Source organism: Hymenobacter edaphi, from assembly GCF_003258365.1.
GTDB classification, from domain to species: Bacteria; Bacteroidota; Bacteroidia; order Cytophagales; family Hymenobacteraceae; genus Solirubrum; species Solirubrum edaphi.
Map to the genome: position 1 here is coordinate 1 of NZ_QHKM01000014.1, position 56,653 is coordinate 56,653.

A 56,653-nucleotide genomic window follows, 5' to 3' on the forward strand; every position below is an offset into this window, starting at 1 on the left:
ATCCATGCCCCGGAGGTGGTCACCACGCTCCTGACCGAGGCCGGCACGCTGGTGAATCAAGCCCTTGATGCCGTGGGTATTAAGAAGGAAATTCCGCTGGTGGTGCCGCCCCACCCTCACAACCACCTCCTGGGCGAAACCTTTACCACGCTCGGCGCCATCCGCTTCGGCGACTACGTGTCGAAAATCAGCGTGGCCCCGCTCTCAGCTAACGTGCAGGCGCTGGCCGGCGAGCAGGTGAAGATTACCGACCAAGCCGGCTGGCGCGACCTGGTGGTGGACTTCTTCCGCGCCCAGGGCGCCGAGTATGAGCTGCGCGCCCAGCTCTGCACCGACCTGCAGGCTATGCCCGTGGAAGACGCCGCTGTAGACTGGCCCCAGAACCAGAGCCCCTACCAGCCCCTGGGCAAAATCGTTATTCCGGCCCAGGATGCCTTCAGCCCCGCCCGCCGGGCCTTCGCCGATGATGTGCTTTCGTTTAATCCGTTTCACTGCCTGCCCGAGCACCTGCCGCTGGGCTCCATCAACCGGGCCCGCATCAAGGCCTACGAAACCTCCACGGCCTACCGCCACCGCATGAACGCCCAGCCCCGCCTGGAGCCCCGCGACATCAATGAGCTGCCTCACTAAGCTCGCGCCGTCGGGGCAGTAGCAGACCGGAAGCCAACCGGAGGCGCTGCCTGCCGCGTGCCCCCGGGCTGGCCAACCCTGGCCGGGGCCGGGCCGTTGATTCACCTTTTGGCAACTCCGAGTTGTCTAACCTGTCGGTTATGCTGCACCTGGAACGCATGAAATGGGGACGCATCGCGCTGGCCTGGCTGTTGTTTGCCCTGTTCATGATGGGGCTTGTCTACGGCCAGGCGGTTAGCCGGGGCGCGGCCGTGCACTGGCGCACCGTAGTGCTGAGCCCGCTGCTGCACAGCCTGCTCTGGGCGCTGCTTACGCCGGTGGTGTTTGCCCTGGCGTCCCGCTTCGACCTGACGGCTGGCCGCCGCGGCTTATTGGTCAAGCTCCTGGTGCACGTCGCGGCCGGGGTCGCGCTGACGGTGGGCTACCGGGCCGTGTATGTGCTGGTGCTGCGCCTGCTGGCCGTGCCCGGCACGGAGGTGAGCTGGGCCGCCATCGTGTCCTCGCTCAACGTGTGGGTGCCCATGTACTGGATGCTGCTGCTGGCCGCCTACGCCCTGGAGTACTCCGACCGGTACCGCCACCGCAGCCTGGAAGCGGCCCGCCTGGAAACCCAGCTGGTGCAGGCGCAGCTACAGGCGCTGAAGATGCAGCTCAAGCCCCACTTCCTCTTTAACGCCCTCAACGCCATTGCCGCCCTGACCGGCGACGACCCCAAGGCCGGGCAGCGCATGATGGGCAAGCTGGGACAGTTTCTGCGCGTGGTGCTCGACCACTCCGACGCCCAGCAGGTTACCCTGGAGCAGGAGCTGCAGTTCACGGCCCTGTACCTGGAAATCGAGCAGATTCGCTTCAGCGACCGGCTCACGCTCTGCTACGAGGTGGACCCGGAAACTCGCCCCGCGCTGGTGCCGAGCCTGTTGCTGCAGCCGCTGGTGGAAAACGCCGTGCGCCACGGCATTGCCCGCAACCCCGACGGCGGAACCGTCTGCCTGCGGGCCACGCGGCAGGGCGAGCGGTTGCAACTGGGCGTGTACGACGACGGGCCGGGGGCACCCGGCTTTGACGGCGCCTGGGGCATCGGCCTGCGCAACACCGAGGACCGGCTGCGCGCCCTGCACGGAGCTGGGGCCAGCCTGCGCATCGATACGGGCGCAGGCCAGGGCTTCACCGTCTGGCTGGATTTGCCCTTCATTACTACTGCCTAACCTTACCCGCTTCGCTGTTGGAACCCTTCCGTACCCTGCTTGTCGACGACGAACCCCTGGCCCGTCGGCGCCTGGCCCAGCTGCTGGGCGAGACGACGGACTTTGCCGTGCACGGGGAGTGCCGCAACGGCGCGGAAGCCCTTGCCGCCCTGCAGCAGGGCCCGGCCGTGGACGTGGTGTTCCTGGACGTGCAGATGCCCGACCTGAGCGGGGTGCAAGTGTTGCGCCAACTGGAGGGCGACGGGCCCTGGCCGCTGGTGGTGTTCGTGACGGCCTACGACCAGTACACGCTGCAGGCCTTCGAAACCCACGCCGTGGACTACCTGCTCAAACCCCTGGACGAGGAGCGGTTCCACGAGTGCCTGGCCCACCTGCGCCGCCTGCTGGCCCAGCGCCGGCCACATCCCGCGCCGCCGGCTGAGCAGCTGCTGGTCAAGCAGCCCGGGCACTACTACTTCGTGGCGGCCGAGCAGGTGCAGTACCTGGAAGCCCGCGGCAACTACGTCACCCTGCACGCCGACGGGCGGCAGCACCAGTTGCGCGCCACGCTCGGCCAGCTCGAAAACCGACTTGACCCCAACAGCTTTCTGCGCGTGCACCGCTCGCTGGTCGTCAACACCCGCTACCTCAAGGACCTGCGTCCCTGGACCCGCGGCGAGTACTTGCTGACCCTACAAGACGGCACTCACCTGACTTCCTCGCGCGGCTACGCCGAGAATATCCAGCGCTTTCTAAAAGGGTTTGCGCTCTAAGCCGAAGAAAGCTTTTTGCAAGTGTAGGGCGTGCCATTCATCCCGCAAATAGTCCTACTCGTCCCACAATAGCCCACGCGCCGGCCCATCCGGCGTATGCACAGCTATGTCCGGGCCAAACGGCCGCGACCTAACCCAGGCGAAGGGAAACAGCCGGTTGCGGCCATACCCGTTTGCCGCTACCGTTTTGCACATGCCAACTTCTACTTATGCTGACACGGAGCAGGACCTGGTCCAGCGCCTGCGCGGCCGCGACGAAGCGGCCATGGCCCTGTTCTATGACCGGTACGCGCTGAGCCTCTTCCATGTCATTCACCGGCTGGTACGGCACCAGGCCGCGGCCGAGGACGTGCTGCAGGAGAGCATGATTAAAATCTGGTTTGCCTTTGCGCAATACAACCCCGCGCGGGGCCGCCTCTATACCTGGGCCCTAAACGTGTGCAAGCACGCGGCCATCGACCACATGCGCGTCCAGCGCGGTCGCAGCCAGCGCACCGATTCCCTTCACGAAAGCCTGGAAGCGCACCTGCTGAGCATTCCGGGGTTTCAGACCGAGCACATCGGCGTGGCCGACTGGCCCGGGCAGCTGCGCCCGCACTACCAGTGCGTACTGGACCTGCTCTACTTCGGGGGCTGTACTCAGGAGGAGGCCGCTGAAACGCTGGGGTGGCCGCTGGGCACGGTCAAGACCCGGGCGCGGCAGGCCTTAAAGGAGCTGGCCGGCCGGTTGCAGGAAGCATAGCAAGAAGTTTAATCCATTTTTTCACCCCTTACCTTTTCTTACATGAGCTACATCAAAGTCGGCCAGGATGCCAACGGCGAAGACATCAAGCTGCACTACACCGACCAAGGCTCCGGTGCCCCGGTGGTGCTCATCCACGGCTGGCCCCAGTGCCACGAGGCCTGGACCTACCAGCTGGGCGAACTGCCCAAGCACGGCATTCGCGCCATTGCCTATACCCGCCGCGGCTTCGGCAACTCCTCCCAGCCCTTCGAGGGCTACGACTACGACACGCTGGCCGACGATTTGAAGGCCGTGCTCGACACGCTGAACTTGCAGAACGTGACGCTGGTGGGCTTTTCCATGGGCGGCGGCGAGGTGGCCCGCTACATGAGCCGCCACGGCGGCGCCCGCGTGGCCAAGGTCGTATTCGTTTCCTCGGTGACGCCCTATCTGCTCAAAACCGACGACAACCCCGACGGCGTGGACAAGTCTACCTTCGACGACATCCAGCAGAACCTGGCCAAGGACCGGTTCGACTTCCTGCAGACCTTCGGCAAGCAGTTCTACGGCGAAGGGGCGCTGAGCAAGCCCGTCAGCCAGGCCGTGCTGGACTGGTCGTTTGGCATGGCCTCGCTCGGCTCGCACCAAGCCACGGTAGCCTGCGCCCACGCCTTTGCCGAAACCGACTTCCGTCCCGATTTGGCCGGCATCCGGGTGCCCGCGCTGGTAATTCACGGCGAAGACGATAAGACGGTGCCCATCAAAAACAGCGGCGACCGGATGAAAAACCACCTGCCCCACGCCACTTACATCACCTACAGCGACGCCCCGCACGGGTTGTTCATCACCGAGAAAGAAAAGCTCAACCGCGACCTGATTGACTTTGTCACCGGCACGGAGGTGCGCGGCGGGCAGGTCAGTTAACGGCCCGGCGCTGCTCCCCAGGTCCGGCTCTGCGTGCAGGGCCGGACTTTTTTTTAGCGCGTCGGAGCAAGCCGCACCCTTTTTCGCCTTGCGCCACGTACAGTAAGTTTCTTGCCCATCAGCCCTTACTTCTCATCTTCAACCCACTTTTTCCATGAAAGCCCTCCGAATCCACGGCATGCGCGACGTGCGCGTTGACACGGTCGACGACCCCACCATCCAGGACGACCGCGACGCCATCATCCGCGTCACGAGCACGGCCATTTGCGGGTCCGACCTGCACATCTACAACGGCAGCATCCCGCAGCCCCGCCCCATGACGCTGGGCCACGAGTTCATGGGCATTGTGGAGGAAGTAGGCAAGGGCGTGAGCAACCTCAAGCGCGGCGACCGGGTGGTGGTACCCTTCCCCATTGCCTGCGGCCACTGCCTGTTCTGTAACCACGAGCTGCCCGGCCACTGCGAAAACTCTAACCCCGAGCACTACGGCCCCGAGGGCGGCCTGCTCACGGAGAAAGGCGGCGCTTTATTCGGCTACACGGATTTGTATGGCGGCTACGATGGCGGCCAGGCCGAATACGCCCGCGTGCCCTACGCCGACTTTGGCCCCCGCAAAGTACCCGACAACCTTACCGACGAGCAGGTGCTGTTTCTCACTGACATCTTCCCCACCGGCTATTCCGGTATTGACTGGGCGAATGTGAAGGGCGGCGAAATCGTGGCCATTTTCGGCTCGGGCCCCGTAGGCATCATGGCCGCTAAGTCAGCCTGGCTGCGCGGGGCCTCGCGCGTCATCATCGTCGATACCCAGCAGTACCGGCTGGATTTGGCCAAGAAAGCCGCCAACGCCGAGGGTATTTTGTGGGAAGACCACCAGCAGGTCGTGGACGCCATCCGCAGCATGTCGGGCGGCTACGGCGCGCACGTGTGCGTGGAAGCCGTGGGCTTCGAGCCCGACCGCAGCCTGCTCGACCGGGCCAAGGCCGTTGTGAACCTGGAGAAAGGCTCCGACAAGGTCTTGCTGGCCTGCATGAGCGCCGTGCGCCGTGGCGGCTTCGTGTCGGTGCTGGGCGTATACTCCTCGCCCTTCGACAACTTTCCCATCCACCAGTTCTTCGACAAGGGCATCATCATGCAGGGCGGCCAGGCCCCCGCGCACAAGCACATCGACAAGCTGTTGCAACACGTGGCCAACGGCGACGTGCGCCTCGACGACATCATCTCCCACCGCCTGCCCCTCTCGCAGGCCCCCCACGGCTACGACATTTTCCGCCACAAAAAGGACAACTGCACCAAGGTGGTGCTCACGCCCGGCGCGTAGCCAGCCGATTTGGGCCGTTCGGCGGCCCTTTACGTTACAGCTTGGCGGCCCGTGTGGCGGCCGGGCAGCTTGTTCTCTTTTGCTATGGCACTTCATTTCATCCGGCGGGGCTCCGGCTCGCCCCTGCTCCTGGTTCACGGCATTGGCGGCAGCTGCCGCTCCTGGAGCACGATTCTCGACGCCCTGGCGGCCGAGCACGAGGTCATCGCCGTGGACTTGCCCGGGCACGGGGCGTCGCCGCCGCTGGCGGGGCCGCACACCATCGGCACGCTGGCCGATGCGCTGACGGCCTTTCTGGCCGAGCAGGGCCTGCTGGGCATCGACGCGGTGGGCAGCTCCATGGGCGCCCGGCTGGTGCTGGAGCTGGCCCGGCGCGGCGGGGTGCTGGGCGCCGTGGTGTCGCTGGACCCGGGCGGCTTCTGGGAAGGTTGGGAGGTGCCGTTCTTCTACCATTCCGTGGCCCTGTCGCAAAAGCTGGTGACGGCCCTGCAGCCGGTGATGCCCACGCTGATGCACTCGGCGGCGGGGCGCACGGCGCTGCTGCCCCAGTTTTCGGCCCGGCCCTGGGCCGTGGATGCTCAGCTGGCGCAGGAAGAAATGCACTCCCTGGCCCACACGCCCGTCTTTGCGGAATTGCTGGACGCGCTGGCGCACGGCGAGGTACAGCAGGGCGCCGCAAAAGGCAGTTTGCCGGCCCCGCTCGTCATTGGCTGGGGGCGGCACGACCGGGTGTGTTTGCCCGGCCAGGCGCCGCGGGCCCTGGCCGCATTTCCCGATGCCCGCCTGTACTGGTTTGCCGACAGCGGGCACTTTCCCCAGTGGGACCAGCCCGCCGAAACTGTGCGCCTGATTCTGGCCAGTGTGTCCCGGCAGTCGTTTCGCGACGAGGACATTGCTGCGGCGGACCGGCGGCCGATGAAGACCCGCGCACTACCGGGAGCGGCTGTCGCTGCCGCCGGGCTACTGGTCGTCGCCGGCGCACTCTGGCTGCTGCGCCGGCAGCGCTGACCGACCGGGAAGGCCACAAGCCAAGTAGCAAAAAGCCCGCCCAGAATTCTGGCCGGGCTTTTTGCGGTCAATAAGGCAGCGCTACTACTTGCTTTCCGGCTGCATCTGCATGTTCATCATGGTGGCCAGCATGGAGTCGGGGAAGAACACGCTGGAGGCAAAGTTCATCTTGGCCCCGAAGGTGGGCAGCACCCGGGCTTCGCCGTTTAGCAGGCCCTTATAGCCGCCTTCAGCCACTTCCTGGGCCGTGGCTTTCTTGCTTTGGCCCACCTTGGTGTCTTCGGCGTTGGCCACGCGGAAAAAGTCGGTTTCCGTAGCCGGGGGGCACAGGATAGTCATCGTCACGTCGGACTTCATTTCCTTGAGCTCCTGCTGCAGGGCCTCAGAGAAGCTCAGCACGAAGGCTTTGGTGGCGGCGTACACGGCCTGGCGCGGGTTAGGCAGGAACGAGACTACTGAGCCCAGCTGCAGAATTTTGCCGGCGTTGCGGGTGGTCATTTCGCGCAGGAAGAGCTTGGTGAGCGTCATCAGCGCCAGCACGTTCACGTGCACGATGCCCATCTCCTTTTGCAAATCGGTTTCCACAAACAACCCCGCCTCGCCAAAGCCGGCGTCGTTGACCAGTACGTCGACCTGCAGGCCCTGGCGCTGGGTTTCCTCGAACAGGTGCAGCGGCCCCTCGTGGGTGCTCAAATCGGCAGGGATAACAACGGTTTGCACGCCGGCAAATTCCTGCTGGATGTTCTGCGCGGCTTGCTCCAGGTCACCGCCGGGACGGGCCGAGAGGATAAGTCGGTAGCCGTCGCGGGCAAAGCAGCGGGCAAGTTCAAAGCCGATGCCGCTGGACGCACCGGTAATCAGGACGGTTTGGTTGGCCATAAGGTTGAGATTGGTAAGAAGTGGAGGAAGACCTAAATCAGTAAGCAAGTCGCTAGGAGGGTTGGAAATTCTTACCCCGCAGTCTGCCCGAAGGTTACGATTACTTGCGGGGAGTGCGCCTGAAGGGCGTACCGGGGCTGCCGGCCGTCGCCTGGGACTACACCCAGTGCCGAATTACCCAGGCCAGGGCCAGGGCATCGGCCAGCCACAGTAGGCCACGCTACAGCCTCGCCCTACTATAAAAACGAAGCAGAACCTGCAGGCTAGGCTACAAGGCACACCAGAGCAGCACCCCCAGCCATCCCCACAGCCCCCAGGGTATGTGCCCGGGTGCAGCGTCCACCACGCCCCAACCGAGCATCAGGCCCAGCAGGAGCAGGCCCGTTACACTGCCAACCAGGCCGGCATAAGCGGCCCGGCTGGGTGTTGCCGGCCCGCTCAGTCGGCGGAGGCAGTACCATGCCCCATACAAGGGCAAGGCCAGTAGCCAGAGCGGGTACATCATGGGGCAAGACAGAACCAGGTAGGAGAAATAGCAGCGCCGGCGGTAAAGAAATCCTGGACTGGATTAGGCTCCCGGCTGGTACAGCGGCTCTACCACCGCCAGGGCTTGAGCTACGGCAGCGGCCAAGGCCCGGGGCTCAATCTCGGCGGCCGCCTCGGGATAAGCTTGGTGGTATTCACGGGCCACCCAGCGGGCCGTCTCGGCGGTGCCCATCGATTGCCACAGCACCCGCAGTACTTCCCAGCGCCACACATGGGGCCCGGCGGGCGTACGCCGCCCGACCCAAACGGTGACCTGTCCGCTGGCGACGTGGGCCGTGGCCCGCACGATGTAAAAAGCCGGGGCGCTCATGCCCGGGCCGGCGCAAGCCACGCGGCGCCGTAGTAGCGCTGGTGCAGGGCCAGCGCCTGCCGCAAGGCCCGGAGCACTTCGCCGCCCACCGCGTCAAACGTGGCAGCATCGAGCTGACGAAACTGCTCCCCCAGCCAGGTCGCGGTTTTACCGATTCCCCACTCGTTCCACAGCAGGTAGGGGAAGTCCCACTCCCACACGATGCTGGGCTGGTATGAAAATTGGATGAGCAGCAGCAGCTCGGCCGTGGAGCCGGCCGGCTCGATATAGGCCCGCGCAAGGGCCGTGGAGGTACAGTCAGGCACAGCAGTCGGCTAGAGGGCGGTACTGCTCCAAGACGAGTGCCGCGAAGGTCTGGTAAGAGAAAAAGGCGGAAAGTACAGGCGGGCCGAAAAGCGCTTTTCGACCCGCTTTGTTTGGGGCTGGAAAGCCGAGCTGTTAAGGCTGGCCGCCCCCGCCGCCGGCGCCGTACACCTGGCCGGTAGCGTAGCTGGCGTCGCTGGCCGCCAGCTGCACGTAAATGGAGGCCAACTCCACCGGCTGCCCGGGCCGGCCCAGGGGCGTGTCGCCGCCAAACTTTTTGAGCTTTTCCTGAGTGGCACCGCCGCTCACCTGCAAGGGCGTCCAGATGGGGCCCGGCGCCACGCCGTTCACGCGAATGCCTTTCGGGCCCAGCTGCTTGGCCAGTGACTTGACGTAGCTCATGTTGGCCGCCTTGGTCATGGCGTAGTCGTGCAGCTCGGCCGAAGGGTCGTAGGCCTGCTCCGAGGTGGTGCTGATGATGGCCGCGCCCGGCTTGAGATGGGGCAAAGCCGCTTTGGTAAGCCAAAAGGGCGCGTAAATGTTGGTTTTCATCGTTGCGTCAAAGTCGGCAGAGGAGATATCCAGAATGGACGGCTTGGTTTGCTGGCGCGCGGCGTTGTTGACCAGGATGTCGAGCCCGCCCAGCCCCCGCACGGCCTCGTTGACCAGGCGCTGGCAAAAGGCCTCGTCGCGCAAATCCCCCGGAATGGCCAACGCCTTGCGCCCTTCCTTTTTAATCAGGGCAATGACTTCCTGGGCATCGGCTTCTTCGGCGGGCAGGTAGTTGATGGCCACGTCGGCGCCCTCGCGGGCGTAGGCAATGGCCGCGGCCCGGCCCATGCCCGAGTCGCCCCCGGTAATCAAGGCCTTGCGGCCAGCCAGCCGCCCCGAGCCCTTGTAGCTGGTTTCGCCGTGGTCGGGCCGGGGCTCCATCTTGCTGGCCAGGCCCGGCCAGGGCTGCGACTGCGCCTTGAACGGTGGTTTGGGAAACTTGCTGGTGGGGTCCTGCAGCGGCTCCGCAGCCGCCTCTGCCGAGGTCGTGGCTCCTTCGGCCCCAAACACCGGCGCCACCGCTGCGGCCGCCAATCCCGCTCCCAATCCGCTCAACACCTTGCGCCGGCTGATTTTATGCTCGTTTTTCATATGCACTACCTGATTGTAGGTGAAACGTTGTTGGAGGTAATCGTTGCTGGATGTGGAGAAAGGATAAAACGGTGAAGTAGCTTCGGGCGGTGAGGGGCCAGCTACGGCGACGGTCAGCTAGCTGTTCACCAGTTTGTCCGGGGTGAGCGGCAAAGAGCGCAGGCGCCGGCCCGTGGCGTGAAACACCGCGTTGGTAATGGCCGCCGCCGTGCCCACGCAGCCAATCTCGCCGATGCCGCGGGCGCCCAGCTCGCTGATGTGCGGGTCGGGGATGCCCAGCCACTCCACCTGCATGTCGGGCGTATCGGCCATACTGGGCACGTGGTAGTCGGCCAGGTTGCGCACCACCGCGCGGCCGGTGCGCGCATCGTAGTGCGTGGCTTCCATGAGCGTGGCACCCAGGCCCATGGCCATGCCGCCGATTATCTGCGAGTGCGCCGTTTTGGGGTTCATCAGCCGGCCCACGTCGTACACCCCGCAGAGGCGGGCCACGCGAAGCGTGCCGCTGGCCTCGTCCACCCGCACCTGGGCAAACACGGCCCCAAACGAGTAAAACGAATACTTTTCGCGCTCCTCCCCCGGCTTGGCGCCGTCCGTGGCCACGAGGGAAGGCAGCTTGGTCCGCCGCAGAATCGCGCCGTACTCCTCGCCGGTGGCGGGGCTGGACTTGAGCACCAGACGGCCCTCCCGGGCCTCGATGGCTTCGGGGGCCGCGCCGTGCAGCGGGGAAGCGGGGTCACGCCCGGCCAGGCTTTTCAGGGCTTCCAGCACCGCCTGGGCCGCCGCCTGCGCGGCCGGGCCCACGGTGGCCGTGGTGGTGGAGCCCCCTGTGGTGGGCGCCGAGGGCAGCGAAGAATCCCCCAACTCAAACCGCACCCGCTCGACGGGCAGGGCCAGCGCATCGGCGCTGATTTGGCGGAAGACGGTGTAGGCCCCGTTGCCCAGCTCGTGGGTGGCACTCTGCACCAGGGCGCGGCCGTCGGCAAAAAGGGTGGCACGGGCCTTGGCCTCGCGCCGGCCCGCCGGGTACATGGTGGTGGCCATGCCGTAGCCAATTAGCTGCGTGCCTTCGCGCATGGAGCGCGGCTGCGGGTTGCGGGCGTCCCAGCCGATGAGCTGCCGGCCCCGGGCGTAGCACTCGCGCAGGTGCTTGCTGGACCAGGGTTTGCCGGTTTCGGGGTTTTTCTCGGCGTAGTTGCGCAGGCGCAGCTCCACGGGGTCTAGGTTGAGCTTCGCGGCCAGCTCGTCGATGGCACACTCCAGGGCCCAGCCGCCCACGGTTTCGCCGGGCCCGCGCATGGGGCAGGGCGAGGGCAGGTGCAGGTGGGCCAGCTGGTGGGCGAAGCTCATATTAGGGACGGCGTAGAGCATGCGCGACACCCGGGCGCAGGGCTCGGTAAAGCCGCTGGACTGGGAAGAATGCGTGAGCGTATCGTGGCGCAGGGCCGTGATTCTGCCGTCCCGCGTCGCGCCCAGGGTCAGGGTTTGCCGGGTAGCCGCCCGCTGCCCGGCCACGGCGAACATGTCCTGGCGGCGCCACTCGATTTTCACCGGCCGGCCCACCACCCGGGCGGCCATGGCCGTGAGCAGCGGCGGGGCGTAGAGCCAGCCCTTGGCCCCGAACGCGCCACCGATAAACGGGCAGATGACGTGCACGCTCTCCTTGGGCAAAGCCAGCGAGGTGGCCATGACTTCCTGCAGTACTTCCAGGGCGCGGGTGGTGTCGTAGAGCGTGAGAAAATCGGCACCGTCGCGCTTTTCCCAGCGCGCAATCGTGGCCAGCAGCTCCAGGGGGTTATGATGGGTGATGGCCGACTCGTAAACTGCTTCCAGCCGCACCGGGGCGGCTGCCAGCGCGGCCTCAGGGTTACCGACAGTGACCTGCAGCTTTTCCTTGTTATTGCCCAAAAACGTTTCGGGCAGGGTCTTGCGGCTGGCCGTTGCCATGGCCAGCTGCGGCGCTTGCCCGGCGTAGGTGACGCGCACCAGTGTCGCCGCGTGCCGGGCCCGCTCGTAGGTGTCGGCCACCACCACGGCCAAGGGCTGGCCGGCGTACTCGATGGCGGCGCTTTGCAGCGGCTGCCGGGTTTCGGTGATGCCCCCTTCGCCGCGGAACTGCGTCTCTCCCACTTTGTCGGGAAGCGGCTGCAGGCGAGGCGCATTTTCGTGGGTGAGCACCGCCAATACGCCCGGGGCGTTGCGGGCCGCGGCCACGTCAATGGCTTGCACCGTGCCGTGCGCGATGCTGCTGTCCACGACGGCCCCGTACACCAGACCCGGGACGTCCCATTCGGCCGTGTAGCGCGCGGCGCCGGTGACTTTGAGGCGACCGTCGACGCGGTCAAGGGGTTTTCCAGTGGCGGGCATCATCAGTCGCGAAGTAGGATAAGTAGATTTAACGAGGCGCGGCCAACTGGCCGGCCACGCCGCCCACGCTGGCGGCGAAGGCCGTGCCGGCCGGGCCTTGCAGGGGCCGCAGGCCGCTGGTTTCCAGCAGCGCCCGCACCAGCAGGTCGCGGCCCATGGGAACTTTGTAGGCGTTGTGCTTTAGCGGCCGGGCGTCGGCAAAGGCGGCCTGTGCGGCGGCCCGGAACAGCTTCTCGGAGGGCGGCTGTTCTGCAAGCATAGCCTCGACGGCCGGCAGCCGCCAGGGCTTATGCGCCACGCCTCCCAGCGCCACCCGCACCCGCTGCAGCTTGCCGCCGCTCATTTCCAGCGCCACGGCGCACGACACCAGCGCGTAGGCGTACGAGGCCCGCTCCCGCACCTTCAGGTAGTGGGAGCGACCGGTGAAAGCGAGCAGGTCGATGCTGGTAATCAACTCGCCGTGCGCCAGCACCGTGTCCAGGTGGGGCGTGTCGCCGGGCAGGCGGTGCAGCTCGGGAAAGGCAATGGTGCGCGGGCCGCGTGGCCCCAGGGTCTGCACCCGGGCATCAAGGGCCGACAAGGCCACGGCCAGGTCGCTGGGGTGGGTGGCGATGCAGGCCGCCGAGGCGCCGAACAGGGCGTGCACGTGGTTGTAGCCGCCAATGGCCGCGCACCCCGAGCCCGGCTGGCGCTTGTTGCAGGCCTGGGTCGGGTCGCGGAAGTAAGGGCAGCGGGTGCGCTGCAGCGGGTTGCCGGCCATGGTGGCCATGTTGCGAATCTGCATCGAGGCCCCGGCGAGCAGGGCTTCGCTGACCGCCGGGTAGCGGCGCTGCACGTCGGCGTGGTAGGCCGCGGCGGTGTTGGATACGCCCGCGCCGATGCGCAACCCGCCCTCAAACGCGCTAATCTCGCGCAGCGGCAGGGCCGATACGTCGACCAGCAGCGCGGGGCGGTGCACGTCTTCCTTCATCAAGTCGACGTGTGAGGTGCCGCCGGCAATGAACGTGGCCGCGGGGTTGGGGGCCACCGCGGCCACGGCTTGTTCGGCACTCTCGGCGCGCTGGTACTGGAACGGATGCATGGTCGGGGCGGGGCTAGGCGCGTTGAACTTCCTGAATGGCGGCGATGATGTTGGGGTAGGCGGCGCAGCGGCACAAATTGCCGCTCAGGGCCTCGCGCAGCTCCACGGCCGAGCCGGCCGGCGTGTGCGGGTCCTGCAGCAGGGCCGAAGCGGCCATAAGCTGCCCCGGGGTGCAGTAGCCGCACTGAAAGGCGTCGTGTTTGAGAAAAGCCGCCTGCAGGGGGTGCAGCTCCTCCCCGCTGGCCAGGCCTTCGATGGTGGTAATCCGCTTGCCCTGGGCCATAACAGCTAGTGTAAGGCACGAGAGGGCGCTTTGCCCGTCCAAATGCACGGTGCAGGCGCCGCATTGGCCGTGGTCGCAGCCTTTTTTGGTGCCGGTCAGGTGCAGCTCCTCGCGCAGCGCGTCGAGCAAGGCCACACGCGGGTCGAGCTGCAGGCGGTGGGTTTTGCCGTTGATGGTGAGCGTCACGGCTACTTGACCAGAGCCGCGGGCGGCCGCTTGCGCGTTCGGCGCCGATTTGTCGTCAGCACCGGGGCTGCAGCCGGGCAGCAATAGCAGGGCGGCTGCCGCCAGCGTAGCCGTGACGAAGGTGCGGCGCGAGAGCCCGCTCCCCCATTCACCGCTTGCCCCATTGGCCGGTGCCGGATGCAGGGCTTGCAGGGCCGCCAGCACCTGGCCGGCGCGCAGCTGCTGGCCCGGCCCGACCACGGTTTGCCAGCGCACGATGCCGTGCTCATCCAGCAGAAACAGCGCCTGCTGGCCGCACACGCCAAATTGTGCCGCCAACGTGCCGCGGCAGTCCAGCGCGTGCCAATCCTCGGTGGCCGTGTCGACAAAAGCGGCCCCCGCGCCAAACTCCTGCGAGAGCCGTGCAAAAATCTCGCTTTGGTAGGCATGCGTGGGGTTCCACTCGTCGGGGGCAAAGGCCAGGATAACGGGCCGGCCGCGCAGATCGGACAGGCGGGAGCCATCGGACAGCACGGCGTCCGGTGCAGAGGCGCCGGTTGGTAAAAGGTCAGTTAGTTCGGCCATTATCACCAGAGTCTTATGCGGAGTTTCAAGAGGATACGAACTTTAGCTGCCACTGTTCCACGGCCACTGAGCAGGACATTTGCTCCCAGCTATTGTCCCAGCTATTGTCCCAGCTGTTGGTGCCCCCACGTGATGCAAGCCGGCAACTGCGCGCAGTTGCTTAACATCTACCCTAAGGTTTAGGTTGAAGCAAATATGCTGCCCGCTGCCCTTGCTCATCCACCCCTCCCGCTGCTGCCTTCGGCGCCCCTGCCCACGCCGGAAAGCGCGGCAAATAGTCTCTCCGCCCGGTTGACCGCACACGCTGGCCTGTCCGATTGCGAAGGTGGGTTTCCCGTAGAGGAAATTACCTGGCTGCGGGAAGCGGGGTTATTGCCAGCGCCCTTGCCCACCCCGTTGGGCGGCGCGGATTTGGTTGCAGAGTCCCAAACGGCCGCGCTATTACAAACCCTAAAGCACATCGGCCGTGGTAACTTGGCCGTGGGTCGCCTCTACGAAGGGCATGTTAACGCGCTGCTGCTGCTGCTGCGCTTTGGCCTCCCCGGCCAGGTTGTCCGGTGGGCAGCGGCGGCGGCCGCGGGGCACTTGTTTGGCGTTTGGAATACCGAAGCGCAGGATGGCGTACGGCTGGTGCCCTTGCCGGGCGGGCGCTACCGGCTGCACGGGAGCAAGACCTTTGCCTCGGGCGCGGGCCACGTCACCCGGCCGCTGCTCACGGCCGCGCTGCCGGACGGCGGCTGGCAAATGCTGATTCTGCCCGCTGATGAGCAGGTTCCGCAGCTGGATGCCTCCTTCTGGCGCCCCCTGGGGATGCGGGCCACGGCCAGCTTTCGGGTGGACTTCACCGGGCTGGAGGTCGGGCCGGATGATTTGCTTGGTGCCCCCGGTGACTACTACCAGCAGCCGGGGTTTAGCGGCGGGGCCATCCGGTTTGCCGCCGTGCAGCTGGGCGGCGCCGAAGCCGTGTTCGACGAGGCCCGCCGTTTCCTGAGCCGAGCCGGGCGTACGGATGACCCGTACCAGCGCATGCGCTTCGGGGAGCTGGCCGTCTTGGTGGAAAGCGGCAACCAGTGGCTGCGCGGCGCCGCCGCCCATGCCATGCGGCCGGCCGCCGAAGCCGAGGCCGCCGCTACCGTGGCCTATGCGAACCTGACCCGCACGGCTGTGGAAGGCATCTGCCTGCAGGTGCTGCAGCTGGCCGAGCGCAGCGTGGGCGCCCGGGGGCTGCTGCGGCCCGAGCCTTTCGAGCGCCTGCACCGGGACCTGACGCACTACTTGCGCCAGCCCGCCCCCGATGCCGCCCTGGCCGAGGCGGGCCGGTTTGTATTGGAGCAGGCGGCGACCCCCGCGCACGGCCTTTGGCATGGATAGCCCCCTTACCCTGCCCTTGGATGCGCTGCCCTGGCTGCCGGTAGCGCAGGTAAGCACCCTGGGCCGCACCATCGTGGTGGCCCCGCACGCCGACGATGAGTCGCTGGGCTGCGGCGGCCTGCTGGCGCTGCTGCGCGCGGCCGGGCTGCCCGTCGCCGTCATCCTGGTCAGCGACGGCACGATGTCGCACCCAGGTTCCCAAAAATACCCCGCCGAGGCGCGCCGCGCCCTGCGGGAAGCGGAGTTTAGCGAGGCGTTGCGCATTCTGGGCGTCGCGGCCGATGCCAGTCTGCTGCTGCGGCTGCCCGATGGGGCCGTGCCCGGCCCCGGGGCGCCCGGCTTTGAACAAAGTGTGCAGGCGCTCAGCGCTTTTCTGACAGCTTGGGGCCCCGCTACCCTCGTAGTGCCCTGGCGGCGCGACCCGCACCCCGACCACCGCGCGAGCAGTCAACTCGTGCAGGCGGCCCTGGCCGCGCTGGATGTCCGGCCTCGGCTGCTGGAATACTTGGTGTGGGCCTGGGAGCGGGCGGCGCCTGCCGATTTACCGCAGCAGGGAGAAGTCCAGGGCTGGCGCCTGGATATTAGCGCGGTAAGCACGCAAAAGCAGCGCGCCATCGCGGCACACCGCTCGCAAATCAGCGGCCTGATTGAAGACGACCCGACCGGATTTCAGCTCAGTGAGCAGATGCTGGCCCATTTTGCCCGTCCTTACGAGGTTTACCTGGAAGCGAGCTAGCCAACTAAGACAAGCACCATCTCGCTATGAACCAGCAGCAGCCTCATACTTTGCCCCCCCCCTACTTCGAGAAGGTTTACCAAGCCAACGCGGACCCGTGGCACTTCGAGACCAGCCCCTACGAGCACGCCAAGTACGCCAACACCCTGGCGGCCCTACCCCGGCCGCTCTACGGCCAGGCCTTCGAAGTGGGCTGCTCCCTGGGCGTGCTGACGGAGCAGCTGGCCCTGCGCTGCGAGCACCTGCTGGCGGTTGACGTCGCCCTGGAGCCGCTCCAGCGCGCGCAGGCGCGTTGCGCGCACTTGCCTCAAGTGGTATTCGAGCAGATGTTTCTGCCCGTGGCGTTTCCCCGCCAGCACAATCTGGACTTGGTCGTGCTTTCCGAAGTAGGCTACTACTGGGATTTGGCCGACTTAACGCGGGTGGCGGACGGACTGCTCGCCCGCATGGTAGCCGGCGGGCAGCTGCTGCTGGTGCACTGGACGCCCCTCGTGCCGGATTATCCCCTCACCGGCGACGAAGTGCACGCCTTTTTTCTGCACCTGGCTACGCCGCAAGGTCCTTGGCAGCACTTGCACGGGGAGCGGCACGCCACGTATCGGTTGGACCTGCTGGAAAAGCGCTAATTGCCAGCCTGCTCGTGCTGCCGGATAAGGTGCCGCAGTTCGGCCAGCGCCTGACCCAGTGGGATGGGCGACTGATGCGGCAGCTGGTGCCCGGCTGCTTGCCGACTGCGCTCCACCCAGTGCCATAGGCTCCCGAACGTATCGGCGGCGCGCAGCTGCTGGGCCAGGCCGGTCCGGGAAACTCCTAGCGTGCTGGCCAGCTCGCAGAGCGTTTGATTCGGTAAAGAAGGCTGGTGCGGGAGCTGCCAGTGCCGGCGCAACTGGTTGCGGGCTTGCCATTCCAGCCGCAGCCCCTGCGGGCTCTCCACCAGAAATTCTTGCTGCTGCTGGCGCATGCTGTCCCACTGGCGCAGCTGCCACGACAATCCCACGGCTACGCGCCCCGTGCGCCGGTCGGAAGTCACCGCCTGCACCCGCGGGCTGTGGCGCACGCGCAAGTCGTGGCGGCGCAGGCATTGGTACAGGGCTTCGTCTTCCAGGTAAGGCACCACGGGCAGGCCGCCCACGCGCCGGTAAGCCTGCGGGGTAAGGGCCAGGCTGGCCCCAAAATGCTGGTGGTGCCGGGGCCACGGGTCGGCCGGGTCGGGGTCGACCAGGCTTTCCAGGCGAGCCCGCAGCACCCGGTACGTGGTGTCGCGCAGGTGTTGGTAGCGCGCGGCGCACTTGCTGCCTTCCGGTGTGCCCGTCAGGATGCGCCCCCCTACGGCGTCGTTTCCAGCGCGCAGCTCGGCTTGAATGGCAGCCAGCCACGTGGGCGACACGCAGGTGTCGGCGTCGGTGCTGACCAGAAAAGCGTGGGGGTTGCCCGCCTGCTCCAGCCGGTGGCAGGCCTCATCCATGAGCAGGCGCCGGGCCCGCCCGATGTGGGCCTCCCCGGGCGGTAAGGTCAGCTCGTGCACGTGCAGCGCGAAGGCGGGGTGGGCTTGGGCAAAGGCCCGGGCCACGGCTGCGGTTTGGTCGCTGCAGTTGTTGGCCAGGACCAGCACTTCGAAGCAGCGCGGGTCCCAGGGCCGGCCGGCGAAATCCACTTGGGCCGCCAACGCTGCCAGCGTCGGGCCCAGGGTTGCTACTTCGTTTTTGGCCGGAACAATAACCGAGGCCACCAAGTGCGTGGCGGGCAGTGACCCAAATAGACTCACCCGCACCGGCACCGCGACCCTTGGGGAAGCGGCAGCCGGCTCAACCGGCGGGACCCGGTTGCTGGTCGACGCCGGAGGATAAGAACCACTAGACGGGCAGGTAACGAAGGGAATTGGGGCAGAATCCGGGAAGCTGGCAGCCAAGCAGTTTTACCTTATAATGTCAGACAAGGAAAGCAAGGCACTAACTCCTCAGGCGCCGGAATGTTAAAGTAAACGGGGGCTGGCTGCCTTCTCGCCTGGCGTGTTAATCCATATGGGCCAGAAACTTGTCGGCCGTGCGCAAACTCAGGGCCATGATGGTAAGGGCCGGGTTGACGCTCAGGGCGCTGGGAAAAACGGAGTTGTCGCAGATGTACAGGTTGGGCACGTCGAAGGCCCGGCCGTCGGCATTCACCACGGCGTCGTCGCCACTCAGTCCCATGCGGGCCGTGCCGATGATGTGGGCGTTGCGCGGGAAGGCCCAGATGTCGCTGGCCCCGGCGGCCTCCCAGATGCGGCGCATCAGCTGCTCGGCGTGGCGGGTCATGCGCACCTCGTTTTCCTGGTTGGTGAAGGTGATGTGCGGCTTGGGCAGGCCGCGGGAGTCTTTTTCCTCGGCCAGGGCCAGGAAGTTGTCGGTGTGGGGCAGGCAGTCGCCGAGGATGTTGATGCCGGCCACGTGGTTGTAACCCCGCATGTAGTCCCGCAGGGCCGGTCCCCACAGCCCGCGGCCCCGGGCCACCTGCCCGGCAAAGGTGACGGGCATCACGCCGATGCTTTGCAGTAGGTAGCCGCCGGCAAAGTCAGCATCCCGGGGCCGGTGGGTATCCTCGGATATCAGCGCGCCGGGAATGCCCTTGTAGGGCCGCACCTGCTCGGCAAACGTGCCCCAGACCTGCATGCCAGTGTGGGCCATGAAGTTGCGGCCCACCTGCCCGCTGTTCAATGCCAGCTCGTTAAGTAGCAGCAGGCGCGGCGTTTCAATGGCGCCGGCGCAGAGAAACAGGTGCCGGCATTTCTGGCGCCGGGTCTGCCCGTTTTGCTGGTACACCACGCCCGTGACGGCCCCGCGGGCATTGCGCTCGATTTCGGTCACAAAGCAGTTGGGCCGAATCTCGGCGCCATGAGCCGCGGCCAGGGGCAGAAAGGTGACGTCCATGCTGGCCTTGGCGCCGGTGCTGCAGCCGGCCTGGCAGAAGCCGCGGTTGGTGCAGGCCTCGCGCCAGCCCACGCCTTCTTGGTAGTAGCGGGCCGATAGAGCCGCGTTGGCCGCCGGCGCGGTGCGGATACCCAGCTGCTCGCAGGCCCGCGCCATGAGCTGGGCGGCCCCGTTGAGCGGCAGCGGGGCCAGCGGGTAGGGCCGCCGGCGGGGCTGGCCCCAGGGGTAGCTGGCCGGCCCGGAAATGCCCAAAAATTGCTCCAGCTCATCGTAGTAAGGTTCCAGTTCGTCGTAGCCGAAGGGCCAGTCCACGCCCACGCCAAAGTCGCGGTGCAGGTGCAGGTCGTCGTCCTGGGCGCGGGGCGTGTAGGCCGTGTAGTGCAGCGTGGAGCCGCCCACGCCGGTGCCCGAGTTGTTCTTGCCAAACGCCACCGGGTCCTGGCCGGCCGAGAGGCGCTCGTCGTTCCAGAACAGAAACTCCTGGGCTTTCTCGTCGGTGGCAAAGTCGGTTTTGGGGTTGTGCCAGGGGCCGGCTTCCAGGGCCACCACTTTCAGACCCGCCATGGCCAGCCGGGCCAGCAGCGGCGCCCCGCCCGCCCCCGTGCCGATGACCACGCAGTCTACTTCGTCGGCGGGGTCGGCTATTTCCTGCGGCTCCTCCAACTCAACGGGCCCTGCCGCCGGGTTATTACCGGCCAGAATACGCTGGAGCAGCGGGTCCTGCACTTGGGTTTCGACGGGATTTAGAACGCCTTCTTCCGGAACTTCTTCGTCGGGCATAAGGGTAGCGGCTTGCGGTGAGGTCTGGAAAAACGGACGCTGCTTCTCGGCTGGCTTAGGCGGACTCTTCGGGCTCCCGCTCCTCCCGCTCGTTCAGGCCGATGCGGGTCCAGCCCGGCGCGTCGGCCATGCCCACATAGCCAATTTCTTCCTGGGCCAGCGGGTGCGCGTAGTAGAGTTCGGTCAGCTCGGCCAGCAGCTCTTCGAAAAACCGGCCGGCGGGCACAGTTGCCCAGATTTCCCCCGGAGCATTGCCCTCCTGCACGCGTTGCAGCACGGTAGTTTGCTGCGCGGGTTCCAGCTCCCGGAAGTTCCGCTGAAACAAGGCCTGGGCGCTTTGGTTGATGCCACCCAGCCCCAGGCGGTAGGCTTCGCGGTCGGGCGGCAGGCTGTCGTAGCGCCAGCCGTCGCTGCCGCCCCGGGCGAGCCGCTGGTCGACGCCGGGCGCCAGCTCGATGGGCACGGCACGGTCGGGCTGGGGAATGAGGCAGGTGGCCACGGCCCGCAGCAGGTCGTACGTCGCGGGTTCCAGAAACTGCGGCGCATAGGCCGGCGCTAACAGGCGGGCCTGGAGCGCGGCCCGGGTGGCAGCGGTTACCAGCCCGGTTTCGAGCAGGGTGCGGACGGTGCTGGCGGGATAAGAAGATGCAGCCATGGAAAAATCAAAAGTCAAACGGCGGGCGCTGGCACCCTTTACAACGGTTCGCCTACTGGTCGCTGCTCAGCTTGCCGCCCGTCACGTGCACCAGCGAGCCGGTCATAAACGAGCCATCCTGCGAGGCCAGCAGCACATAGGCCGGCGCCAGCTCTTCGGGCTGCCCGGGCCGCTTGAGGGCTACTTCGTGGCCAAACTCTTTGATGTCGGCCAGTGGCATGGTGCCCGGGATGTTGGGCGTCCACACGGGGCCGGGCACCACGCAGTTTACCCGGATGTTGCGCTCGCCCAGGTGGGTGGCCAGGCTTTTGGTGAAGGCGTGAATGGCCGATTTGGTGGCCGTGTAGTCAATCAGGGTGGGGTGACCGGTGAGCCCCACGATGCTGCCCGTGTTGATGATGCAGTCGCCGCTGCCCATCTGCGGCAGCGCGGCCTGCGCCATCCAGATGTAGCCCAGAATGTTGGTGTCGAAGGTGCGCCGAATCTGCTCCTCGGTGATGTCCTCGAACTTTTCCTGCGACATCTGGTAGGCGGCATTGTTGACCAGAATGTGCAGCCCGCCCAGCTCCTGGCGGGTGCGCTGCACGGCTTGCCGGCACTGCTCCGGCTCGCGCACGTCGTGCTGCAGCAGCAGGCAGCGGCGCTGGTGCGTTTCAACCAGCCGCCGGGTCTCCTCGGCGTCCTGGGTGTTTTCGTTGTAGAGCACGGCCACGTCGGCGCCTTCCTTGGCAAAGGCCACGGCCACGGCCCGCCCAATGCCGGAGTCGGCCCCGGTGATGAGGGCGACTTTGCCCTGCAGCTTGCCAGCGGCGCGGTAGGCCGACAGGTCGGACTCGGGCTGCAGCTTCATGTCGGCCTGCCGGGCTGGGTAGGGCAGCTTCTCGGCGTGGTCGGCCATTTCGGCGGCCGTAACACGGGGCTTCGGCTCGGCGGTGTCCGGGCGGGGGGTAGATTGGGCGGAATCGGTCATAGCGAAGAGGAAAGACAAGGGTGAGAGTAACCGTTACGGCTCGGGGCAAGGCCGGTTTAAATGTCTACCTTGAGCGTGGCCGGCCGGGTCGTTTGCTCAAACAGCTCGCCGTGGGGCACAATGGTCATCTGGCCAAACTCCTGCAGCAGCTGGCGGTAGGCCGCGGCCACGGGGCGGGGCTTGCGGTCCAGGTCGTAAAGCCCGCAGGCGTTAACCGTGCCCTCCTTGCGGGCCAGGCCAATGTTCCAGTCAACTTGGTCAATCAGCGAATACCAGGTGAAGCCTAGCACGGGCACGCCGGCTTTGCGCATCTGCAGCACGTTCACCCACTGCTTCCACAGCCAGGTGGGCGCCTCCTGCGGGTCAAATACGTTGGTTTCGGTGTGCATCACGGGCTTGTGGTAGCGCTGGTAGTACTCGTGGGTGATGTGGTACCAGCCCATCACATCCATGCTGGTGATGGCCTCGCCGTTGGGCAGAATAATTTTCTCGTTGCGCCCGTAGTAGTCGTTGCCCATAATCTGGTAGCCGGGCGGCTCGCCGGCCATAAACCAGTCGTACTCTTTCGCCGTCAGGCCATTCTCGCGCAGGTAGCCGCACACCTCGCCGTCGGGGTGGTGGGCGTAGAGCAGGTCCAGCGAGAGAAAGCGCAGCTTGTTGTCGAGCTGGATGCGGGGCGTGCGCTCGGCCCGCAGCTCGTGGGTATACTCGGCCGACTCGCTTTGCACAATCACGCAGTCGGGCCGGTGCCGGGCAATCTGCTGGGTGCCCATGATGCTGGCCGCCACCAGGTGCTTCATGGCCGTCACAAAGGCGCGCTCGTCCTTCAGCTGCTCGTTCCAGAGGCCGTCCTTGGCGCTGAACTTGGCCGTCACGTAAATCTCATTCACCGGTGTGTAGTAGCGTACCCAGGGGTAGCGCGCGGCCACGGCGCCGCAGTACTCGGCAAAGTGCCCCGGCAGCTCGGGGTTCTGGAAATTGCCCAGCCAGTCGGGCACCCCGAAGTGCAGCAAATCCAGGATGGGCGTGATGCCCAAGCGGTTGATTTCGTTCAGAGCCAAGTCGGCAAACTCCCAGTCGTACTGGCCCGGCCCCAGGTGAATCTTGTGGTAAGGCAGGCCGTAGCGCAGCACTTTCAGGCCCAGGTCTTTCACCAACCCCAGGTCTTCCTGCCAGCGGGCGTAGTGGCCGCACTCTTCCAGCAGGTCGCGCCGAACTTTGCCGCGGCCGATGGTGGGGTACGAGCATTCGATGCCGGTGGCAAACATGAAGTTGCCGGGCGCGCCGCTGGGCAGGCCCCGCCCCACCGTGCCGGCAGCGCCGCCAAACTCGTCGCCGGCGTAGGTACCCGCGCCAAAGCGCTTGTTGAGGGCGGTCAGAAAGGAAGTGGCCATAAGCAGGACGGAGCAGACAAGCGCTATCAAAAGCGGACGGTTGAGCTTTAAGCGTTCAAGGCGCTGTTTTGTTAAGAACTTGCCCTGCAAGCGAGTCGCGCCTAATCCAAGAGTTATTCCGGCTGGTCGGTCGGATAGAGCGGCGGCTCCACTGCGGCACTTTTCTGCGCCGCGCCGTTGGCGGCGCTGCCAGCGCGCGGCACCCCGAAATGAATGCGGCGAAACAATGCCGTGGCCAGCCACATCGCCAGGCCGGGCGCCAGCCAGTACAGCCACAGTCCGTGGTAGCTGCCAGCCGCCACGGCGGTGCCCAGCGTGCGGGCCGGGTTCATGCTCATGCCGGAAAGGGGGGCCTCAAAGCACACGAATGCGGCCAGCAGGCCGCCCAGCAGCCAGCCCGTCCAGTCTTTCAGGCGGGCGGAGTGGAGGGCTACCAGCGCGGTCATCATCATGAGAAAAGAAATAGCAAACTCAGCGGCAAAGGCGACTGCCGTACCCGATAGGGTGGGCGTCGCGGGTTGGTTCACGGTGTAGTTAACTGCCGGGTGGCTGTATAAGGGCCCAAATCCATATTTGAGCAGCTGCGCGGTGCCCAGGGCACCGGCCACTTGCGCCAGCACGTACCAGCCCGCGTCGGCCGCTCGAATCTTGCCCAGCTGCCAGAACGCCAGCGTAACGGCCGGGTTGATGTGGGCACCGGAGCGTTTGCCCCAGGGACTGTACACAATAAGCACCAGCACCAAGCCCACCCCCAGGCCCAGCACCGCCCGGCGGAGCAGCGCGCTACTGGGCAGGGCCTGGTGCACGGGCGAGGCCGGGTGCTCCACCAGCATGGTCAGCAGCCCCGAGCACCCCACAAAAAACGACAACCCCAGCGCCTCGGCCAGGTAGTGGGGCCAGTGGCGACGCCAGGCGAGCAGGAAGCGGTTAGCCACGGGCATGGACGACAAAGGCAAGGCGAGCGGCTTTAGAACGCACCCGCCAGCGCATGGTTATGCTCGGAAGACGTATTCCAACCCCGTGGTAACGGCGCTAAGGCTACGAGTGCCGCCAGGCTACAGCTGCTGGCCGAAAGCGCGCAGGCGCGTTGCCACTTCGCTGGGAGCCTCGTAGGGCAGCAGGTGGCCTGCCCCGGCAATGAGTTCGAGCGGCGTGCCCGCGGGAAGCAAGGGCAGCGTACGGGTGTTATGCACTGCGGGCGGGAGTACCCGGTCCTGGTCACCCGAAAGAATGAGGCAGGGTACCTGCACGCGGCTCATCTGGTTGCTGATGTCCTCGCGGCTGCCCTGCTGCAGCCAGGCGTGGTACGCCCGAGAGCTGCTGCGCAGGTTGTCCTGTACCACCTGCTGCTGTACCGCCGGCGGGAGCGGGCGGGCCGTAATGTGGTGGAAGGTGTGCTCGGCGGCGGTCCGTTCACCAAACGCCTGCCGGGCTACCTGCCGCTCGGCCCCACTCATGGGCTCCGGGCTGGGCGGCGAAGGGTTCAGCAGCACTACCCCAGCCAGCCCCGCCGGCTGCCGGGCAGCGAGGGCCAGCGCAATTTTCCCGCCCATGCTGTGCCCCAGCAGCACGTAGCGGCCCAGGCCGCGGGCGTTGATATACTGGCTCACTTGGTCCGCGTAAGCCGCTACGGAACAGTCGTCCCGCGGTGGGGCGTCCCAAAACCCGCCAGGTCGGGAGCCAGCAAGTCATGGTCGGGTGCCAGCAGCTTGGCCATGGCCTCATAGGCCCGGCCCGAGCCAGCCCAGTAATGCAGCCCAACAAAGGCGAGCGGTTCAGGCATGAGAAATTATAAGCGAATGGGTACCCGCAATACGTGGCCGTGGCCATGAGGCTGACCAGTTAAAGGATGTTGAGCCGGCCGCCATCAGCCACCACCGTGGTACCGTTCACGAAGGCGGCCTGGGGAGAGGCCAGAAAGCAGATGACTTCGGCAATGTCCTCGGGCCGGCCAACGGCGCCGGTAATCTTTTCTTTCCCGCTTTTCACGTTGGGGTTTTCCCAGAGCATGGGCGTGTCCACGGCGCCGGGCGCCACGTTATTAATGCGCAACCGGCTGCTGTCGTACTCCTGGCTCAGGCCCCGGGTAAAAGCCTCCATGGCCCCTTTGCTGGCCGCGTAGGGGATGACGTTGGCCGAGGTCTCGTGGGCGTGAACCGAGCTGACGTTGACAATAGCGCCCTTTTTCATGTGGGGAATGCACAGCTTGCAGAGCAGAAACACCGCCCGCAGGTTGATGGCCATCAATTGGTCCCATTCTTCCATTGCCAACTCCGCAATGGGCCGATACGTCATCATCGCGGCGCCGTTAACCAGCACGTCCACGCGCTTCCACTTTTTTACAATGCTCGCCACGGCCGCCTGAACCTGCTCCAGGCTGCCGACATCGGTTTGCAGGAAAATGGCCGTGCCGCCGGCTTTTGTAATTTCCGCCACCACGGCGCTGCCTTCGCTTTCGGTGCGGCTCAGGATGGCCACCTTGCCCCCTTCGGCGGCCAGTTGCCGGGCGGTGGCCCGGCCAATACCCGAGCTTCCGCCCGTGACCACACAAACCTTGTTTTTAAACCGCGTCATCAGCTGCTGGCTTTAAAGAGAAAGGGGATTGGACCTGCCGCCCAACCGCCCGGGTAAGCAGCATAGGCGAGCCTGCCGAATCCAGGCAGAATCGGATAATTCCATTGGAATAAGCAACCCGAAACACCCGGATTGGTTACAGTCCAACTAACTCCGGCTTGCTTAACGCCTTCAAGGGTGCTGAGGGCATAGTCCGGGCATCTTAGCGCGGGTGAAACCGCGGGAGCCCAAATAGAACGCGTTGAGCTAAGTAGGTAAGGAGTTTCTGCTCGCTCCGCCAGGCCGCGCAGCCGTAATATGACCATGAGCCACTCTATTCCCACCTATCAGCTGCAGGCTTTTTCCAGCTATAACCACGCGCCTGCTGAGGTGTACTTTCCCGATTATGCGGCCAAGGAAAAGCCCAAAATTCCCCTGGACCGCCCCTACCGTGGCGACTACTACAAAATCAGTTTGTGCCTGCGGGGCCGGGCCGAGCTGAAAGTGAATCTGGCATCCTACACCGTGACACCCGGGTGTTTGGTACTGGCCACGCCCGACGTTATCAAGGAGTGGGGCTACCTCTCCGACGACTACGAAACGTTGTCTGTCTTTTTTACCAGGGAGTTCATCACCACCAACAACGCGGCCACGGGCAAGCTCCGCTTTTTTGTTTCGCCGGTTGCGCACGTGCTGCTGCTGCTGCCGGAAGAGGCGGCGGGCATTGCCGCGTCCTTTCGCTTTCTGCAGCAGAAATACCACACCCCTCACCCCGAGCGGGACAACATCCTGAAAAGCATTCTCAACAGCCTGCTCTACGAGATTGGCGACCTGTATTGCCCGGCGGCCGCGCCGCGCCCCACCGGTGCCACGCGGGGCCAGGTACTGGCCACCCAGTTTCGGCAGCTGGTGCAGGCGCACTACCGCTCGGCGCGCAGCGTAAGCCAGTACGCGGCCATGCTGTGCGTGACGCCCAAGCACCTCACGGCCCTGGTCAAGCAGGCCACCGGGCGCACCGCCAGCGACTGGATTGCCGACGCCGTGGTGCTGGAAGCCAAGGCCTTGCTGCAGACGCCGGCCCTGCCCATTCAGCAGGTGGCGGCCAGTCTGCAGTTCGCCGACCAATTCGCTTTCAGCCGGTTTTTCAAGAAAAGCACCGGGTTGTCGCCTACGGCTTATCGGCAGGTTGGGTAAGCGCATTTGCGGCCTTCTGGCCATATGCTGCCGCCATTGGGCCATGGCAGGGAGGTACCCGAATGCGGAATTTTGCAGCCGTTGTTTTCTCCCACGCCTGCACCCTTGCCGCGATGATACTAATAACCGGCGCCACGGGCCACCTCGGCTCGGCCACCCTTGATTTTCTGCTGCAAAAGCGCCCAGCCGCCCAGGTGGCGGCGCTGGTCCGCGACGAGCACAAAGCCGTGGATTTAAAAGCCAAAGGCGTCGAGTTGCGGGTGGGCAGCTACGACGACCCCGCTTCGCTGGACCGGGCCATGCAGGGCGTAGAAAAGGTGCTGCTCATTGCCGGTACCGACGAAGAACGCCGCGTGCAGCAGCACCAAAACGTGATTGACGCCGCCCAAAAGGCCGGGGTGCGCTGGGTGGGTTACACCAGCCGCACGCTGAAAGACCGGGCTACGATGGCCAACCAACTCATGGAAGGTCATTTTCAGACCGAAGACTACCTCAAAGCCAGCGGGCTGGCGTACAGCCTGTTTCGTAACGTTCTCTACCTGGACGCGGTGCCGCAGTTCGTCGGGCCGCAGGTGTGGGACAAGGGCATCTACCTGCCGGCCGGCCAGGGCCGGGTTCCCTTCGCCCTGCGCCGCGAGATGGGCGAGGCCCTGGCCACGGTACTAGCCGCCGCGCCGCCCGCCCGGCCGCTGTACACGCTCACCGGCAGCGAGTCGTACGGTTTCGCCGACGTGGCAGCAGCGCTGTCGGACCTGTCGGGAAAGCCGGTGGCCTACACCGCGGCAGAGGTGCCCGCCTTTGCGCAGCAGCTGCAAGGGCGGGGCTTGCCCGAAACGGTGGTCGAGCGGATTATTGGCTTTCTGACCGACATCAAAAACGGGCAGGAAGACCAAGTCAGCCCCGACCTGGCGCACCTGCTGGGGCGTAAGCCAACCGGGCTCCGGGCGGGACTCAAAGAGCTATATAAGCTGTAGTCACCACTCTTCTTCAGCTACTTACCTTTGAATACCCTACTCATGAAAATTGTCATCACCGGCTCATTGGGAAACATCGGCCAGCCCCTGGCCGAAACACTGGTGCAGCAAGGGCACGCGGTGAGTGTCATCAGCAGCAAGCCGGAAAAGCAGCCCGCCATTGAAGCCCTGGGCGCCAAGGCCGCCATTGGCACGCTGGAGGACGCGGACTTTCTAACCGCCACTTTCACCGGCGCCGAGGCCGTGTTCGCGATGGTGCCCCCCAGCTTCGCCGAGCTTGACCAGGTCGACTATTACCGCCGCCTGGCTGGCGGCTATGCCCAGGCCATTGCCCGGGCGGGCGTGCCGCGGGTGGTGCACCTGAGCAGCTATGGCGCCCACCTGGACCACGGCACGGGCTTTATCCTGGGCTCGCACCACGCCGAAAGACTGCTGAATGAGCTTTCCGGTGTGGCCCTTACGCACCTGCGGCCGGGGTACTTTTACACCAACCTGTTCAGCTTTGCCGGCATGATAAAGGGGCAGGGCCGGATGGGCGCCAACTACGGCGGCGACGACCCGCTGGTGCTGGTGCACCCGCGCGACATTGCAGCCGCGGCCGCCGAAGAGCTGACGACAACCGCCCGTGCCTCGCCCGTGCGCTACGTGGCCAGCGACGAGCAGCCGGCAAGTGAAGTCGCCCGCGTCCTGGGCGAGGCCATTGGCCAGCCGGGGCTGCAGTGGCTTACCTTCACCGATGAGCAAACCCGGCGCGCAATGGAGCAGCGGGGCCTGCCGGCCCACTTGGTAACCAACTTCGTGGAAATGGGCGCCAGCACCCACAGCGGAGCTCTGCGGGAGGACTATGACCAGCACCAGCCGGCCGTGCTTGGCCCAACCAAAGTGGCAGATTTTGCCCGGGAATTCGCAGCCTTTTACGAAAAGGCGTAACCCCGGGCAGGGTGGCCGCCGGCGACTAAGCAACCAATTCCCCCGCTGGCAGTTGCTGTCATCAAACCGCTTGCTCTTATCCGATGACGCTTTCTGAAAAAGGCCCGCTGGCCCCTGTTCCGGTTCTCTCAGCCACCCTCGAACCAATTTCCCAGGCTATCCAGCACTGGGCCGGTATTACGGCTGCGGCCCACTGGGACCTGTACCGGGTAGGCGAACAAGTCGACGGCGCCGATTTTTACGTGGGCGACGAGGAGTTGGGCCACCTGCACCTCAACGGCGAGGCCCACCTGGCCACCAGCCCGGCACTGGGCGCGGCGCTGGTGGCCAGCGGGATGGCCCGGCCGCTACGCTTTGGCGGGGCCGCCTACCGGGGCTGGACAGAATTCAGCGTCCACACGAGTGCCGACGCGGCGCACGCCACGTGGCTGTTCGAATTAAACTACCAGCGGATTTGCGGCCGCCCGGAGGCGGAGCTACTCGCCGAGGTTGCCCGGCACCAGCCCGCATAGAGAGTTCGCGGCCCGGTCCGCGACAATTGCGAGCTCAATGCCAGCCGGGCCCCAGCCAGGCCACCTATGGTTTGGCAAACTTGGTTGAACTCCCACTTACTGGGCGGAAAAGCGAAACGCCGCCGGCGTGAGGCCGGTCTTGCTTTTGAAGAGCCGTGAGAAGTACTGCGGGTACTCGAAGCCGAGCTGAAAGGCTGTTTCGTTGATGGAGAGCGAGGTGGTGAGCAGCAGGCGCTTGGCCTTTTCAATCAAGGCGTGGTGCAGGTGCTGCTGGGTACTCTGGCCGGTAAGGGCCCGTAGCATGTCGCCCAGGTAAGCCGGCGACACATGCAGGGCATCGGCGAAGTGCTGCACCGTGGGCAAAGGTGCCTCGCCCGTCTGGGCAAAATAGGCCGTCACTTGGGCTTCGAAGCGGCTCAGTAGGTCGTGTTCGGCCGTGCGCCGGGTCAGGAACTGGCGGTGATAGAAGCGGTTGGCGTAGTTCAGTAAAACTTCGAGTTGAGCCACGAGTACGTCCTGGCTGAAGGCGTCGATGGGCCGCTCGTACTCGCCGCGGATGACGGCAAGCAAGCCGTCGAGCAGATTTTCCTCCTGGGCTGAGAGGTGCAGGGCCTCGTGTACCTGATAGCTAAAAAAGCCATAGCCGGCTATTTTCCCGGCCAGCGGGTATGGACGCAGCAGGTCGGGATGAAACACCAGCATCCAGCCGCTGAGCTGGGTAATATCCAGCGTGGCATCGAAGGCCGACACCTGCCCGGGGGCCATAAAGCCCATCACACCCTCCCCGAAGTCGTAGGACTGGTGTCCGTAGTGCACCTTGCCTTTCAGGTTTTTCTTTACCCATACTGTGTAAAGCTGCTGCACCACCGGGGGCAGGTCGGGCGGCAGCACGTTGCGGCGGGTCTGCTCCAAATCGATGAGCGTGAGTAAGGGATGGGCCGGCGCCGGCAGGCCGCAGAAGCGGGTGTAGTCGGTAACGGTGTTGAGCACCAGAAACTCCTTGCTTGCGTTTTTCATAACGAAGTGCCCATAAGCGTTTTTTAAAGATAAAAGTCGCCGCCCCTCCCCTTCGGCTTGGTGAGGAGGGGCGGCGACCGGCTGCCGGCCAGAGATAAACAGCGGGCCCAGCGGATTTGCTTAATATGCCGCCCCGGCTGCGCTGCCCACGGGCAGGCTGGCGTCCAGCGCAGCCAGGTCCTCGGTGCTCAGGGCGAGGCCAGCGGCGGCCACGTTGGCTTCGAGGTATTTCACGCGCTTGGTACCCGGGATGGCCACCACGCCCTGGGCCAGCACCCAGGCCAGCGCCAACTGCGCGGGCGTCACGCCCTTGGCCCGGGCCAGCTGCTCCAGCTTCTCGACCAGCAACAGGTTGTGCGCGAAGTTTTCGGGCTGGTAGCGCGGCATGTGGCGGCGGAAGTCACCGGCGTCCAACTCGTCCAGGCTTTTGATGCCGCCGGTGAGAAAGCCCCGGCCCAGGGGCGAGTAGCCCACGAAGCCGATGCCCAGCTCGCGGGTGAGCTGCAGTACGCCATCGGCCTCTACACCCCGGTCAAAGAGCGAGTACTCCGTCTGGATGGCCGTGAGCGGGTGCACCGCGTGCGCCCGGCGGATGGTTTCGACCGGTACTTCGCTCAAGCCCAGGAAGCGCACCTTGCCGGCCTGCACCAGCTCGCTCATCGCGCCCACCGAGTCCTCAATGGGCACGTTGGGGTCGGGCCGGTGCATGTAGTACAGGTCGATGTAGTCGGTGTTTAGGTTCTGCAGGGAGCGGTCAATGGCGCGGCGGATGTAGTCGGGCCGGCCGTTAATGGTGAAGCTGGGGCTGAGCTGTCCGGCCTCGTCAATCTCGTAGCCGAACTTGGTGGCGATGGTGTACTGGTCGCGTTGCCCGGCCACGGCCTTGCCCACCAGCCGCTCGTTGAGCAGCGGCCCGTAGAGGTCGGCCGTGTCGAGGAAGTTGACGCCCAATTCGCGGGCCCGGTGGATGGTGGCGATGCTTTCGGTTTCGTCGGCGGGACTGTAGACGGTCATGCCGGCTAGGGTGGTCATGCCCATGCAGCCCAGGCCTTCGACGGGTACTTGAAGGCCCTGACTGCCCAGGGCGACGGTTTTGATGCTGCTCATATGCGGTTGAGGTTGAAGAGAATCATTAGGTGAAATTGCCTGACAAAGGTCTGCCCCCCGCTCCAGCCCGGAACTACACAAACCGCCGCTTCTGCAACACAAACCGCCGCCAACGCCCGTTACCAAGAGGCCGCCGACGAAGGCGTGCTTCCGCGCAACTGTGCAGTCTCGATTGGCCTTCATCTAAGCCTGCTGGTGGTTGTTAAATCGGCCAATTAATCTTCGGGCCATGTGGGCTGGCTCGCTTCATTGGGACAGATGCACCGGCCTCCAACACCTGACCGCAGCAGCCAAGCTGCCAGCCCAGCAGTTGTGGTTGAAAGACCTGGAGCAAGGCATATACTTAACTAGCTAGCAGCAGTCTTTGAACTGTTTGAGCAAAACGTTCTGTGCCTCAGACAGCCACCTATCGTGCCCCGGCGCCAGCCTGCCCAAAAGCAGGCCCGCGTCGGGGCAACCACGCTTATAAAAAGTGGTTTTTCAACTCTTCAGCCCAAGAGCTGACCAGTTGAAAGGAGTGCTTGATTCGACTCCGAAGCCAAGGGGCAGTGGGGGATGAAGGTTGAATGAAAAGAGCAAAAAGATATAAAATAAAGAGCAAAAAGCAAACTATGAAAAGTCGATTTTCGTTTAATAGGTATAACAAACGCCCACAAAAACAGCGCTTTATTATGAAAACGAACCGCAAGCCCGCCGCCTGCAAAGCTGCCACCGCCGTTACTTCCCGCCCCGATGTGTACCAGATTGTGACCGACCGCATTGTGGCGGCGCTGGAAGGCGGCGTGATTCCGTGGCGCAAGCCGTGGAGCGCGGTGTATGGCCTGCCCCGCAACTACGCAACTGGCGCGGCTTATTCAGGTATTAACGCCTTTCTGCTGCATTTCAGCGGCGCCCTGCCCTTTTTCCTGACCTTCAAGCAGGCGCTGGCTCTGGGTGGCAACGTACGCAAGGGCGCCAAAGGGCATCCGGTGGTGTACTACAACGTGTCGGTGCGCGAGAACGAGCAGACCGGCAAAGAGGAAAAGCTGCCGTTTCTGAAGTACTACACCGTGTTTTCGGTGGAGGACATTGAAGGCATCGAGTTTGATTTGCCCGCAGTCGAGCGGCACGACCATACGCCGATTGAGTCGGCCGAGGCCATCGTCAACAACTGGGAAGGGCGCCCCGCCATTGAGCACCTGCACCAGAGGGCCTACTACTCCCCGGCGCTGGATATGGTCAACATGCCCGAGCGGGCCACTTTCACCACGCCGAAAGGCTACTACGCCACGCTGTTTCACGAGCTAACTCACAGCACGGGCCACGCCTCCCGTCTGGACCGCCCGGACCTGACCGCCGGCGAAGGCAAGCTTTCGGCCAGCTACGCCCGTGAGGAGCTGACGGCCGAGATGGGCGCTTCCTTTCTGTGCGCGGCCGCCGGCCTCGAAACGGTGCAGACCGAAGAAAATGCCGTGGCTTACGTCCAGACGTGGCTGGAGCGGCTGAAAAACGACAAAAAGCTGGTGCTGCAGGCCGCCAGCAAGGCCCAGCGCGCCGCCAAGCTGATTCTAGGCGTGCCGGAGGAAACTGTGCCCGCCCCCGCTCCTGCCCGCGTGCTGGAATTCGCCCACGAAGAAGACGAAGTCAGCCGGCAATACCGGGAAGCGGAGCTCAGCTGGTTGGCCGCCGCCTAAGTCCGGGCCGCGGGCCGCCGGAAGCGGCGGCCCGCCGGGCCTTTGTTTCACCCTTTTCCTACCCCACTGCCCCATGAATGCAAGCGAAGCCCCCGTTTTTGGGGCCCCTGACTGGAACCGGTACCGAACCCGGTTGGTCGAAGTGCTGACCGACGCGGAAGCCGACATGCAGCAGCGCGGCTACGGCCTCAGCCTCGAAGGCCTGACGCTGGAAGTGGCCGAGCGCCTGCCGATGGGTGTGGCTACGATAGAGGCCTTTTAGGTGCTGGAAGCCTTGGTGAAGGCCCTGCGGCCCATTGCCCGTGAGGCTGTCCGCGCCACGCGTGAGCAGCAGGGCGGGCAGTTTGCCCTGCTGCTATAATCCACTTACCCCTATCACGAGACCTTACGCCCGCCTTTTCATTTACTCCAATCCCATGACGCAGCCCCTGAAATCAACGCCGCTGGCGGACCCCTTTCCACCCCAACAGGCCTACCTGGCCATTGAGGTAAAACCAGTCGACGCGGCGGAAAAGCGCCGTTTGGAGGCCCTGCGCCGGCACGTGCAGGCCCACACTCACACGGCCGATTTGCGTGGGCTGGCGGGGGCGGTGAAGAAGCTGCTGGGGGCCAGCTACGACGTCGGCTGCGGCAGTGTCCACATCTGGGTGAAGCGGGCCGGCGAGGCGCAGCGCCTGGCCATCGTAGCTGACCGGTTGACGACGGCCTACCGGGACTGGTTTGAGCCGCTGCCCGAAGTCCCCGCTACCAGCCGGAATCTGCGCCGGCGCCTTTCCGGGGAGCTGCTTGGCCCAGGTCCCGAACATACCTGAGCCCCACTCGCGTGCCTGCCGGGCGCATCCGCCGGATACGACGGCTGCACTTTGGTGCAGGCTGTGCAGGGTGGGCAATGGGGCAAAGAAGGTTAATTTAAAAGAGCAAAAAGGAATAAATATTGGGTAAAAAAGAGAACGTGTAAGATGCAATTTTCGTTTAAAAAACAGAAGCAATTCACAATAAATCAGTTTTGTACTATGGAAAATGCGCCCCGTTCATTTGCCGCCAAACCGCTGCTTTTTAGCTTGCACAACACCGAGCTGGTAAAGCCCGAGGGCGCCAACTTCCCGCTGCCGCCCCGCCTGTTTCTGCGCACTGCGCCCGGCCAGCCCGCGCTGATTGTCGCCCTGTGCGGCACCACGGGCAAACTCTTTTCGACGACGAGCTACGACGGCGGCCCGTATCAGGTCGTGGGCGGCGACACCTATGCCACCCGGCAGGCTCTGGGAGCATTTTTCCAGACCCAGCACGCGGGCATGCTGCCCGCCGAGGGAGGCGCCACGCTGCTGGGCGTGGACGGCAGCACCCGCGAGGTGCGCCCCGAGAAGGGCCGCAAAAGCTTTGGTCTGGCCCAGCTGTACGCCTTGCTGGAGGCCAACTACATCGACGTGCATTGCCCGCAGCACGGGCCTTACGAGGGCTATATTCTCGTGTTTGACGACGAGGGCAAAGACCGCCGGCGCCCTATCAACCCACTGGCCACCGCCGCGTGGTACGAAACCTATCCGCTGGAACACTACTCGCCCGTCGACGTGGTGGCCGGGCCGGTGCTGCTTATGAAGTCTGCCTTGCTTCGCTAAGCCCAGGCCGGCAGTCGCTTCGGTATCGGAGCGGCTGCCGGTGTGCTTGCCCGTTTCATTCCCCACCGCCTACCGCCGATGCCCGTTTTCTCGAACATACCCCCTGCCTCCGCTGCCAGCCGCTGCGCTCGGCTGGAGGCCCTGCGCGCGGAGCTGCGCTGCATCCTGCAGCACCCGGCCATTGCGCCGGCACGCCGGCAGGCAGCCGAAGCGTTTATAGGCCGGTGCACCGATGCTGCCCGACTGGAGCGGTGGCTGACCTTGGCCGTTGCCGAGTGCGGATGCTGGGAGGTGCAGACGTTAGCGTCAGAAGGGTGTTGTTAAACAAATAGGGGAAAACCTCCGACTCGGGCCCAGGCGGGTTTGCTCGGCGGTTGCCAAGCGGAAACCAGGTTCATGTCAAACGGGGCTCCGGCCAGCAGGGGCTGGTCAGAGAAGTCGTACTCACCATGCATGCAGGTTCAGGTGGCGGTAGAAGAGCAGGGAGTATGGCAAGAGCGTGGCCAGCGTGGCGGCCTGCTGTTCGTGCGGAAGCCAGGGCAAGTGCCGGGAGGGATGCAGGTAGCTTCAGCAGATGAATGCGTTCATCAGAAAGCGCATGCAGGTTTCAGCTACCATCGTTGACGGGCAGCTGAAGTACAGCAAGTAACTCTCCCTGAAAAACTACTTAGCCAAACTACAGCGGCAGCCGAGCCGGAACGCATCGGCTTAAGGAGCCAAGTCAAAGGTTTTGACTATTTGTTTAACAACACCCACTAATCATCCATTCTTACCTCTAACTCATTCTGCCATAGCCCAAAAGAGTGGGTAGCCATTCCGTAGGGGCACACAATATCCGTACTCTCTTTCACTACTTGCCAGGGTGCAGTGCTACAAAAGTAGTCTTGGTTAATTTTCTGTCGGAATGTGCATCCGTCGTAGAGAGGACAACTGCACTGCTCCTTAATTTTAGCAATCGTTTTAGCCGTCAGTAGATTATAAAGCATCCAGTGGCTTCTAATAGTAGTAGCAGCCTGGAATGCTTCCTCGTATTTTTGGTCTTTCGTCACATTGGCTTCGTCATGATAGCTCACTTCTACACCATTATTAAGCAAAATAGGAGGCGGCGCTAATGCAATCAACTGCGCCAATGCGGCTGGTTGCATTAGCAGTGAGTAAAAGAAAAAAACAGGGCTTACGTCTTTTGATACATCAGCTAATATGATGGTCTTTAGATACCAGGTTAAGGCCTTCGCAAGGTAGGTACGCTGAGTATCTTGACTCCACACAGCTATATCAGCTGCCATCTCCTGAAGAAAGGCCTCTTTATCGTGAGAGTTTTTGGCATCTACCTGCTTAATGGTGTCTTGTATCAGTGTTCCGTCTATTTCCCAAGACAGAACGCGGCCAGCTAGCGCTTCTAGCGTTTTAAGAAAAACGGTAGGGGCCTGGATGGAATCAAGTGCCAATCCAGTCAGCAAGAATTTTGTGGCTATATCTGCCTGAATCCTATAGTGGGCAAACAATATGTCACCCAAATGATAGGGCAACGTCATCATGGAGGAGGTAGGCATCTGAAATGTCACACCAGGCAACATTCCCTCCCTGTATTGTTGGGCATAGAAAGAATGAATTTCTTGTAGCGGCATCAGCCCGAAATGGTATTCAGGGACAAGCTTGCTAGTGAAAGTAATGGTATTACGAGCAATCTCCCTCGCACCACTTTTTAGTGGTACCGACTCTACCGCAAATTCAATCTTCTCAATCTGCGCTTGGCCAATGGGTAAGTTTAATTCTAATTGCCCAGTACCGCAGTAAATGAGATAAAACGACCTCATTTCCCCATAAGAGGAATCAAGAGGGATAAATTTAACCTCTTTTTCACCCTGGGAAAATACCTGGGTCAACCCGACTACATCACACATCCACAGGTAAAATCCAAAAATGCCTGATATAGTAGTTACATCTTGTAAGTAATGACAGTATTCGTGCACGAATGCCGGAAGCACTTCGTTCTGAATATGCTGTATACCAGGTTCAGTGCTAAGCCCAAGATTAGATACATCAAGAGCAAACTGACTGGGCCGGTAGGAAGCAAAAGTTGAGCGCATAACGTTTGATACAGATTTTCGCCAAAATTGGGCGACAAGTTACGCTAATCAGTAGCAGGATTTTGCCTATTGTTAGGCGGTTTCTGGGCTGTCAGGAGTTGCGCTCCGTTGTTGCGCATAACGCCCTCTGGTCATTGATTCCCTTGTGAGTGCGGTGTCTTTCGTTGAGAGGTAGCCAGAAAAGTATACAGAGTCGTCCACCATCCCTATTTGCTGTCGCTTCCCGGTGAGTCGGAGGTTTTCCCTTATTTGTTTAACGACACCCTCAGAAGGCAGACAGGAAAGGTGATTTTTAGTCAAGGGAGCGGCCAGCGCGTAAACGGACTACCTTTCGCGCTTTATTCTGTGCCTTTTTAGCCTTCCTTCCATGCCCAAAGTGCCTGCCCCCACCGTTGCTTTTACCGAGCCCTTGACCAGCCCGCCGCGCGTACACCACCCCGCCACGCTGGCGGAACTGCTGGAAGTAGCCGGCACACGCAAGCGTATTGTGGAAGCCTGGGGCGTGTCGGCCCGCACCTACGACACCCGCAAGCGCAGCCCCGGCACCTGCACCGTCGGCGAACTGCAGCAGCTGGCGCGGGTGCTCCACGTTTCCGAGGAAGAACTCTTTGCCGTCGTGCGCGCCGAAGCGGCCGCAGAGTAGTGGGCGTCAGGTAGCGTTACAAAACATAAGCTGTGCCCGGTGCCTGTAAATGGCCTGTGGGCTGTTCCGCCGGCTACTGTGCCGCCTCAAAAGCCCCCGCCATCAACTCCTGCTCGGTGCGCGAGAGCTGGTACCGGCTGGCCACGTCCGGCCATTGCCGCACCGCGGCCACGACCTGCGCGAGCACCACTTCGGCCTGTGCGCCCGACAGGCGGAAGTAAGGAGCCACCTCCCGGGCCAGGTCGAGGTCTAGCGCGTTGTCGGTTTCGGAAATGTTGAGCTTGAGGCCCTGCCCGTAGCGAATGGGATTTAGGTCGAACGCTGGTGAGAGGCGCCATCCCTGGGGCGTGAGCAGAAAACCGTGGTTGCGCAGGTGGTCGTCGGTGTTCGAGACGCAGATGTTGAACACGATGCGCCGCCAGAGCTCGGTCAGGTCTTCGGCCACTTGGGCACCCTGCTGCATAAGCAAGCCCGCCAGCTCCAGGTAGCTGGCCCCGTCCTGGTGGTCCGTGCCGTCCTGATAGCCCAGCAGGGTCATGGCGGAGGCAAAGTGCAGCCGCTCGCCGGCGCCCGTGCGGTCGAAGCGTTGGGAGAGGAAGGTGTGGTGGCGGCTGTTGAAGCGCTGGGCCCGGCCGGTGGCCACTTGCAGGCCGGCGGTCTGGGCCAGTTCGTTCACGACGGCTTCCCAGGCGCCGACGTCGTGTTCGTCCTGCCCGCTGGGGAACTTGGCAATCCAGAGTTGCCCGTGCTCATCCACCACGCTGGCCTTAGGCCGGGCGCCACCCAGCGAGGAGCCTGGCGCGACCAGCATAAACAGCCACTTGAGGTAGTCCGGGTCCTGGGGCGCGTCCACCCGCTCCAGCTGCAGGCTGGCGTATTCCAGCTCCCGCAGCGAGGTCCACGGCGGAGCCGCCATGGCCCGGTTGTCGTTGAGGAACGGGCCCGCCGGGTCAGTTTTGAAGCGCAGCCCGCCCATGCGGTGGCCATCAAAGACCCCCAGCAGGTAGTCCGATTCAAGCAGCGGCCGCTCGCGGCGCTCTTCCTGCCGGGCCAAGGCGGCTTCGCGTCGGCGCATGAGCAGCCGCCCCCAGCGGTCGGGCGACGAATCCAGGAAGAGACCGAAGTTGGCTTGGTCTTCCGGCAGGTACTGCGGGCCGGCAAACAGGTGCAGCGCCGGGTCCAGCACCTGGGCCTGCGGCAGGGCCAGCCACTGCGCGTCGTAGGCAAAGGAAAACACTTCTTTGCCCCGCACCGGCACGGCCGAGAGTGTGCCCATCAGCTGCGGTCCATCGGCCAGGCCCTGCCAGTCGGCGTACACGTAGAGCTGGCGGCGTTCAGCAGTTTTGGCCATGGAATTACTCGCTGGAAGATTGTTTAGGGGCCCGCGCGCTAACCACCAGGTCGGCATCCTGCAGCTTGCGGCCCAGCACGTCATCGGCCGCCAACTGGAGCAAGGTCTTTTCCAGGCCTAGGACAAACAGCACCTGCAGGTAGGCGCCCATGCTTACCGTGGAAGCGCCCTGCTCGATGGCGTGCAGGGTGTTGCGGCTGATGGCAGCGCGCTCGGCCACGCGGGCTGCGCTGAGCTTTCGGCGCAGGCGGGCCAGGCGGATGTTTTCCCCCGCCTGCGTTAGCAACTGCTGCAAACGCGGTAAAAGGACGACTGGGTCTTTGGACATAATGCTCAATATGATGAGCAAAAATACAGGGCTTAGCTCAATTTATTGCGCATTATCTGGCACGCCGCATATGTCTGTGCCTAGTGGGCAGTTGTGCTGATAATAGTATAAAACCTGAACTGTTGCCCTGCCTGCTCCGGCGTCTGTAATTGGCAACAGCGTAACGACCTAGTTAGAAGCTCAGCGTAGCCCGCAAATCTTCAAAAACAGCCCTCCCGGATTTTTGGTCGCCTTTACCTTATCGGTTTTCAGCTGGTACGTGAACTTGAAGAGCTGGTCCAGGTGCTTAGGGTCGCCGAGGATGGTGGCCACTAGCTGCGGCTGATTGATGCCGAGGGCCTCCAGGTGCTGGCGGGCCGCGTGCGCGCGGGCATCCTCCGCCGGCTGCTCAAAGGGAATGGGCAGCTGCTGGGGCTGCTGGCGGGCGATGGTAAAACGTACGGCGTCGTAGGCCCGCCCTTTCTTCACCAGCTCGTAGTCAATTTTGAGGTCGGTGTGCTCGCTGACTTGGCGCACGGCGATGTCGAGTACTCGGGCCTTGAGCTGGCTGATGTTCTGAAACAGCTCCGGCTCCTTGCCCTTGGGGTCTTTCAGGTGCAGCATCTGCTTGAACTCGTCCAGCGGGTAGGTTCGCGTCGACGTCTTATCCTTCCACTGGCTCACCAGCTGGTAGATGCGCTTGGCATACTTGCTGCTCAGCTTCAGGGCCGAATGCAGCTGGTAAGAGGTGAAGTTTTCCTTGAGGTTGAACAGGAAAGGTCGGATGGGCGCAGCAAGCTGAATCTGCAGGCACCCCTTGCCCTTGATGTACTCTACCCGCTGAAACATCCACAGCTGCTGGTACGTGCGCTCGTTCTCCACCTCAAACATGCGCGAGCCCATGTCGGCCGTCGCCTCGCGCAACTGCTGGTAGTTCCACTGCCGCCCGGTAAGGGCTTCCACGTCCTTCACGTAGATGGTATACTCTTGGTCCGGCGTGTCATCCCGGCGCAGCCGGGAAAGCAGGTAAAAGAAGATGTCCAGCTGACAAGCGGTGTAGTCGTAGCGGGCCTGGGTGATGGCGTTGTGCTGACGAACGACGGGAACCGGAGCCGGCTCGACAACTACAACGGCGGTATCTTCAGGCTTCATAAACTAGGACATAAGGACGCGGGGATAAGGCAAATGTAAGCCTCCGGCAGATAAAAAACCACAGTGGTAGTTGAGCGTGGTTTTTCGCTTATGAAACGTGGTGGATAGACTTATAAAACGTGAGAGTTCACTTATAAAAGGTGGTAATAAAAGGTATAAAAAGTGGTTTTTCGCTTATAAAAAGTGGTTTTATACCATTATATACTACTGAATATCAGGCACTTATGAGCCCTACAAATAGACAAGGACTAACAAATAAACTCACAAAGGTTGTTGATGCCGAATCCGGATAGCTTTTTAGGGTGATGGTCCAAAACCCAGACCAAACAAACAAGAAAGCAACAAGAAAATCAGAAAACCCTGACGAACACAGGGATTGCACTTTTCTAAGCAAATCTATAACATTAGCCACTTAAAACCACTTTTTATAAGCAACTGCAGGAACTACTGAACCCTGGGCTATCCACCCCTTACCACCACTTTTTATAAGCCACCATGACTTTTTTCGGCAGAAGAACGATCATTACTAACTTTATACTAACTTATGACTAACAATGAATTACCACGTTTTATAAGTGTCTATCCTCCCCTACTGCCCGAACTAGCACGTTTTATAAGCGAAACCCAGACTCGACAACAACAGTACACCCACCCTTTTGCCTAGCCAAAACGCCGTTCTAGGCTTTGAAATCGGGCATAATTGGACTTTCTGCCCCGTAATGGTTTCCTGTAAGCATACCTGCTCCAGTGGGAAGCGGTGGGAACAAAGCTTATAAAATGTGAGAGATACAGCGCCTGGCCGGCACTGCCTTCACCATGGCTACAGCCTTCTCCTCCCCTACTGCCCAAAAAAGGAAAGCCAGTCCTCGTAAGGACCGGCTTTCCCAAGGCAACGGCCTGCTACCCCTCCCCTACTTAGCCGGCGGCAGCTTGCCGGTTTTGCGTAGGTGTGCATCGTAGTGCCGGTGGGCAGCCTCCAGGTAATTCTTGATGGTGGTGGGCGTGTCCGGACCGGGCGTGGCCAGCAGCAGGCTCATCTTAATCTCCTGCACCACGGATTTGGCGATTTGGACCGTGTGCAGCGGTACTTCGCCCTCCGGAGCGGGCGCAGCTGCCGCGCCGGGCTTACGGCCCCGCGTAGAAGCGCGAACGGGTGCAGCCGCTGGGGCTGCTGACGCTGAAGACGCAGCCGCAGAAGGCGCGGATACCGGTGCGGGTTCGGGGGCAGGCGCCGCCGGAGCAGCAACTGCAGCGGGTGGTGCTATGGGCTCCACCGGTGCCGGCGGCGTGGTGGCCGTGCGGGTGGCCTCCCCTCCCATCCCGGCCCGGGCCTGCTGGCGGGCTTCTTCGGGTACTTCAATGCGGCGGCGCGGCGTGATTTGTGGTTTCTCGAAGCCCATTATTTCGCGGAGGTTGAAGTGGTGGATACAGTGGCCGCCGCGGCGGTGCGGCGGTCGGGCAGGCCCAGGCGCTCGATGAGCTCCTCGCAGACGCGGCGGATTTCCTCGCTCGTGTCCTTGGAGCCGCCGGCGTAGCGCGACCAGGCCGGGTTGAGCAGGCTGTAAAGCGTCGAGGCCCGGGTGTAGGCCTTGCGGTGGCCCAGGTACGAGTTGAAGCGCGCTAGGCCCAGCCCGTCGATGTAGTCGTCCATCTCCTTTTCCTCCCGCTGCCCCGCCACGCGCTTGGTGGGCAGGCCGTAGTACTGGAAGTCAATCTGGGCGTCGTCGGCCGCTTTCTTGATGGCCTCCAGAATCGTCATAAACTCGGCCGTAGAGGCCCGGTCCAGGTAGTCCGATACCAGGGGCACAATCACTGCGTCGCAGGCCGTCAAGGCGTTGAACACGTCGTCGCCATCGGCCCGGCCGGGCACGTCGATGATAATCAGGTCGTAGTTGTGCTCGGGATTGTCGATGAAATCAAAAATCTGGTTCAGCTGCCAGGGGTACACGTCGTAGGGATACTGGGCGTCGGGATTGGTTTCGCGAAGCTTGGCGAAGTTGGCCGCGTCGACCTGCTCGCGGGTCTTGACGATGCTCTGCTGGTAGTCGCAGTCCAGGACGGCGATGCGCAGCCCGTACTCGGTCGCCAACGGAGCAGCGAGCACGAGGGCCAGCGTGGATTTACCGGAGCCACCCTTCTGGGTGGCAAAGCTGATAACCTTGGACATAGTAGGTGCGGGGTAAAGGCGTGGAAGAGCGGTGGCACAGAGGCCAGCGCAATAGTAAGCCAAAAGTAATAGAAAAGCAGAAAGGCAGAAGCGCAGAACCGCACTTTTGCTGAAAAGCAGGAATGTTGTTACTCAGAAAAGTGGTTCTGTAATTCTGTTGTTAAGCTGAAATGCAGAAAAACAGAAACACAAATCAGTTAAAATTTACTTTGGCAGAAATGCACTTCTGCAGAAGTGAGGGTTTGCAGAACTACAGTTCCGCAGCCGGCACAGGAAAAGCATTTTGTCTAAAATAACAGAAATACAAGACAACAGAATTACATAAAAACAGATGAAGCGTGTGTTTACTCCTCAGCGTACGGAAGTATACTAGCTGCAGAAATGTAGAACAACAGAAAAGCAGAATGACAGCTATAGGCCAGCCGGTGCTGCTACTTGGTTACAGTCTCGTCATAACAGAAATGCAGAATTGTAGAACTGTAGGAGCAAGGGTAACGGGATGAAAACCTATCCATCTAGTCTCAGGAAGGGCTTCTTGGGCACAAGCGGACGGCTAACCACCAGTTGGTGGGCACCGGCCGGAGCCTCTAAAAGAGCTGGTAGCGTGGATAGGATTCGATGAACGGCTCTACATCGTGGGGAAATAAGGACGGACATAAACACGAAGTAGGAAAGGTTCGTACTAGCTTTTGACTAACTTTCTGCTAAGTACAGAATAGTCTTAGCAAGAAGAACACTGCAATCCTAAAGCTAACGCTCTATTCTTGAGCAATTTAGCAATCAGCAGAGCTGATTATGTGGCCAGGCAAGGTCTAAGTAACTGATTTAAAGCGCTAAAAATGGCCCACTGGGGCGTAACAGGAAACCAACACTATGAGCACGGAGCTACGCAGAAGGGTCACTCTGGACAACATTGCCTACCGAAAAGGCGAAGCAGCCGCGGCCGAAGTGGGCGCCAGCCTCGGTGCCTACGCCAGTGCGGCGGTGGACTACTTTGCCTCCCGCGGCTTGGACCCCCGTGAGACGGAAGCGCGCGAAGGGCAGCTCATCATGCAGCAGATAAAGAAGCTTGGTGACCGGGTGTTCGGCTTTCTGCAGGAACAAGAGCGCACGCTGCTCACGGCCATGCTGGAGGAAATGCTGCGCACCCGCATCACACTTGACCGGGTGCTGCGCATGAACGAAATTCTGGTGGGCAACCTGAACGCACAGTTGGAAACGCTCAGCGAAGCGCAGCTGCAACGGCAGCAACAGGCGCTGCAACTGCTGCGTCAGCGCAACGAGGAAGCGGTAGAAAAGCAGGTACTGGAAGCGTTGCAAGCGGCCCAACAAGACGGACCGGGCAAACGCCGCAACCCGGCCAAAAGCCCGATAGGGCAGGGGCAGTAGGTAGAAAAATGTCTGTTACTGCAAGGCTAAATTCACCCCGGATTGTTGATGTACGCCAAGCTAATTAACCCAAAAACGCACGGCAAAGCGGCGTATACCAACACCGGTAGCTGCGCGCAAACGTTGAATTATCTGCAGCATGAAGCGGTAGGGGAGGGGCAGGAAGCCGTGTTTTTTGACGGTGATTCCGACGAGCTCAGCGCCGCGCAGCTGCTGCACAGCATCGATACAAACGTCAAAGGACTGCGGGCCACGGAAGCCAAATTCTACTCCCTGGTACTAAGCCCGAGCGAGCAGGAGCTGGCCCACATCGGCAGCGACGCCGGTAAGCTCCGGGACTACACCCGCGAGGTCATGCGCCAGTACGCGCAGAACTTTACCCTGCCCGGCGGCCGGCAGCTCGGCGGCCAGGACCTGGTCTGGGGCGCCGTCCTGCACCAGGACCGTACCCATCGGGGCACGGACCCCGAGGTGGTAGCCGGTACAGCCAAAGCCGGTACCAAGCGGGCAGGCCTGCAGGCCCACGTACACATCATCGTCAGCGCCCGCGACCGGCAGCAGCAGATTACCCTTAACCCGGGCGGGCGCCGGCAGCGGTTTGACCTGATGCGCTGGCAGGCCGTCGCGGGCCGGCAGTTTGAGCGGCAGTTCGGCTACGGGGCGCAGGCCAACGAAAAGCTGCGGCCCCGGGCTACCCAGCTGCGCGACCCGGCGCGTGACGCCGGCCGGCTGGCCAAAATTGCTGAGCGCGTGGCCGGCATCAACCTGCTAGTGCCCCGGGAGCAGCGCCTGACTCCGGAGCGGGTGCAGGACATTGCTGTGGCCCGCGGCTTCGACAAGACCTTTTACCGGATGCTGAGCCGGGTGGAAGAGCGTGCCCGCGACGGCCGCCCCATCGACAATGCCCTGCAGCTGCTGAGCACGGGGCGGGAACAGGCCCCGGCTCCGCAGCGCCAGGCAGTCACGGCCCTGCACGCGGTGCAGCACCTGGTGCGCAGTACCCAGGCCGACCAGCCGGAGCGCACCGAGCACGTGGCCGAGAAGCCCGGCCGCCGCAGCGCGGAGCTCGACATCGAGATGTAAGCCCGCATACCATCCATTCTCTCCATTACCCCATGACCAATCATCCACCCCGGCCGGCGGCCTCCTCTCAAACATTCGTGCTACTCATTGGCCTAGTGCTGCTGGGCCTGCTGGCCGGCGAGTGGTACGTGCTCCAGCACCCGGCGCAGCTGGCCGCCGCCCGCGCCGCGCAGCACCAGGCCCAGCAGGCGCCCCGACTGATTCCCGGCCAGCGCCTAGCGGCCCGGCTGGCTGTCCTCAACCAGCAGCGGGCGGAAGCGCGGCGGGCGCGGCTGCAGCGGCAGGCGGCGCCCGTGGTGGGGAAGCCGGCCGCCGAGCTGGCCACCCGCACGAGCCGGGCCGGCAACGAGGTAGTGAGCAGAGGAGGGGCGGCAGCCGTGCGCGTAGCCACCGCCGGTCAGGGGTTCAAAGGCAAGCTGCTGGTCAAGGCCGGCCGGTTCTACGACGCGGCGGGCGGGTATCTGCGGGCGCTGTTGCTGCTGGTAGCCGGGGCGTTGGTATTTCTGCCGTCCGCGCCGGAGCGCAAACCCGGGCAGGCCCGCCGCAAGCCCCTGCGGCCCCAGGCCGTGCGCATCGTGGTGGCCAGCTGCGCGGGTCTGTTTCTGCTCAGCGCCTACGTGCTGCTGGGCATTGCCTCGTATTCGGCTGCCTTTATCCGGGTGGGCTACCCCGTCGCGGCCACGCTGGTACTGGCCAGCGGCTTCGTGGTGGGGCTGCTGCGGGCCCTAACCAAGAGCCCGGACTTTGGGCTAAGCGTGGAGCGCCGGAGGGTCGACACGCCCGATGGGTTCAGCTTGCCCACAGAAGGGGGCGGTTGGGTGAACGTACCCAATCCGTACCGGGGCGTGCTGGTGCTGGGCGGCGCCGGCGCGGGCAAAACCTATTCCATCGGAGAGCCGGTGATTGAGCAGCTGGCAGCCAAGAACTTTGCCGGGCTCATCTACGACTTCAAATTTCCGGTGCTGGCCGAGACGGCGCAGAAGGCGCTGGAGCTGGCCGGGCGCCGGCTGGGGCCGCCGCGGCGGCTGCCCAACGGGGAGCCCGAGCCGGCGGTAGTGCTGCACGTCATCAACTTCCGCGACCTGCAGCGCAGCGAGCGGGTGAACCCCTTGCGGGCCGCGGACATGCCGGTGGTAGCCTTTGCCGAGGAGTACTCCCGGGCCATCATCAACAACCTCAACCCGGCCAGCATCCGCAAGATGGAGTTTTTCGACATCAGCGCGGTGGCTTACCTGACGGGCATCATCTGGTTTTACAAAAAGCATTTCCCGCGCTACTGCACCATTCCGCACGTGGTGGCCACGGCCATCCACAAGGACTTCAAGCATGTGCTCTCGATGCTGGAAACGGACCCCGAGTGCGCCGGCATGGTGCGCAGCATCGTGACGGCCGTGGAGCAGCGGGCTGAGAAGCAGGTGGCCGCCGTCGTGGGCACGCTGCAGGTGATTATGAACCGCATCAACTCCCCGGAAATCGTGTGGGTGCTCACGCCCGACGAGGAGAAAGGGGAGGGGTTCTCGCTTAACCTGAACGACCCCCGGCAGCCGGCATTGCTCTGCATCGGCAACGACCCGACGCTGAAGGAAACTTTCTCGCCGGTGGTCAGCTGCATCATCACGGTGGCCATCAAGCTCATGAACCAGCAGCACAAGCACCGCAGCTACGTGTTCCTCGACGAGGCCGCCACCGTGTACGTGCCCGGACTGGAGCTGCTGCCGGCCACAGCCCGCAGCAACAAGGTGGCCACCATTTACATGACCCAGGATTTGGCGCAAATGACCGATGCCTATGGGCCTGAAAAGATGAAGGTTATGGTTTCCAACCTCAACAACCAGTTTTTCGGTAAGGTCAACTCGCTCGACACGGCCAAGTTCATTTCAGAGCTCGTGGGCCGGGAGGACAAGCAGATGGTCAGCACCAGCACCGGCAAAAGCCAGGGCGGGGCCGGCAGCCACGGCAGCCACAGCTCCAACCTGAGCACCAGCTACCAGGAGCGCAACCTGGTGCGGGTGCAGGACGCCATCAGCCTGCAACAGGGGGAGTTTATCGGCCAGACCGTGGAAACCGAGCGCACCTTCTTCCAGGGTGTCATCTCCCGGGCCGACGCTACCCCGGAGCGTTTTCCGCTGCACCCGGTGGCTACGTTCGGCGACAATGAAGAGGAAAGTGCCGCGACGCTCTCAGTGGTGGTGCAGGAGAATTACCGGCGGGTCAGCCAGCAGGTAAGAGAAACGCTGGCCATGCACGCAAACACCTTGGCAGGAGCCACAAAGAATGAGGTGGAATAGCCTCTAAAACTCGGAATAAAGCGACGTTTAGCCCCTTTTTGGTGTTGAGTAAGTACCCAGCACCTAAACTCCAATTCCTATGATGAAGAGCTTTTTTACGCCCGCCCCGGCCGGCCTGGACCCCGAGCAGCTCGCCGCCCGCCAGGAGCGGGAGCGCGGCGCCAACAACTCCATTGCCATCCTGATGAGCAACGGCCCGGCGCCGAGCCCGGAGAGCGTGGCCATCATGCAGCGCTACGTGGACGGCGAGCTGAGCATCGACGAGGCCATTGAGCTGAACGACGCGATGCTGCTGGCCCGCTACCAGCCGGGCGCCGCCCCGGCTAGCCCCGAAGACCAATCCGCCCGCTGATGGTAGCCGGCGACCGATTCAGCGACGAAAACGGAGTACGGATAAACCGGCTGGGTATTACCGACCCCCAGCAGCTGGCCCAGGCCGAAACCGACTCCTCCCTGCTCCGCCTGCAGCGGCTCAACCTGCAGGGCGGCATCCCCGGCGGGCGCTACGACCACGCCCACCTCAAGCAGGTGCACCAGAAGCTGTTTGAGGGCGTTTACCAGTGGGCCGGCGAAACCCGGGCCGACCGGGAATTTCAGGGGCACAAGCCCACGTACGTCACCGGCTTCAAGGAAACGATGACCTACGCGCCCTACAAAGAGATTGAGCAGCGCATAAACGCCATCGGCGCGCAGCTGGGCCAAGAGAATTACCTGAAGGGACTGCCGGCGGAGAAGTTTGCCGAGCGGGCCGCCTACTACCTCGACCAGTACAACCACACCCACGCCTTTCGGGATGGCAACGGGCGCACGCTGCAGGCCACGTTTGTCCAGTTGGGCAGGGAGGCTGGCTATCAGGTTGACTTTGCCCGCATCGACCCGGCCACGCTCAACCGGGCCCGCGACCTGGCCATGGTGCGCCCGTACGCGCCTGAGGAAGCGGGGAAGAACCTGCAGGCATTGAAGGCCATGTTTGAGCAGGTTATCAGCCCGGCGCCCGGACTCGAAGCCGAGAGGCTGCGCGACCCCAGCCAAGCGCGGCAGCTGACAACCTTGTCACCGCAGATGCAGGCGATAGATGCCCGGCGTGAGTTGGAAGTGACGGGCTACCGGGTAATGGACATCGTGGCCAACATGCCCGGCGCAGGCAATTACGAGAAGGGGGTAGCGGTGGGGAAAGGTGTAGATGCAACGAATCTGAATCCTGCGGCTATTCAGACCCATCTGGCGCAGTTTCAGCAGGCAGCGGAGAAGATTGCCAGGCATCCCGCGCTGCAGGGGCCGGATGCACGGCAGGACCAGACAGATGCCAGGCGGTTTCTTGCGGCTGCAGAGCAGGTGAAGGAGCTGTCGGTTATCAAAGAGGCAGGTATGAAGATGCCTGTGCTTCCCCGGACTCATGAAGAAGCACAAGCTGTTTTCAAGCAGGTGTCTGGCCAGGTTGCACAGGGCTTACGCGAGCATGGGAAGGGGCTGGACGCTGCCCGGCTACTGGAAGTGGCCCGGCACGTTGAGCGTACACCGTTTATTGGTGGACTAAACCGGGAAAACGTGGGTAAATCAATCGATGCAGCCGACAGGATACCGATGCTGCATAGCAGCCGGCAGCTGGATGAACTGAAAAGCGCTGTAAGTTTTATGGAGAAAGCTCCTCTGCAGCAGGAGCACAGTCCTGCCAGTACCTCCGGTCGTGATGCCGGAGGTGTTGAGCGATAGGGTCAACGTTGCAACCCATGGAGCCGGTTTAACGGGGATACACAGCGTCACACCACCCGCTCGACCGTCGTAATAAACCCAACCGGAAAGCTACCAGAACATCTATTGAGTCTTGCTTTGGTGCCGTACCCGAAAATTCTCAAACCGAAGGTCAAAGTCAGCCAGTACCGGAGCGCCATCCCGCTCCATTCTCAGCCGGGGCGCATCATGTTTCAAACGAGCGTGCATGTGTTGAATCGGGTCGGATTCCGTCTCCTGCTTGGAAATCCGGACTGCTCCCGCCAGTAACTGCGGCCATGAACCCCATGCGGCGCGCTCGTCCTGCTCAACACCGGTGAAATGGATGCCGTGGCGGCCTATGACGAAGAAGTATACGTCTCCGATAGTATTCTCTGCCGGAGAGTGCCGGGTAATCTGAAGAGCATTCAGGGTGGTTTTTACATCGGTTCGGCTTACCCACGTGAACACTTTATCCAGCCAGCTCAGGGCATTCTTCTGGAGGTTGCTGATGACGCTCCGCCGCTTTTGCATCGAGTTGGCAAACGGGTCTTGCCATTTTAGCTGAAATAACCCCAGCGATTTGGTCACCTTATCAAAGACAACAGCGTCGATGTCGGTTTCACGTCCATCGATGGACATACGGATTTCATTCGGAATACGCACAAACCGGTCTTCTGTGAAGAAACCGAATATCATGCGCCTGAACCGGTCTTCCCGATTGTTTACTGCTTTGGAGTAATCCAGCGGGTAGGTTCTTTTCAGTTCATGGTTCAGGAACTGAAAAGGGTTGTTGAGGCATCCGGCAGTGGAGCGCAACAGCTGCGAGTCCGAAATCTGAACAAAAGGCGGATGCGCCACCCGGGGAACCGACAGGTAGCTCTGATAATTATCCCTGGTCAGCGTGATATGATTCAGCATGACACTGGCTTCCTGGGTGGAGCGGTCTAAGTAGCGGGCGAGGTCGGCAACAACATCTTCTCTGGAGCAAAAAAGTGAAATGATGTTGCGCAGTTCGAGGCGGTTGAATTTGTTATGCGCCGCTTCGCAGAACGCCTTGTGCAAGAGCGCCAAGCCAGCCAGATATTCAACCATGGTTACGTAGTCACCATAGGGTATCCCTCCAAACAGGTCGTCTTCGGCAAAATCGTCGTGAACCTGTTTGCGGAAAATGTGACGCTTCCCTTCTTGGGTGAAGTACTCCGTTACGTAAGGCGTTGCCTCATACGCAATGATTCGACCGTCCGGGCTTTTAACCGAAAGCATAACCCGCTTGTAGACCCTGTCAGCATCGAATTTGACCTTATTCGTTTTCTTACTCGTGAGGTGGCCGGCTACGTGCTTTTGAACGAAATGCCAATCGTTCAGGTCAAAAAACTCGGAATTGGTGTAAGACTCTGTGATGGCAAACACAAATTCCCTTTCCGCTGGCTGGGAAAGGGATGCGAAGCCCATTTTACAGAACGTCACCAGCTGCCGAGCAAAAGCCAGTTTGCCGGTTGTATGGATAACGGCATCTGCCCAAGCTGTTATATCATTGTTCGAAAACAGGATTTTCTGAACCTCAGACTGGTCAATTTTAGAGTACCATGCCTGGAGGAGCAGAGGCCAACCATACTGGTGGATGGTTTCAAAGTATTCTGTGTAATCAGGTTCGAATTGACCGCTACCACGCAGGTACAGGTAAACTATATCCATTTCCCTGACAACATTGGCTACAGCACTGCCCGCCAAGCCACTTATCTCCGAGAACTTTTCCAGTTCAGCATCAAGGATTAATTCCAGATTTTCTGCGGGTGATGGCATATGACGGGCAGGTGATGAGTTTCAAAATCAGGTAAAACGCGGACCATTGCACCGCAGGAATTGGTCGATGCGAAGCATCGGGAGCTTTGAAAGCTAACCGGGACCGATTGAGACTAACTTACGAAAACAGCAGTCCGGCCCACGGTCACCACGCTGGCTCGGGAACGCGACATTATTTGTCCCCCGCCAAAACAACCAGAACCGGGCCGCGCAATACCTCGTCCTCATCCTCGATATTAAACGTCAATCCTACCAGCTCTCCAACTGCTTTCATTGCAGCCGGGTTGATTTCGCCCTCGCAATCGAACACAGTGTAGACCATGTAGCCAGGGCCATTTGCCTGAACATCCACCAGCCTAGGGTGGCAGTGTAACAAAGCTGGCACTAGGTCTTCGAAACCACCGAACTCCGGCGTACGACCGGGCGTCCACAGTCCCTCGTCTGATATTGCCAGTGGGGCAGTTCCCGGTTGGTATAAGGTTGCAGGCATCTGAGAGAAATACAAGTCAGTAAAAGAAAGAAGGAAGCCGCGAATATCCGCGATAAAGAGAGGATAGTCCGGGCTTGGTTGATTGGCTTCAAAAAGCACCTTATCGGAAGCTATGACGTTTACCTGATAATGGCCGACGTTCACAATCCTTCAACGCGCAGTTTTAACATGTCCCGCATACGGGGCAAGGATACCAAACCGGAGATGCTGGTCAGACAGTATCTCCATGGCCGTGGGCTCCGGTACCGTCTGCACACCAAAGAACTGCCTGGTAAACCTGATTTAGTATTTCCCGCTGCCCGGACGGTGATGTTTGTGCATGGCTGTTTCTGGCACCGGCACGAGGGGTGCCGCTATTTTGTGGTGCCGAAAACCCGAACTGATTTCTGGATGGAAAAAATCGGCCGTAACGTTGCCAACGACGAGCGTCAGCAGGAAGAGCTAAGAAAACAGGGGTGGCGGGTGCTGGTTGTGTGGGAGTGCGAGCTACGCCCGCCACAACGGGAACGCACGTTGGAAAGACTGTTTTATTCCCTCACAGCCCCGGAATCAGAGGAGCTGGAGTGCTAAAACCGCTGGCAATTGCCCGAAAAATTCCGTACTTGTGAGCTGGAAAGGCAGGCTTTTCTGCTAAGTAGCTGACAATGAATTATATAGACCTGTTTGCGGGTGCAGGTGGCTTATCTGAGGGCTTTCATAATGCGGGTTTCACTCCGGTGGCCCACGTTGAAATGGACGCCTACGCCTGCGACACCATCCGGACCAGGCTGGCATGGTACCACCTGAAGAGTAAGAAAAATCACCAGCCGTATTTCGACTATCTGCGGAAGCGACTGTCCCGCGAAGAACTATACAAGCTGATTCCGCCGGAAGTGCTGGATTCGGTTATTAATGAAGCAATCGGCGAAGACACACGGGACGGAATTTTTGCGAGGATTGACAGACAACTTGAACGGCTGCCTGAAGGACAGCGTGCCGTTGACCTGATTGTTGGCGGTCCCCCCTGCCAGACATTTTCCGTCGCCGGTCGCGCCCGCTTAGGCAGCGCCGTGATGGAGAAAGACCCGCGCAGTAAGCTCTACCTCCAGTACGCCAAGTTTCTAAGCAGGTATCGCCCGAAAATGTTCGTATTTGAGAACGTTCTCGGGATGCTGAGCTTTAAAAATGGTGAACAGCTGAACCTTATCCGGGAAACGTTTCTGGAAGCCGGTTACGTGATGGACGTGCGGGAATGGAACGCCCGCGACTTTGGGGTATTGCAGAGTCGGGAGCGCCTGATAATTATCGGCTGGCGCATTGACCAACCCGCTCTGGGCTACCCGGTATTCAAAACCCTGACCCCGGATGAACAAAATGAGCATCTGGTGGCAGAACTGCTGGACGACCTCCCTGCTCTGGCGCCAGGTCAGCGATTGCCTGATGCCACAGCCTACACAAAATTACAAACTCCCTATATCAAGAAAACAGGTCTGCGCCGTGACTGCCCTGTTATCACTTGGCACGAAACCCGTCCACACCGGGAAGAGGACCGCGAGATATACCGCTTGTTTATCGAGCACTGGAACGATGGGGGGGACCAGTACCAGCGGATGCGCTACGATGAACTGCCTGAGCACCTGATTTTCCACGAGAATAAAAAGGAATTCACAGACCGCTTTAAGGTAGTAGCACGGGATATGACCTACTCCCAGACTGTTGTTGCGCACATCAGTAAGGACGGCCATTACTATATCCACCCGGACGTTAACCAGCTCCGCTCCCTGTCGGTGAGGGAAGCCGCCCGACTGCAGTCTTTCCCTGATAATTTTTATTTTGAAGGTCCGAGGACTTCTGTTTTAAAGCAGATTGGGAATGCAGTTCCCCCACTGATGGGAACCCGGATTGCTGAGAGCGTACGCGATGCTCTTAATGGCAATGGGGATTTTCTGCCCCCTGATTCTCCTATCGGCAAGCGGCGGTCCGGAAAAGTAGAAAAGCAGTTAGCCAAGGCCGCCAAGAAACAGGTACACGCCGACGGTCAGTCTGTGCTGACATAGCTCAGGGACAGCTACTCTTGTCACCCAAGCTGCTGTGAAGCGGCAAGTAGAATGTTGAAGAGGCTGCCTCAGCCCAAACTGGGGCGGCCTTTTTCTTTGATTCAAACGTCCTGCATTTGATATAAGCTTTACACCCTCTGATGTTCTGCCATCGGATTTAGGCCCCGGCAAAAGGCCGGTCATCCATGAATTTTGATACTACCCCCTTCGAGGAGGCCGGCCCGCGGGCGGACGCCATGCTCGAAACCCTGCGTTCCATCGGTTACACGCTGGATACGGCCGTGGCCGATATCATTGACAACAGCATCGCGGCCGGCGCGACGGATGTGCAGCTCGAAATTGTCTGGCAGGGTCAGCAATCCACGCTGACCATATCTGACAACGGCAGGGGCATGGACGCTGAAGCGCTACGGGAAGCTATGCGACCAGGCAGTCGCCACCCCGGCCAAGTACGACACAAAGACGACTTGGGACGGTTCGGGCTGGGGTTGAAAACAGCTTCCTTTTCCCAGTGCCGACGGTTTACGGTTCTCTCCAAACCTAAAGGTGGAGAGGTTACATTTCGTTGCTGGGACCTAGATTATGTGAATGAATCAAAGGCGTGGAACCTGCTATGCCATGTATCAGACGAAACCCTGATTGAACAACTGGATGCGCAGCCTCAGGGGACTATTGTGTTCTGGGAAAAGATGGACCGGCTGATTGGTAATCTGCAGCTGGGTAACCAGAAGCATGAGGCAATTTTCGGTCAGTACGTCAAACTGGTGGAACATCATCTGTCCATGGTCTTTCACCGGTATCTGGAAGATGGTAGCCTGACGGTTTATGTAAACGGCGAAAAGCTGAGTCCCTGGGACCCGTTTCTCACAGCCGAGCCTTTTACCCAGCGCCTGATAGATGAAACCCTGCTGGGCGGGCAGGTAGTTATCCGCCCCTACATTCTACCGCACCACCGGCGCCTGTCTCATCCGGACCTGTTTGAAGAAGCCGGCGGGCTGCGCGGGTGGGGCGCCCATCAGGGATTCTACATCTACAGAAACCGACGCCTGCTGGTAGCCGGGGACTGGCTGGGAATGTTCCGCCGCGAGGAGCATTGTAAGCTGGCCCGCATTATGGTGGACCTGCCTAATACGCTGGATGATGCTTGGCAGATTGATATCCGCAAGGCACAGTCCTTTCCCCCCACTACGATGCAGAGTGACTTCAGGCGCATAGGCACTCTTGCGCGAACCCGTGCAGTAGAGGTTTACCGCGCCCGGGGCCGTAAGCTCAAGCATACCCACAGCATCGGTTTTACGCCTGTATGGCAGGAAAATGTCCGGCTTGGCCAGCGCCATTACACTATTAACCGGCAGCATCCGCTGGTGAAGGACCTGCTCGAGAAAAGCAAAGGCCAGACATCTGCTTTGCTCCATGCCGTGCTGCGGATGTTTGAGGAAACCATTCCCGTGCCTCTGATTGTGCTGAGCGAAGCCGAGAAACCGCGGGAGCAGGCTGTGCCCTACGAAAACGTTGGCGACGAGGAAGTGCTGCCGCTCCTGCAGGACCTGTTCAGGGATTTCCGGGCAGCAGGCCGTTCCGCAACTGATGTACGGCAGATGCTGCAGAACATGGAGCCCTTTAATTACTTTCCCCATTTGATTGATAAGCTGCCAGATGCCTGATTCCCACGAGGAGGCCCTGAGCGTGGCCATTACCATGCTCACGCCCAAAACCCATAAAACCACGGCTGTCATCGCTGAAACGGTGGGCAGGCTTGGCATGCTTTACCCCGACGCTGATAAGGAGCGCCTGCAGGCAGACCTGCTGGCCTACTACCGGGTGAAATCGCTGGACTATGCCATACTGGAAGACAAAGCCAACCGGCAGCCACCGTGGCTGGATAAGGCCCGAGAAGACATCAAGTGGAAATTCTGGAGTCGTTACCGGGATTACATGCAGTTCGACCGGCGGATGGCAGCTCACACGGTGGACCAGCTGGGCGACCTGACCGATGACATTCTGGACCGACTGAGCAATCCGCGCGGTACGCTGCCCTTTGACCGGCGCGGTATGGTTGTGGGACAGGTTCAGTCGGGCAAGACCGGTAATTACACGGGCCTCATCTGCAAGGCGGCCGACGCGGGCTACAAACTCATCATCGTACTTGCCGGCATCCACAGCAGCCTCCGTAGCCAGACACAGGAACGTCTGGATGAAGGTTTTGTGGGTTATAACACCCAAACAGCCCGCACGCACCGCACCGGCAATCACTGGATTGGGGTAGGCAAACGTGACCGCAAGGTGCCGGCTCACTCCCTGACCACCAGTGCCCCCAACGGAGATTTCAAAACTTCTGTGGCCGACAGCGTGCCAGCGACCATTTTTGGCTCTGACCCCGTGCTGATAGTCGTTAAAAAGAACGTCAGCATTCTGCGCAACCTGATACTGTGGCTGGCTGCTAAAGGGGAGGAAACCGAGAAGGGACACCGTCTCCTGAGCGACATGCCGCTTCTGCTCATTGATGACGAAGCCGACAATGCTTCCATCAATGTCAGCAAGGAGAATATTTCAGCAGTGAACGCAGCTGTGCGGGTACTGCTCTCCCTGTTTGAGCAAAAAGCTTATGTGGGCTACACGGCTACCCCGTTTGCCAATATATTCATTCCCGTGCTCAGCCGCGCTGATTTTGAGGCCCTGAACCTCACCATCCGTGGGCGCCATAACACACTGGAAGCAGCTGTAGGGCAGGAGCTCTTTCCCAAGGACTTCATTGTTAACATCCCGCCTCCGACCAATTACATCGGCCCCGACAAGATTTTCGGCATCGGCGACCCTGAAGATGATGAGGACGGCTCCCATGAGAATGTGCTGCCTGTAGTGCACGAACTGGACGAGGAAACCGACAATTATTTGGAGGTTTTCCCGAACAAGCACAAAAAGGACGACGACCTGCCGACGTTCCTGCCGGATTCACTGGAGGATGCTGTGAATCACTTCTTCCTGACCTGCGCCGCCCGCCTTGCCCGCGGACAGTCGCGGCAGCACAGCTCGATGCTTATTCACGTTTCCCGCTTTGTGCGCTGGCAGAATCAGACCGGGAAATTGGTCAGCGAATACCTGAGCGACTGCCGCTCCAAACTAGCCCTCCGTAAGAACAGTCTGGAGCCGGTTCTGAAAGAACTGTGGGAGAACGAATACGAACCGGTTACAGCGCGGTTCATTGATGAAAAGCTGATAGACGACCACGCCATCAAACCCCTGAGCTGGGAGGCAGTCCGCAAGCAGCTCCGGCCTGCTCTTGAGCGTATCAAGGTGCGGGTAGTTCATGGAACACCTGACCGGACCGGTGATACGCTGCATCTGCCGCTGGCTTATAGTGATTACGACGACACCGGGCTATTTGTCATTGCTGTAGGCGGTAACAAGCTTTCCCGGGGTCTGACCCTGGAAGGGCTGTGCGTGAGCTACTACCTGCGCGCCTCGCGGATGTACGATACGCTCATGCAGATGGGCCGCTGGTTCGGGTATCGTCCAGGTTATGCAGA

Annotated in this window: 52 protein-coding genes and 1 pseudogene (1 of these 53 cut by a window edge); 28 read left to right on the plus strand and 25 right to left on the minus strand. The window is 62.1% G+C overall.

The genetic code is table 11. The features are described 5' to 3' along the window. The 7 genes from DLM85_RS25660 to DLM85_RS23485 form a co-directional block, all read left to right on the plus strand. Positions 1-630 (plus strand): catalase family protein (locus DLM85_RS25660; RefSeq protein ID WP_481249166.1); only part of this gene is annotated, 630 nt, incomplete at its 5' end. 140 nt (positions 631-770) lie between these two features. Continuing rightward, entirely contained in the window at positions 771-1,835 is a 1,065-nt protein-coding gene (locus DLM85_RS23460) for a sensor histidine kinase (protein WP_111480624.1), read from the plus strand. A gap of 17 nt (positions 1,836-1,852) precedes the next feature. Then, the gene (locus DLM85_RS23465; RefSeq protein WP_111480625.1) at positions 1,853-2,587 is read left to right on the plus strand and encodes a LytR/AlgR family response regulator transcription factor; all 735 of its coding nucleotides are present in this window, start codon (positions 1,853-1,855) and stop codon (positions 2,585-2,587) included. A gap of 193 nt (positions 2,588-2,780) precedes the next feature. Beyond that, on the plus strand, positions 2,781-3,329 hold the full coding sequence (locus DLM85_RS23470; protein WP_111480626.1) for an RNA polymerase sigma factor: 549 nt from the start codon (positions 2,781-2,783) through the stop codon (positions 3,327-3,329). Positions 3,330-3,371: 42 nt separating this feature from the next. Beyond that, complete coding sequence (locus DLM85_RS23475; protein WP_111480627.1) at positions 3,372-4,235, plus strand: alpha/beta fold hydrolase; 864 nt, start codon at positions 3,372-3,374, stop codon at positions 4,233-4,235. 154 nt (positions 4,236-4,389) lie between these two features. Beyond that, complete coding sequence (locus DLM85_RS23480) at positions 4,390-5,556, plus strand: zinc-dependent alcohol dehydrogenase (RefSeq protein ID WP_111480628.1); 1,167 nt, start codon at positions 4,390-4,392, stop codon at positions 5,554-5,556. A gap of 84 nt (positions 5,557-5,640) precedes the next feature. Further along, complete coding sequence (locus tag DLM85_RS23485) at positions 5,641-6,564, plus strand: alpha/beta fold hydrolase (protein ID WP_111480629.1); 924 nt, start codon at positions 5,641-5,643, stop codon at positions 6,562-6,564. Between the two features lie 84 nt (positions 6,565-6,648). Here the strand turns inward: DLM85_RS23485 and DLM85_RS23490 are convergent, their stop codons facing one another. From DLM85_RS23490 to DLM85_RS26315, 7 genes are all read right to left on the minus strand, one after another. Further along, positions 6,649-7,443, minus strand: a complete 795-nt coding sequence (locus tag DLM85_RS23490; protein WP_111480630.1) for an SDR family NAD(P)-dependent oxidoreductase — start codon at positions 7,441-7,443, stop codon at positions 6,649-6,651. A gap of 568 nt (positions 7,444-8,011) precedes the next feature. Next, positions 8,012-8,299: a hypothetical protein gene (locus tag DLM85_RS23500; protein WP_111480632.1), complete on the minus strand. Its 288-nt coding sequence runs from the start codon at positions 8,297-8,299 to the stop codon at positions 8,012-8,014. Then, positions 8,296-8,604: a hypothetical protein gene (locus tag DLM85_RS23505; protein WP_111480633.1), complete on the minus strand. Its 309-nt coding sequence runs from the start codon at positions 8,602-8,604 to the stop codon at positions 8,296-8,298. The genes DLM85_RS23500 and DLM85_RS23505 overlap by 4 nt, the downstream gene beginning before the upstream one ends. A 133-nt stretch (positions 8,605-8,737) precedes the next feature. Then, positions 8,738-9,745, minus strand: coding sequence for an SDR family oxidoreductase (locus DLM85_RS23510; protein ID WP_111480634.1), 1,008 nt, complete (start codon positions 9,743-9,745; stop codon positions 8,738-8,740). A gap of 117 nt (positions 9,746-9,862) precedes the next feature. Then, on the minus strand, positions 9,863-12,115 hold the full coding sequence (locus DLM85_RS23515) for a xanthine dehydrogenase family protein molybdopterin-binding subunit (protein ID WP_111480635.1): 2,253 nt from the start codon (positions 12,113-12,115) through the stop codon (positions 9,863-9,865). A 25-nt stretch (positions 12,116-12,140) separates the two neighbouring features. Then, positions 12,141-13,193, minus strand: a complete 1,053-nt coding sequence (locus DLM85_RS23520; protein ID WP_111480636.1) for an FAD binding domain-containing protein — start codon at positions 13,191-13,193, stop codon at positions 12,141-12,143. A 13-nt stretch (positions 13,194-13,206) separates the two neighbouring features. Beyond that, the gene (locus DLM85_RS26315) at positions 13,207-14,226 is read right to left on the minus strand and encodes a 2Fe-2S iron-sulfur cluster-binding protein (protein ID WP_111480637.1); all 1,020 of its coding nucleotides are present in this window, start codon (positions 14,224-14,226) and stop codon (positions 13,207-13,209) included. Positions 14,227-14,706: 480 nt separating this feature from the next. Between DLM85_RS26315 and DLM85_RS23530 the strand changes: the two genes are divergently transcribed. From DLM85_RS23530 to DLM85_RS23540, 3 genes are read left to right on the plus strand one after another with little or no spacing between them, the layout of a single operon-like run. Next, the gene (locus DLM85_RS23530) at positions 14,707-15,597 is read left to right on the plus strand and encodes an acyl-CoA dehydrogenase family protein (protein WP_243636098.1); all 891 of its coding nucleotides are present in this window, start codon (positions 14,707-14,709) and stop codon (positions 15,595-15,597) included. Further along, entirely contained in the window at positions 15,590-16,333 is a 744-nt protein-coding gene (locus DLM85_RS23535) for a PIG-L deacetylase family protein (protein WP_111480639.1), read from the plus strand. The genes DLM85_RS23530 and DLM85_RS23535 overlap by 8 nt, the downstream gene beginning before the upstream one ends. Before the next feature lie 50 nt (positions 16,334-16,383). After that, positions 16,384-16,959: an SAM-dependent methyltransferase gene (locus DLM85_RS23540; RefSeq protein WP_243636099.1), complete on the plus strand. Its 576-nt coding sequence runs from the start codon at positions 16,384-16,386 to the stop codon at positions 16,957-16,959. Here the strand turns inward: DLM85_RS23540 and DLM85_RS23545 are convergent. From DLM85_RS23545 to DLM85_RS23580, 8 genes and pseudogenes are all read right to left on the minus strand, one after another. Continuing rightward, positions 16,956-18,062 carry a glycosyltransferase family 2 protein gene (locus DLM85_RS23545; RefSeq protein WP_165822276.1) on the minus strand — a complete coding sequence of 369 codons (1,107 nt, stop codon included), beginning with the start codon at positions 18,060-18,062 and terminating at the stop codon, positions 16,956-16,958. The genes DLM85_RS23540 and DLM85_RS23545 overlap by 4 nt on opposite strands. Positions 18,063-18,345: 283 nt before the next feature. Further along, positions 18,346-20,019: a GMC family oxidoreductase gene (locus DLM85_RS23550; RefSeq protein ID WP_111480642.1), complete on the minus strand. Its 1,674-nt coding sequence runs from the start codon at positions 20,017-20,019 to the stop codon at positions 18,346-18,348. Between the two features lie 55 nt (positions 20,020-20,074). Continuing rightward, positions 20,075-20,674, minus strand: coding sequence for a gluconate 2-dehydrogenase subunit 3 family protein (locus DLM85_RS23555; RefSeq protein WP_111480643.1), 600 nt, complete (start codon positions 20,672-20,674; stop codon positions 20,075-20,077). 52 nt (positions 20,675-20,726) lie between these two features. Beyond that, positions 20,727-21,572 (minus strand): SDR family oxidoreductase, encoded by an 846-nt coding sequence (locus DLM85_RS23560; RefSeq protein ID WP_424321701.1) that lies wholly within the window; start codon positions 21,570-21,572, stop codon positions 20,727-20,729. Positions 21,573-21,700: 128 nt separating this feature from the next. Next, positions 21,701-23,038 (minus strand): family 1 glycosylhydrolase, encoded by a 1,338-nt coding sequence (locus DLM85_RS23565; protein WP_111480645.1) that lies wholly within the window; start codon positions 23,036-23,038, stop codon positions 21,701-21,703. Between the two features lie 113 nt (positions 23,039-23,151). Continuing rightward, positions 23,152-23,979 carry an MIP/aquaporin family protein gene (locus tag DLM85_RS23570; RefSeq protein ID WP_111480646.1) on the minus strand — a complete coding sequence of 276 codons (828 nt, stop codon included), beginning with the start codon at positions 23,977-23,979 and terminating at the stop codon, positions 23,152-23,154. Positions 23,980-24,093: 114 nt separating this feature from the next. Continuing rightward, positions 24,094-24,681, minus strand: a pseudogene (locus DLM85_RS23575) (alpha/beta fold hydrolase); the annotation flags it as partial. 199 nt (positions 24,682-24,880) lie between these two features. After that, a complete protein-coding gene (locus DLM85_RS23580; RefSeq protein ID WP_111480648.1) occupies positions 24,881-25,612 on the minus strand; it encodes an SDR family NAD(P)-dependent oxidoreductase in 732 nt (243 codons plus the stop codon). Positions 25,613-25,915: 303 nt separating this feature from the next. On the opposite strand from DLM85_RS23580, the gene DLM85_RS23585 reads away from it, so the two are divergent. The 4 genes from DLM85_RS23585 to DLM85_RS23600 all read left to right on the plus strand — a co-directional run bounded on the left by DLM85_RS23585 (position 25,916) and on the right by DLM85_RS23600 (position 29,201). Continuing rightward, positions 25,916-26,785, plus strand: coding sequence for an AraC family transcriptional regulator (locus DLM85_RS23585; RefSeq protein WP_165822277.1), 870 nt, complete (start codon positions 25,916-25,918; stop codon positions 26,783-26,785). A 113-nt stretch (positions 26,786-26,898) separates the two neighbouring features. Continuing rightward, entirely contained in the window at positions 26,899-27,759 is an 861-nt protein-coding gene (locus tag DLM85_RS23590; RefSeq protein ID WP_111480650.1) for an SDR family oxidoreductase, read from the plus strand. Positions 27,760-27,801: 42 nt separating this feature from the next. After that, on the plus strand, positions 27,802-28,689 hold the full coding sequence (locus tag DLM85_RS23595; RefSeq protein ID WP_111480651.1) for an NAD(P)H-binding protein: 888 nt from the start codon (positions 27,802-27,804) through the stop codon (positions 28,687-28,689). 83 nt (positions 28,690-28,772) lie between these two features. Further along, complete coding sequence (locus DLM85_RS23600; RefSeq protein WP_111480652.1) at positions 28,773-29,201, plus strand: luciferase domain-containing protein; 429 nt, start codon at positions 28,773-28,775, stop codon at positions 29,199-29,201. Positions 29,202-29,297: 96 nt separating this feature from the next. Here the strand turns inward: DLM85_RS23600 and DLM85_RS23605 are convergent, their stop codons facing one another. Continuing rightward, positions 29,298-30,218 carry a helix-turn-helix domain-containing protein gene (locus DLM85_RS23605; protein ID WP_111480653.1) on the minus strand — a complete coding sequence of 307 codons (921 nt, stop codon included), beginning with the start codon at positions 30,216-30,218 and terminating at the stop codon, positions 29,298-29,300. 120 nt (positions 30,219-30,338) lie between these two features. Continuing rightward, positions 30,339-31,325, minus strand: coding sequence for an aldo/keto reductase (locus tag DLM85_RS23610; RefSeq protein WP_111480654.1), 987 nt, complete (start codon positions 31,323-31,325; stop codon positions 30,339-30,341). A gap of 671 nt (positions 31,326-31,996) precedes the next feature. Between DLM85_RS23610 and DLM85_RS23615 the strand changes: the two genes are divergently transcribed. The 4 genes from DLM85_RS23615 (at position 31,997) to DLM85_RS23625 (ending at position 34,614) form a co-directional block, all read left to right on the plus strand. Next, positions 31,997-32,998, plus strand: coding sequence for an ArdC family protein (locus tag DLM85_RS23615; protein WP_165822278.1), 1,002 nt, complete (start codon positions 31,997-31,999; stop codon positions 32,996-32,998). 73 nt (positions 32,999-33,071) lie between these two features. Then, positions 33,072-33,260: a hypothetical protein gene (locus tag DLM85_RS25225; RefSeq protein WP_133257234.1), complete on the plus strand. Its 189-nt coding sequence runs from the start codon at positions 33,072-33,074 to the stop codon at positions 33,258-33,260. A gap of 154 nt (positions 33,261-33,414) precedes the next feature. Continuing rightward, positions 33,415-33,810 carry a hypothetical protein gene (locus DLM85_RS23620; RefSeq protein WP_111480656.1) on the plus strand — a complete coding sequence of 132 codons (396 nt, stop codon included), beginning with the start codon at positions 33,415-33,417 and terminating at the stop codon, positions 33,808-33,810. Positions 33,811-34,059: 249 nt separating this feature from the next. Then, positions 34,060-34,614 carry a hypothetical protein gene (locus DLM85_RS23625; RefSeq protein WP_133257235.1) on the plus strand — a complete coding sequence of 185 codons (555 nt, stop codon included), beginning with the start codon at positions 34,060-34,062 and terminating at the stop codon, positions 34,612-34,614. Positions 34,615-35,369: 755 nt separating this feature from the next. Here DLM85_RS23625 and DLM85_RS23630 read toward each other — a convergent pair. Next, positions 35,370-36,704: a hypothetical protein gene (locus DLM85_RS23630; protein WP_133257236.1), complete on the minus strand. Its 1,335-nt coding sequence runs from the start codon at positions 36,702-36,704 to the stop codon at positions 35,370-35,372. Positions 36,705-37,071: 367 nt separating this feature from the next. Here DLM85_RS23630 and DLM85_RS23635 point away from each other — a divergent pair, with 367 nt between their 5' ends. Further along, the gene (locus DLM85_RS23635) at positions 37,072-37,347 is read left to right on the plus strand and encodes a hypothetical protein (protein WP_111480659.1); all 276 of its coding nucleotides are present in this window, start codon (positions 37,072-37,074) and stop codon (positions 37,345-37,347) included. 73 nt (positions 37,348-37,420) lie between these two features. On the opposite strand, the gene DLM85_RS23640 is transcribed toward DLM85_RS23635, so the two are convergent. The 5 genes from DLM85_RS23640 to DLM85_RS23655 form a co-directional block, all read right to left on the minus strand. Then, entirely contained in the window at positions 37,421-38,698 is a 1,278-nt protein-coding gene (locus DLM85_RS23640; RefSeq protein WP_111480660.1) for a type II toxin-antitoxin system HipA family toxin, read from the minus strand. Positions 38,699-38,702: 4 nt separating this feature from the next. Continuing rightward, positions 38,703-38,993 (minus strand): helix-turn-helix domain-containing protein, encoded by a 291-nt coding sequence (locus DLM85_RS23645; protein WP_243636100.1) that lies wholly within the window; start codon positions 38,991-38,993, stop codon positions 38,703-38,705. A gap of 213 nt (positions 38,994-39,206) precedes the next feature. Next, positions 39,207-40,157, minus strand: a complete 951-nt coding sequence (locus DLM85_RS23650) for a replication initiation protein (RefSeq protein ID WP_111480662.1) — start codon at positions 40,155-40,157, stop codon at positions 39,207-39,209. A 911-nt stretch (positions 40,158-41,068) separates the two neighbouring features. After that, complete coding sequence (locus tag DLM85_RS25665; protein ID WP_165822279.1) at positions 41,069-41,212, minus strand: hypothetical protein; 144 nt, start codon at positions 41,210-41,212, stop codon at positions 41,069-41,071. 344 nt (positions 41,213-41,556) lie between these two features. Then, the gene (locus tag DLM85_RS23655; protein WP_111480663.1) at positions 41,557-42,324 is read right to left on the minus strand and encodes a ParA family protein; all 768 of its coding nucleotides are present in this window, start codon (positions 42,322-42,324) and stop codon (positions 41,557-41,559) included. An 873-nt stretch (positions 42,325-43,197) separates the two neighbouring features. Between DLM85_RS23655 and DLM85_RS23660 the strand changes: the two genes are divergently transcribed. The 5 genes from DLM85_RS23660 (at position 43,198) to DLM85_RS23680 (ending at position 48,797) form a co-directional block, all read left to right on the plus strand. Further along, positions 43,198-43,713, plus strand: coding sequence for a BfmA/BtgA family mobilization protein (locus tag DLM85_RS23660; protein ID WP_133257237.1), 516 nt, complete (start codon positions 43,198-43,200; stop codon positions 43,711-43,713). A gap of 48 nt (positions 43,714-43,761) precedes the next feature. After that, positions 43,762-44,796 (plus strand): DUF5712 family protein, encoded by a 1,035-nt coding sequence (locus DLM85_RS23665; RefSeq protein WP_111480665.1) that lies wholly within the window; start codon positions 43,762-43,764, stop codon positions 44,794-44,796. 32 nt (positions 44,797-44,828) lie between these two features. Further along, positions 44,829-47,084: a type IV secretory system conjugative DNA transfer family protein gene (locus DLM85_RS23670; RefSeq protein ID WP_133257239.1), complete on the plus strand. Its 2,256-nt coding sequence runs from the start codon at positions 44,829-44,831 to the stop codon at positions 47,082-47,084. 79 nt (positions 47,085-47,163) lie between these two features. Next, positions 47,164-47,436: an antitoxin VbhA family protein gene (locus DLM85_RS23675; protein ID WP_111480667.1), complete on the plus strand. Its 273-nt coding sequence runs from the start codon at positions 47,164-47,166 to the stop codon at positions 47,434-47,436. Continuing rightward, positions 47,436-48,797 (plus strand): Fic/DOC family protein, encoded by a 1,362-nt coding sequence (locus DLM85_RS23680; RefSeq protein ID WP_111480668.1) that lies wholly within the window; start codon positions 47,436-47,438, stop codon positions 48,795-48,797. The genes DLM85_RS23675 and DLM85_RS23680 overlap by 1 nt, the downstream gene beginning before the upstream one ends. Positions 48,798-48,899: 102 nt before the next feature. Here the strand turns inward: DLM85_RS23680 and DLM85_RS23685 are convergent, their stop codons facing one another. Both DLM85_RS23685 and DLM85_RS25230 read right to left on the minus strand, forming a co-directional pair. Continuing rightward, complete coding sequence (locus tag DLM85_RS23685) at positions 48,900-50,600, minus strand: hypothetical protein (RefSeq protein ID WP_111480669.1); 1,701 nt, start codon at positions 50,598-50,600, stop codon at positions 48,900-48,902. A gap of 172 nt (positions 50,601-50,772) precedes the next feature. Further along, on the minus strand, positions 50,773-51,189 hold the full coding sequence (locus DLM85_RS25230) for a hypothetical protein (protein ID WP_165822280.1): 417 nt from the start codon (positions 51,187-51,189) through the stop codon (positions 50,773-50,775). A gap of 30 nt (positions 51,190-51,219) precedes the next feature. Between DLM85_RS25230 and DLM85_RS23695 the strand changes: the two genes are divergently transcribed. From DLM85_RS23695 to DLM85_RS23710, 4 genes are all read left to right on the plus strand, one after another. Further along, positions 51,220-51,660 carry a very short patch repair endonuclease gene (locus DLM85_RS23695; protein ID WP_111480707.1) on the plus strand — a complete coding sequence of 147 codons (441 nt, stop codon included), beginning with the start codon at positions 51,220-51,222 and terminating at the stop codon, positions 51,658-51,660. A gap of 74 nt (positions 51,661-51,734) precedes the next feature. Next, the gene (locus DLM85_RS23700) at positions 51,735-53,126 is read left to right on the plus strand and encodes a DNA cytosine methyltransferase (RefSeq protein ID WP_111480671.1); all 1,392 of its coding nucleotides are present in this window, start codon (positions 51,735-51,737) and stop codon (positions 53,124-53,126) included. 185 nt (positions 53,127-53,311) lie between these two features. Next, positions 53,312-54,790 (plus strand): ATP-binding protein, encoded by a 1,479-nt coding sequence (locus tag DLM85_RS23705; RefSeq protein WP_111480672.1) that lies wholly within the window; start codon positions 53,312-53,314, stop codon positions 54,788-54,790. Further along, a protein-coding gene (locus tag DLM85_RS23710; protein WP_111480673.1) for a Z1 domain-containing protein crosses the window boundary here: on the plus strand, positions 54,783-56,653 show its 5' portion. It continues 988 nt past the right edge of the window; only the first 1,871 of its 2,859 coding nucleotides appear in the window; its start codon is at positions 54,783-54,785; the stop codon falls past the right edge of the window. The genes DLM85_RS23705 and DLM85_RS23710 overlap by 8 nt, the downstream gene beginning before the upstream one ends.

What these genes read in the sequence shown, in the direction of transcription:
- DLM85_RS23460 (WP_111480624.1), top strand. Translation starts at nt 771, where the DNA reads ATGCTGCACCTGGAACGCATGAAATGGGGACGCATCGCGCTGGCCTGG.
- DLM85_RS23470 (WP_111480626.1), top strand. Translation starts at nt 2,781, where the DNA reads ATGCCAACTTCTACTTATGCTGACACGGAGCAGGACCTGGTCCAGCGC.
- DLM85_RS23475 (WP_111480627.1), top strand. Translation starts at nt 3,372, where the DNA reads ATGAGCTACATCAAAGTCGGCCAGGATGCCAACGGCGAAGACATCAAG.
- DLM85_RS23480 (WP_111480628.1), top strand. Translation starts at nt 4,390, where the DNA reads ATGAAAGCCCTCCGAATCCACGGCATGCGCGACGTGCGCGTTGACACG.
- DLM85_RS23485 (WP_111480629.1), top strand. Translation starts at nt 5,641, where the DNA reads ATGGCACTTCATTTCATCCGGCGGGGCTCCGGCTCGCCCCTGCTCCTG.
- DLM85_RS23490 (WP_111480630.1), bottom strand. Translation starts at nt 7,443, where the DNA reads ATGGCCAACCAAACCGTCCTGATTACCGGTGCGTCCAGCGGCATCGGC.
- DLM85_RS23500 (WP_111480632.1), bottom strand. Translation starts at nt 8,299, where the DNA reads ATGAGCGCCCCGGCTTTTTACATCGTGCGGGCCACGGCCCACGTCGCC.
- DLM85_RS23510 (WP_111480634.1), bottom strand. Translation starts at nt 9,745, where the DNA reads ATGAAAAACGAGCATAAAATCAGCCGGCGCAAGGTGTTGAGCGGATTG.
- DLM85_RS23515 (WP_111480635.1), bottom strand. Translation starts at nt 12,115, where the DNA reads ATGATGCCCGCCACTGGAAAACCCCTTGACCGCGTCGACGGTCGCCTC.
- DLM85_RS23520 (WP_111480636.1), bottom strand. Translation starts at nt 13,193, where the DNA reads ATGCATCCGTTCCAGTACCAGCGCGCCGAGAGTGCCGAACAAGCCGTG.
- DLM85_RS26315 (WP_111480637.1), bottom strand. Translation starts at nt 14,226, where the DNA reads ATGGCCGAACTAACTGACCTTTTACCAACCGGCGCCTCTGCACCGGAC.
- DLM85_RS23535 (WP_111480639.1), top strand. Translation starts at nt 15,590, where the DNA reads ATGGATAGCCCCCTTACCCTGCCCTTGGATGCGCTGCCCTGGCTGCCG.
- DLM85_RS23550 (WP_111480642.1), bottom strand. Translation starts at nt 20,019, where the DNA reads ATGCCCGACGAAGAAGTTCCGGAAGAAGGCGTTCTAAATCCCGTCGAA.
- DLM85_RS23555 (WP_111480643.1), bottom strand. Translation starts at nt 20,674, where the DNA reads ATGGCTGCATCTTCTTATCCCGCCAGCACCGTCCGCACCCTGCTCGAA.
- DLM85_RS23560 (WP_424321701.1), bottom strand. Translation starts at nt 21,572, where the DNA reads ATGGCCGACCACGCCGAGAAGCTGCCCTACCCAGCCCGGCAGGCCGAC.
- DLM85_RS23565 (WP_111480645.1), bottom strand. Translation starts at nt 23,038, where the DNA reads ATGGCCACTTCCTTTCTGACCGCCCTCAACAAGCGCTTTGGCGCGGGT.
- DLM85_RS23570 (WP_111480646.1), bottom strand. Translation starts at nt 23,979, where the DNA reads ATGCCCGTGGCTAACCGCTTCCTGCTCGCCTGGCGTCGCCACTGGCCC.
- DLM85_RS23580 (WP_111480648.1), bottom strand. Translation starts at nt 25,612, where the DNA reads ATGACGCGGTTTAAAAACAAGGTTTGTGTGGTCACGGGCGGAAGCTCG.
- DLM85_RS23585 (WP_165822277.1), top strand. Translation starts at nt 25,916, where the DNA reads ATGAGCCACTCTATTCCCACCTATCAGCTGCAGGCTTTTTCCAGCTAT.
- DLM85_RS23590 (WP_111480650.1), top strand. Translation starts at nt 26,899, where the DNA reads ATGATACTAATAACCGGCGCCACGGGCCACCTCGGCTCGGCCACCCTT.
- DLM85_RS23595 (WP_111480651.1), top strand. Translation starts at nt 27,802, where the DNA reads ATGAAAATTGTCATCACCGGCTCATTGGGAAACATCGGCCAGCCCCTG.
- DLM85_RS23600 (WP_111480652.1), top strand. Translation starts at nt 28,773, where the DNA reads ATGACGCTTTCTGAAAAAGGCCCGCTGGCCCCTGTTCCGGTTCTCTCA.
- DLM85_RS23605 (WP_111480653.1), bottom strand. Translation starts at nt 30,218, where the DNA reads ATGAAAAACGCAAGCAAGGAGTTTCTGGTGCTCAACACCGTTACCGAC.
- DLM85_RS23610 (WP_111480654.1), bottom strand. Translation starts at nt 31,325, where the DNA reads ATGAGCAGCATCAAAACCGTCGCCCTGGGCAGTCAGGGCCTTCAAGTA.
- DLM85_RS23615 (WP_165822278.1), top strand. Translation starts at nt 31,997, where the DNA reads ATGAAAACGAACCGCAAGCCCGCCGCCTGCAAAGCTGCCACCGCCGTT.
- DLM85_RS25225 (WP_133257234.1), top strand. Translation starts at nt 33,072, where the DNA reads ATGAATGCAAGCGAAGCCCCCGTTTTTGGGGCCCCTGACTGGAACCGG.
- DLM85_RS23620 (WP_111480656.1), top strand. Translation starts at nt 33,415, where the DNA reads ATGACGCAGCCCCTGAAATCAACGCCGCTGGCGGACCCCTTTCCACCC.
- DLM85_RS23630 (WP_133257236.1), bottom strand. Translation starts at nt 36,704, where the DNA reads ATGCGCTCAACTTTTGCTTCCTACCGGCCCAGTCAGTTTGCTCTTGAT.
- DLM85_RS23635 (WP_111480659.1), top strand. Translation starts at nt 37,072, where the DNA reads ATGCCCAAAGTGCCTGCCCCCACCGTTGCTTTTACCGAGCCCTTGACC.
- DLM85_RS23640 (WP_111480660.1), bottom strand. Translation starts at nt 38,698, where the DNA reads ATGGCCAAAACTGCTGAACGCCGCCAGCTCTACGTGTACGCCGACTGG.
- DLM85_RS23650 (WP_111480662.1), bottom strand. Translation starts at nt 40,157, where the DNA reads ATGAAGCCTGAAGATACCGCCGTTGTAGTTGTCGAGCCGGCTCCGGTT.
- DLM85_RS23655 (WP_111480663.1), bottom strand. Translation starts at nt 42,324, where the DNA reads ATGTCCAAGGTTATCAGCTTTGCCACCCAGAAGGGTGGCTCCGGTAAA.
- DLM85_RS23660 (WP_133257237.1), top strand. Translation starts at nt 43,198, where the DNA reads ATGAGCACGGAGCTACGCAGAAGGGTCACTCTGGACAACATTGCCTAC.
- DLM85_RS23665 (WP_111480665.1), top strand. Translation starts at nt 43,762, where the DNA reads ATGTACGCCAAGCTAATTAACCCAAAAACGCACGGCAAAGCGGCGTAT.
- DLM85_RS23670 (WP_133257239.1), top strand. Translation starts at nt 44,829, where the DNA reads ATGACCAATCATCCACCCCGGCCGGCGGCCTCCTCTCAAACATTCGTG.
- DLM85_RS23675 (WP_111480667.1), top strand. Translation starts at nt 47,164, where the DNA reads ATGATGAAGAGCTTTTTTACGCCCGCCCCGGCCGGCCTGGACCCCGAG.
- DLM85_RS23680 (WP_111480668.1), top strand. Translation starts at nt 47,436, where the DNA reads ATGGTAGCCGGCGACCGATTCAGCGACGAAAACGGAGTACGGATAAAC.
- DLM85_RS23685 (WP_111480669.1), bottom strand. Translation starts at nt 50,600, where the DNA reads ATGCCATCACCCGCAGAAAATCTGGAATTAATCCTTGATGCTGAACTG.
- DLM85_RS23695 (WP_111480707.1), top strand. Translation starts at nt 51,220, where the DNA reads ATGGCCGACGTTCACAATCCTTCAACGCGCAGTTTTAACATGTCCCGC.
- DLM85_RS23700 (WP_111480671.1), top strand. Translation starts at nt 51,735, where the DNA reads ATGAATTATATAGACCTGTTTGCGGGTGCAGGTGGCTTATCTGAGGGC.
- DLM85_RS23705 (WP_111480672.1), top strand. Translation starts at nt 53,312, where the DNA reads ATGAATTTTGATACTACCCCCTTCGAGGAGGCCGGCCCGCGGGCGGAC.